This window comes from Actinomadura sp. 1N219 (assembly GCF_044326405.1).
GTDB lineage: Bacteria > Actinomycetota > Actinomycetes > Streptosporangiales > Streptosporangiaceae > Spirillospora.
Genome location: NZ_JBIRAY010000011.1, coordinates 1 through 57,671, shown reverse-complemented (window position 1 = coordinate 57,671; position 57,671 = coordinate 1). Strand labels below are relative to the sequence as shown.

Genomic DNA, 57,671 nt, shown 5'->3' with positions numbered 1-57,671 from the left:
GAAGCGCTATTTTCGCGGGCCGCTGCTGTGGATCCTGCTGTTCGGCCTCTTGGTCGCCCTCGTCATGTGGGGCGTCAACCCCGGCCGTTCCTACGAGAAGGTCGATACCTCCAAGGTCGTCCAGGAGATCAACGCTGGGCAGGTCAAGTCCGCCAAGATCATTGACAAGGACCAGCGGATCGAGCTGACGCTCACCAACGGCAAGCAGCAGCAGGCCTCCTGGGTCGACGGCCAAGGCCTTCGCCTCCAGGAGCAACTGCAGAAGCAGGCCGATGCGGGCAAGCTGTCCGGTGGCTACAACGTCGACGTGCCGAAGCAGAGCTTCTTCCTGAACCTGTTGTTCAGCCTGCTGCCCATCGTCGTCATCGTGCTGATCTTCCTGTTCATCATGAACCAGATGCAGGGCGGCGGCTCGCGGGTGATGAACTTCGGCAAGTCCAAGGCCAAGCTCATCACCAAGGACACCCCGAAGACCACTTTCGCCGACGTGGCCGGGGCCGACGAGGCCCTGGAGGAACTGGAAGAGATCAAGGACTTCCTGCAGAACCCGGCGAAGTTCCAGTCGATCGGCGCCAAAATCCCTAAGGGCGTGCTTCTGTACGGCCCGCCCGGCACGGGTAAAACGCTGCTGGCGCGCGCGGTGGCCGGTGAGGCGGGCGTCCCGTTCTACTCGATCTCCGGCTCGGACTTCGTCGAGATGTTCGTCGGCGTGGGCGCGTCCCGTGTCCGCGACCTGTTCGAGCAGGCCAAGACCAACGCGCCCTCGATCATCTTCATCGACGAGATCGACGCCGTCGGCCGGCACCGCGGCGCGGGTCTGGGCGGTGGCCACGACGAGCGCGAGCAGACCCTGAACCAGCTGCTGGTCGAGATGGACGGGTTCGACGTCAAGGGCGGCGTGATCCTGATCGCCGCGACGAACCGTCCCGACATCCTCGACCCGGCGCTGCTGCGTCCCGGCCGGTTCGACCGCCAGGTCACCGTGGACCGCCCGGACCTGGAGGGCCGCAAGGGCATCCTGCGCGTGCACGGCCGCGGAAAGCCGTTCGCGCCGGACGTCGAGCTGGACATCATCGCGCGCCGCACCCCGGGCTTCACCGGCGCGGACCTGGCCAACGTGATCAACGAGGCGGCGCTGCTCACCGCGCGCTTCGACCGCAAGCTGATCGACATGGACACCCTGGAGGAGTCCATCGACCGCGTCATGGCCGGTCCGGAGCGCAAGACCCGCGTGATGTCGGAGAAGGAAAAGAAGATCATCGCCTATCACGAGGGCGGGCACGCTCTGGTGGCGCACGCGCTGCCTAACTCCGACCCCGTGCACAAGGTGACGATCCTTCCGCGTGGGCGGGCCCTGGGCTACACCATGACCCTCCCCATGGAGGACAAGTTCCTCACGACGCGTTCGGAGATGAACGACCAGCTCGCCATGCTGCTCGGCGGGCGCACGGCAGAGGAACTGGTGTTCCACGAGCCGACGACCGGCGCCGCCAACGACATCGAGAAGGCGAGCTCGATCGCCCGCAACATGGTGACCGAGTACGGCATGAGCGAGCGTCTGGGCGCGCGTAAGTTCGGCACCGGGCAGGGTGAGGTGTTCCTGGGCCGCGACATGGGTCACGAGCGCGACTACTCCGAGGACATCGCGTCCGCGATCGACGACGAGGTCCGCCGCTACATCGAGGCCGCGCACGACACGGCGTGGGAGATCCTCGTGGAGTACCGGGACGTCCTGGACGAGCTCGTCGTCAATCTGATGGAGAAGGAGACCCTCTCCAAGGAAATGGTGCTGCGCATCTTCGAGCCGATCCAGAAGCGGCCGCACCAGAACTCCTACACCGGCTACGGCAAGCGGCTTCCGTCCGACCGTCCGCCCATCATGACCCCCAAGGAACTGGCTCTGCTCGGCCCGCAGGACGTCACCGACCTGACCAAGAACAACGGCCAGGGCGGCGTCGCCTCGGAGGTCGCCGACCCTGCCCAGGGCGAAAGCTGACCGCGTTGGCTCATTCGCGGGACGAAGGACCGGCGCACGGCGAGCCGGGGGACGAGACACCGTCCCCCGGTGACCCGTCCGCGGGCACTGAGCGGGACCGGTGGACGACGGGTGAAAAGACCGTGCGTCAGACGGAGAAGGCCGCGCGTGACGCAGGGCGTGCGTTCGTCGAGGGCGAGGCGCGGATCCTGGAGGAGCCGCCCGGGTTCGACCATGCCCGGATCGAGAAGGCCGTCCGGGAGATCCTGATCGGGATCGGTGAGGACCCCGAGCGCGACGGGCTCCGCGAGACGCCGGCCAGGGTGGCGCGCGCGTACGCCGAGCAGTTCGCGGGCCTGCGGCAGCAGCCGGAGGACGCGCTGACGACGGTGTTCGACGCCGACCACGAAGAGATGGTCCTGGTGAAGGACATCGAGGTGTACTCCGTTTGCGAGCATCACCTGGTGCCCTTCCACGGGGTGGCCCACGTGGGTTACACCCCGAACAAGAAGGGCCAGATCACCGGTCTGTCGAAGCTGGCCCGGCTGGTGGACGTGTACGCGCGTCGCCCGCAGGTTCAGGAACGGTTGACGAGCCAGGTCGCCGACGCGCTGATGAGCGTGCTGGAGCCGCGCGGCGCGATCGTGGTGATCGAGGCCGAGCACCTGTGCATGACCATGCGCGGGGTGCGGAAGCCGGGCGCGAAGACGGTGACGTCGGCGGTCCGCGGCGACTTCCGTGATCATGCCGAGACGCGGTCCGAGGCGATGAGCTTGATTCTCGGGCGTTACTGACCGTCCACTCGGCCCCAGAGGCATCGAACGTGTGAACGGGCCTCAGCGTCGCGCTGAGGCCCGTTCACACGTGTCGGGCGGCGAATGCCGGGCGCGACCGACGGCGGGGAGCCGGGGCGAGGCGGGCGGCGGATGCCGGGCGTCGCGGCCGGAGGTGCCGCCCCGGCCGGGCGGGTTCAAGGCATAGGGTTGGGTGCATGACCATCGCCGCCGTTCCGGGGTTGCCCGCGCCAGGGCGCTGCCTCGTCATGGGCGTGGTCAACGTCACCCCTGATTCGTTCTCGGACGGCGGGGCCTGGTTCGACCCGGAAAAGGCCGTCGCGCATGGGCTGGACCTCGTCGCGGAGGGCGCCGACATCGTCGACGTCGGCGGCGAATCCACGCGGCCCGGAGCGCAGCGCGTGTCGAGGGACGAGGAACTGCGTCGCGTGGTTCCCGTCATAGAAGCGCTCACCGACGAGAACGTGCCGGTCAGTGTCGACACCATGCGCGCCGAAGTGGCGGAGGCGGCCCTCGAAGTAGGCGCCAAGCTGGTGAACGACGTCAGCGGTGGGCTGGCCGATCCGCAGATACCGCAGGTCGTCGCCGCGGCAGGCGTCCCCTACGTCGTGATGCACTGGCGCGGCCACAGCCATGACATGCAGTCGCGCGCCGTCTACGAGGACGTCGTGCGGGAGGTGCGCGACGAACTGCTGAGCAGAGTCGACGCCGTCCTGGCCGAGGGCGTCGACCCGTCGATGATCGTGCTCGACCCAGGGCTCGGTTTCGGCAAGAACCCGGTGGCCGGGCACAACTGGTCGCTGCTGGCCCATCTGGACGCTTTCACGGCGCTCGGTTATCCCGTCCTGGTCGGGGCGTCCCGAAAGAACTTCCTCACCAGGCTTCTCGCAGAGCCCGATGGGACGCGCCGTCCATTTCTCGAATGCGACGACGCCACCGTGGCCGTCACGTCGCTCGTCGCCGCCGCCGGTGCGTGGTGTGTGCGGGTCCACCGCGTCCGCCCGAACGCGGACGCCGTGCGTGTGGCGGCCGCCATCCGCACGGCCCGTCCCGTCGACGAAGGCAGCGCCGGGCAAGCCGCGGCCGACGATCGCGCCGACCACGGGAGTCAGCGCCCATGAGCCATGCCGTGAACCGCGCCGACGTGGACGAGGTCCACGCGGAGTTCTATGCGGCGTTCGAGGCCGGTGACTTCGACCGCATGTCGGACGTCTGGGCGGACGGCCCGTACGCCGACGGCGTCTCCTGCGTCCATCCCGGCTGGACGATGCTGCGCGGACGCGAAGAGGTGCTGCGTTCCTGGGCGCTCATCATGGCCAACACGACGTACATACAGTTCGTGCTGACCGACGTGGAAACCGACGTCTACGGCGACCACGCAGTAGTGACATGCAAGGAGAACGTCCTCACCGCCGACGAGGACACCGAGGCCGGGTTCCTCGCAGGAGGAAGCATCGTGGCCACCAACGTGTTCGTACGGGCGGACGGAGAGTGGAGGCTTCTGCTCCACCACGGTTCCCCCGTCCTCAACGTCGCGGATGCAGAGGAAGAATGAGTCTCGACCGCATCGAGCTGCGCGGCCTAAGGGCGCGAGGGCGGCATGGATGCCTGCCTGCAGAGCGCGAACTCGGACAGGAGTTCGTGGTGGACGCGGTCCTCGGTCTCGACACCCGCCCGGCCGCCGCCGGGGACGACCTTTCACGTACCGTCGACTACGGAACGCTCGCCGGCCGCCTCGTCGCCGCCGTCGAGGGAGAACCCGTCAACCTTCTCGAAACACTGGCAGACCGGTTGGCGACAATATGTCTGGAAGATGGGACGGTCTCCGAGGTGGAGATCACCGTCCACAAGCCGAGCGCCCCGGTGCCGCACCCCTTCACGGACGTGGCCGTGAAGATCAGGAGGAGTCGCCCATGACAGCGTCCGACCGCATGCCCGACCGCACCGCCACCGGCGGCCACATGCTGGTCGAGCACCGCGTCGTCTTCTCGATCGGCAGCAACCTCGGAGACCGCCTGGACAACATCCAGGGGGCCGTGGACGCGCTGTTCGACGCACCCGGGCTGAACTTCGTGGCCTTTTCCCCCGTGTACGAGACCGCCCCCTACGCGCCGCCTGGCGAGACCCTTCCGGAACAGGGCGATTTCCTGAACATCGTGCTCATCGCCGACACGCGCCTGCCGCCGGAGAACCTGCTCGAACGCGTGCTGAACATCGAGACGTCGATGCGGCGGGAACGCGAAGTCCGCTGGGGGCCGCGCACGCTCGACATCGACATCGTCGTTTTCGGGGACGTCGCGTCCGACGACCCCGATCTGACGCTTCCGCACCCGCGCGCGCACGAGCGGGCGTTCGTGCTCGTCCCGTGGGCTGATATCGAACCGGACGTCCTGCTCCCCGGGCACGGTCGCGTCGGTGACCTCGCCCAGGCCAAACAGTCGGAGGGTGGTCCGTCGGCCGTTCGCCGCCGGGAGGACCTGGCCCTGCAGCAGCCTGCATGAAACCGTCCCGCCCCCTGTTCCTCGTCGCCCTCGTGGTCGTCATAGCGATGATCACCTGGGCGGTGCTGCGTTCCGCCTACCTGTCGCTGCCGCCGCTGCCGTGGACGGCCGTCCCGACCCTGCTGCTGCTGGCGCTCGGTGAAGCCTTCACGGGCCTGAACGTGCTGCGCCGCCTTCGCCGCAGACCCGACGCCACCCGTCGTCCAGAAGAGCGCCGCAAGCCGCCGCCTAAGCCGCTGGACCCGATGGCGGTGGCGCGGCTCGCCGCCCTAGGAAAGGCCAGTGCGCACTCCGCTGCGGTCATCGCGGGCGTCTTCGCCGGGTTCGCCGCCAGCCTCGCGTCGTCGCTCGACAAGCCGACGCCCCGGCAGGACTTCTTCGTCAGCGGCGGGACGTTCCTCGCCGCAGTCGTGCTAGTCGCCGCAGCGTTCTTCCTGGAGTACGCGTGCCGCGTGCCCAAGGACCCGGACGAAGAGGAACGCAACCGTGGGGCGTCCCGCGCCTGACCCTGGTCGGTCGCAGAAGCCGGTGCTCATTTGTCGATGTCGCCGACGACGAAGAACATCGAGCCGAGAATGGCGATCATGTCCGCGACCAGGTTGCCGGGCAGCAGTTCCGTCAGGACCTGGATGTTGTTGAACGACGCGGACCGCAGTTTCAGGCGCCACGGAGTCTTCTCGCCGCGCGACACCAGGTAGTAGCCGTTGATGCCCAGCGGATTCTCCGTCCAGGCGTAGGTGTGGCCCTCCGGGACCTTCAGGACCTTCGGGAGCCGCTGGTTGATGGGGCCGGGCGGGAGTTCGACCAGGCGGTCGAGGCACGCGTCGGCGAGGTCGAGGGACGCGTGCACCTGATCCAGCAGACACTCGAACCGGGCCAGGCAGTCGCCCTCAGAACGGGTGACGACGCGGACGTCCAGGTCACCGTAGGCGAGGTACGGTTCGTCCCGGCGTAGGTCGAAGTCCAGCCCGGAGGCGCGTGCGATAGGCCCGGACACCCCGTACTGCAGGATCTGCTCCTGCGTCAGCACACCGACGCCTCTCGTCCGCGCTCGGAAGATCTCGTTGCCCATGATGAGGTCGTCGATATCGCCCATCCGGCCACGGACCTCAGACACCGCCTTCCGCGCGCGCGCCGTCCAACCGGCGGGAAGCTCCTCCTTCAGCCCGCCGACCCGGTTGAACATGTAATGCATGCGTCCACCGGAGATTTCCTCCATCACCCGCTGCAATGCCTCCCGCTCACGGAACGCGTAGAAGATCGGGGTGATGGCGCCTACCTCAAGCGGGTACGAGCCCAGAAACATCAGATGATTGAGGATCCGGTTGAGCTCGGCGAGAAGCGTCCTCGCCCATACGGCACGCGCCGGGACCTCCATGCCCAGCATCCGCTCGGCGGCGAGGACCACGCCCAGTTCGCTGGAGAACGCCGACAACCAGTCGTGCCGGTTGGCGAGCACGACGATCTGCCGGAAGTCCCGGACCTCGAAGAGCTTCTCCGCGCCCCGGTGCATGTAGCCGATGATGGGCTCGGCCGCCGAGATGCGTTCGCCGTCCAAGGTAAGCCTCAGCCGGAGCACGCCGTGCGTGGACGGGTGCTGGGGGCCGATGTTCAAAGTCATGTCCTCGGTGGCGAGCTCCTTGGCGCCCGCACCGATACCGACGATCCGTTCGGTGGTCATGGTCGCGTCTCCGCCGCTCCGGTCACCGCATCATGGTCGCATGGCGAGCGGTACTCGTTATCCGATTGACTAGGAGGCGATGAACGCGAGCTACGGCGAACCGCCATTCGAGCCCGCCGCGAACTCTGGAGCCCAGGGCGCGGCACATCCGCCGCTGCCTTCGGGCCCAGGGCACGGCGGACAACCGCCGAATCCTCCCGGTCAAGGCCAGGTACCGGCACACTACTCGCCGGACCAGAATCGGCCGTCCGGGCAGCCCGTCTACAGAGCGGACCAGGCGTTCGCGGCCGGCGGCGGCCTGCATTGGTCGCCCATCTCGAAACGCCATGCCCTGCACAGGCTTCTCACCGCTGTCCTCTGGGCGATTCCGGTGGGTGCTGTCGGTGCGTTCATCGTCTGGAGGAACGGTGGCGTGGTCCCGGCCGCCATGTGGGTCGCGGCAGTCGGGTTCGGGGCGGTCCTCACCTGGCTGATGGCCGAACTCGACCGCCGGGCGTACGGCTACGCGGAGCGTGCGGACGACCTCATCGTCACCCACGGGGTTTTGGTCAAGCGGCTCATCGTCGTCCCCTACGGGCGGATGCAGTTCGTGGACGTCACCGCAGGACTCCTGGAGCGGTGGATGGGCATCGCCACCGTCCGTATGCACACTGCCGCCGCGGCTACCGACGCCACCATCCCGGGCCTGCCCGCCTCTGAAGCCGCCCAACTGCGCGACCGCCTCGCCCAGAAGGGCGAGGAACGGAGCATGGGCCTATGAGCGGCCCTTACGGCCCACCAGGCCACCCCGGCCCCTATGGACGGCCTACGCAGCCCGGACCGTACGGTCCGTCAGGTCAGCCCGGCCCTTATGGTCCATCGGGTCAGCCCGGTCCCTACGGTCCGTCAGGGCGGCCCGGCCCCTATAGGCCGTCAGGGCAGCCCGGGCCGCATGGGCCGCCGAATGGCGGCCCGCCCTATGGGCCACGTCCACCTCATGGTCCTCCGCCCGGCCAGCCTTATGGGCCGCCTCGTCCGCCCTACGGCTACAGCCCACCGCCGGGCTCTCGTCCACCGATCCGGTTCTCCGAGGGGACGCATAGGCTCCACTGGGCGACGGCACCACTGCGCGCGTTCATTTTCCTCATCATCTACTTCGTCCTGCTCGGTTTTCCTCTGCTGCTGAGCCAGACGGAGGACGGCATAACGCTGGCGCTCACTCCGGTAGTGATTACCAGGTTCCTCATCGTGAGTATCCCGATGGGACTGATCGCAGTAGGAACGGGCCTCTGGACGTGGCTTGCCGTACGTTTCCGCGTGGACGGTGACGACCTGGTCGTTGAGACCGGTCTGCTCCGCAAGAACAGGCGTCGAATCCCGCTTTCGCGCATCCAGGCCATAGATCTCGTCCGTCCCCTGGTAACTCGCGTGTTCGCCCTTGCCGAAGTGCGCGTGGAACTGGCAGGCGGTGCGCACAGCGAGATCGCGCTCCGCTATCTGGGGCGGCATTCCGCTCTGCAATTGCGCGCCGAACTCCTGGCACGCGCGGCCGGGCTGCCCGGCCACACGCCCGAGGCGCCCGAACGTCACCTGTGGCGCGTTCCGTTCGGCGCTCTGCTGGGGTCGCTGGTCGTGCGGTTGCCCGTCCTTGGGACGGTACTGCTCTTCTTCGCGTCCCTGCTGTTCCTGGTGATGTACACGGAGGGCGGCATCCTGGCCGTCACCATCCCCGTCCTGCTCGCGCTCATCCGCGCCGTGATCGCGCCCCTCGTGATGTACGCCAACTTCACGGTCGCCATGTCCCCGGACGGGATCCGGCTCCGCTACGGCCTCCTGGAGACCCGGATGCAGACGCTCCCACCGGGACGCGTCCAGGCCGTCAGCATCGTCGAACCGGCGATCTGGCGCTCCCTGGGCTGGGCCCGCGTCGAGGTCACCGTCGCCGGGTACGCGGGTGAGCGCCAGGCGTTGTCGTCGACCCTCCTGCCCGTGGCGCCCCGGCACGTCGCAATGCATCTCGTCTCGCAGGTGTTCCCAGGAACCCATGTCGACGCGGTGTCTCTTGTTCCCGCGTCGTCCAAGGCAGTGGCGATCGACCGTGCGGAGGGCGCGGGCACAGACGATGTCGTCTTCGTGACCCGGCACGGCTGGCCCTGCCGTCGCACGGACGTGATCGCCCACGCGCGCGCGCAGAGCGTCCGGCTCACCATGAACCCGTTCCAGCGCCTCTTCGGACTGGCCACCGTCCACGTTGACGCGCCTCCCGGCCCGGTGCAGGTCGCCGCGACCGACCGCGAACTGGGCGAGGCGCGCGCCATCGTGGAATCGACCGCCCGCCGTGCCCTGGCCGCCCGCCGGGCCGGCGGGGACCCGGCCCGCTGGGCCCGCTGACCCCCTTTATCCACAGAATCTCGTTCTACTTCCGGGCCGGCTCGCGCTCCTCCAACATGGATCTCGGTCGGCCCGTCCGCTGGGGGGAGGGCGGGCCGACCACCCGCCATCGGCACCACCGGGGAGTAGCGAATGTTCGCGCAGCCTGCAGACAGCTCGTCCGGTTCACCCTCGGCGGGCGCCCATGTCTCTCGTGCATCGGCAGAGCGACATCAGATCCGAGACCATGCGTGGCCCCACAAGGCTGACTCTTCCGCTGGAGGACGGGTGGGCGGCGGCGCGTTCGGAGATGACCGACCAGCTCGGCACGCGTCCGCGGGTGGGCGCGCATCGACCCCTTTCAACCGAGACGCGGAGCGTGCGCCGACGTTATCGACGCACTTGGAACGTCGGCGCCGCCATTTCACAGTGGTCGGCGGCAGAAAGGTGTGGCCGGGAAGTGCATGAGATGCGAATATCGTCAGACATGAGTGTTTTGGCCTATGACCCCTGGTCCCCGGAGTTCGTGGCGAACCCCTATCCGGCGTTCGAGCGGCTCCGCGCCGACCGTCCCGTGTTCTTCGACGAACCCACCGGCCAGTGGGTGATCAGCCGATACGAGGACGTGGACGCCCTGTTAAGGGACCGTCGGCTCGGACGGACGTATCTCCACATCGGGAGCCATGAGGAGTTCGGCCAGGAGCCGGAGGCCGACTTCCTCAAACCGTTCTGGGACCTCGTCAGGGCCGGCATGCTGGACATGGAACCGCCCACCCACACCCGGCTGCGGCGCCTCGTGGCCAAGGCGTTCACCGCCCGCATGGTGGAGGGGCTGCGTCCGACCATCAAACGGCTCGCGGGCGACCTGGCCGGGGCGCTGGCCGCCAAGGGCGGCGGCGACCTCCTCGCCGAAGTCGCCGAGCCGCTGCCGGTCAACGTGATCGCCGAGATGCTCGGCATTCCGGTGGAGGACCGGTACCTCCTGCGCCCGTGGTCCGCCGACATCTGCGGCATGTACGAACTGAACCCGCCGCCCGAGGTTCAGCGGACGGCCGTCCGCGCCGCCGCCGAGTTCTCCGACTACCTCCGTCGTCTGGCCCGCACCCGCCGCGACGAGCCGCGCGACGACCTCATCACCGCCCTCGCCCACGTCGCGGACGAAGGCGACAGGCTCACCGAGGACGAGCTGATCGGCACCTGCGTCCTGCTGCTCAACGCCGGTCATGAGGCGACCGTCAACGCGACCGGCAACGGCTGGTGGGCGCTGTTCCGCAACCCCGGCGAGCTGGAGCGGCTGCGGGCCGATCCGTCACTCATCCCCACGGCCGTCGAGGAACTGATGCGCTACGACACGCCGGCGCCGATGTTCGAGCGCTGGGTCCTGGAGGACATCACCGTCGCCGGCGTCCCCCTTCCGCGCGGGTCCGAGGTCGCGCTGCAGTTCGCGTCCGCCAACCGCGACCCTGAGGTGTTCGCCGACCCCGACCGGCTCGACCTGTCGCGCGACCCGAACCCGCACATCACGTTCGGCCTCGGCATCCACTACTGCCTCGGCGCCCCGCTCGCCCGGATCGAACTAGCCGAGTCCTACGGAGCGCTTCTCCGCCTCGCCCCCGACCTCCGCCTGTCCGCCGAACCGCAATGGAAGCCCGGCTTCGTCCTACGCGGCCTAAAGGCCCTCCACGTGGAACGCTGACCCCCCGCCGCCGCGCCGGCCTCAGAACTGGTCCTACAGCCGGGCCGTGGAGGAGGGTCGGGCTGTCCGTCGAACGGCAGTGAATCTCGGTTTCGTGTTGCGGCGAGTTGAAGGGTCTTGCACGTGGAGCGTCGAGTGCTGGGCGTCGACGGGGTCTCAGGACTGGCACATCCGTCGGGTGTGGGGAGGGCGAGGTTGGCCGCTGAGCCGCGATGGAAGCGGGGGTTCGATTTACGGGGCCTGAGGGGGCCTTGCATGGGGAGCGCTGAGTGCCCGGGTCGGCCCGGCCTCAGGACGGGTCTTTCGAGAGGTTGAGGGTGTGCAGGGACAGCGGCGGCTACGCGGTCAGAACGGTGGGGAGGGGGATGTCTATGGTCTGAGCGAGCCAGCCGAAGCCGCCTAGGCCGGACGGGTCGGTCAGCTCGGCGTCTTCGCCGGCGTGGCAGAGTGCGGCCACGTAGGAGCGGGGGTCGTGGTGGGCCAGGTCCAATGGCGGACGTGCGCCGGAGAGGCCGAGGGCTCGCAGGGCGTTGCGCTGGGTCGTCAGGAGGGTGGACGTGGCGCCGGCGCGTTCTCCGGCCGCCGTGCAGGCATCGAGGGCGACGTGGGCGGTGACGTCGCAGGAGCCGTCCGGGACGGCGGGGACGGTCAGGCCGTCGCGGTAGCCCGTCAACGTGCCGTACACGGGACGCGACTCGCGAGAGTGCGAGTAGTCCACGGCCAGCGCGAGCCCCCGCGAGACTCGTCCGACCACGGAGGCCCAGGCGGCACAACGTGGATGGCCGATCTCAGCGCGGTCACCAGGTTCGCGAAGGGGCCACCAGTCCTCAAGCCAGTCACCATCCTCGTCGGACGGTGCCGGCCCAGGACGTTCGGTGCCTGTGGACGGTTGAACCAGCACCGTACGGACGCCGTCAGGAGTGCGTTCGACGACGTCCAAGGGCACATTGTCGAGCCACTCGTTCGCCACGGCGAGACCGGTGATGCGGTCCGGCAACTCGCTTCGCCAGACGATTTGTGAGGGGGTGTCAGATGGACGCGGCGCGATCTCCACCGCGGTCGGAGCTAACCGAGCCGCCAAGTCGGGAGGGACGCACGCAAGGATGTTGCTCAGCAGGCGTCCCGAGCCCGCGCCGATGTCGACGACGTCCACCCGGTCGGGCCGGCCGAGCAGGGCGTCGACCTCGACGAGGAGACGTGCGATGGCGAGCGCGAACCGCGGGGAGGCGTGCACCGAGGTGCGGAAATGCTCAGCGGGACGCTCGCCGCGCCGGTAGAAACCGCCTTCTCCGTACAGTGCGCGCTCCATCGCAGTGCGCCAGGGCAGCCACTCGGTAACCAACGCCTCCACGAGGGTGACGTTACCGTGGGCGACGAGTCGCGAACGCCCATCCTGGAGGCCGGACGCCGACAAGCAGTCGTCGTGCGTCGGCGGCTTCATCGCCGACACCGTGATCGAGATCCCGCGCGGCGCCAAGCCCGCCCAGTCGAGCTAGGAGTTCGTCCGCTACCTCACCACCGACACCGGCGCGCTAGTGACACTGTCCAAGGGCCACGCATCCTGAGGACTGGTCGGCAAGTCTGGGGCAGGCGGCCCATGCTGGGGGTTGGGTGTGAGTCTGGACGTCGGTAGGCGGGGCGGGAGTCGGACACCCATCCTGCAAGGCCTGGCGGGCGAGCCCGGGGGCTGGGCGGCCCATCCTGGGGCTGGGTGGTGAGTCTGGGGCTAGGCGGCCCAGGCTGGGGTTGGGAGGTGCGTCTGGAGGCCGGTCGGAGTGTCGGGAGTCGGACACCCATCCTGCAAGGCCTGGCGGGCGAGCCCGGGGGCTGGGCGGCCCATCCTGGGGCTGGGTGGTGAGTCTGGGGCTAGGCGGCCCAGGCTGGGGTTGGGAGGTGAGTCTGGAGGCCGGTCGGAGTGTCGGGAGTCGGGCGCCCTTCCTGCAACGCTTGGCGGGGGAGCCTGGGGCTGGACGCCCATCCTGGGGGCTGGGCGGACATGGTCCGCGCGACCGGCCCCCGGCACCGTCAGCGACTCGCGGGCTGGACACCCGTGCTGGGGCTGGGCGGCCCATGCTGGGTTGGGTGGTGGTCTGAACGCCGCTAGGTGTGCCCTGGAGTCGGACGCTCGTCTTGGGCCTGGCGAGCCTGGGGCGGACGGCATCCTGGGAGGCTCGAGGTGAGTCTTTGGTTTTGTCGCCTGTGCCTGGAGGTGGTCGGCCATCCTTGAGGCGGACGTGGGTCCGACCTGCGGCTGATCCGGGCTGAACTGCGGGTACGTACGCTGTCGGCATGGTCGTGCGGGCGTGGGATTGGCTGCGGGGCAGGAAGCCCCTGGTCGACGCGTTCTTCGCGGCTCCCCTGCTGTTCTTCTCCCTCCCCGGACTGGTCGGGGACTCGTACGGGGTCGGCAGGGGCACGTACGCGTTGATGGCGGTCGTGCTGACGGCACCGCTCGTCCTGCGCCGTACCTTCCCGCGCGCGGTCTTCGCCGGGGTCGCGCTGATCTCGTTCGTGCAGTGCGTGCTGAACGTGATCCCCGTGCCGGCCAACGTCGCCGTCCTGATGGGTCTTTACACGGTCGCGGCCGGGTGCTCGTTCCGGTGGGGGCTGGCGGCGGTGTTGAGCAGCGAGGTGGGCGCGGCTATGGCGACATGGCGTTATCCGGAGGGCGCGGACGACAGGAAGTACACATTCGTCATGCTGACGGTGGTCGTAGCCGGTGTGTGGCTCCTCGGCCTGCACATGCGTACGCGCCGTGCGTATCTGCGCTCGGTGGAGGAGCGGGCCGAGCGGCTGGAGCATGAACGCGACAACGAGGTCAAGATGGCAATGGCCGCAGAACGCGCCCGTATAGCCCGCGAGCTTCACGATGTCGTGGCGCACAACGTCAGCGTGATCGTGGTGCAGGCCGACGGCGCGTCCTACGCCATCGAGACCGATGTTGGACGGGCCAGGCAGGCCCTGGAGACGATCTCCTCGACGGGACGGCTGGCGCTGGCGGAGATGCGACGGCTCCTGGGCGTCCTACGCGAGAACGACGATGCGGGCGTGTTCGCACCACAGCCGGGAGTGGCGCAGATCGACGAACTGGTGGAGCAGGTCCGTGCGTCCGGAATTCCGGTGACGTTCGAGGTGGACGGGACACCCGCGGTCATGTCGGAGGGACGCCAGTTGACGGTCTTCCGGATCGTCCAGGAGGCGCTGACCAATACGCTCAAGCACGGTGGCCCGCGCGCGGCCGTGTCGATCCGGTTGCGGTATGCGGGCGACGCGCTGGAGATCCGGGTGGACGATGACGGTCGCGGTGCCGCCGCCCCCGACGACGGGCGGGGCCACGGTCTCGCTGGGATGCGGGAGCGCGTCGCCGTGTATGGAGGCAGCGTCCGGGCGGCGCCTCGTCCAGGTGGCGGCTTCGAGGTGGTCGCAAGGATCCCGGTACACGAGGAGGTTGGCGCGGCATGACGGAAATGAGGCGGTTGGACGTGCGGTGGTGTGGAGGGGGCCAGTTGCCCTCCGAGCCGTTCCGGGCCTTTCCGGGCCTTTCCGAGCTGGACGGTGACGGCGAGGGGCATGGGCGACGCAGACGGCAGCCAGGCTGCGACCGTTGAAGGTGCGGGCCTCACCTGACCGACCGGCGCGAATGCTGCCTTGAACGACGGCGTGAGCGTCGCCCTTGATTGACGGCACGAGTCTTGCCGTGATCGGTGGTGCGAGCGTCGCCTTGATTGAGGCGCGAGTGTCGCCCTGATTGACGGCGCGAGTTTCGGCCGACCGACGAGGTCGTCCCATAGGGAGTGTGCATGACGGAAGTTGACGGCGTGGTGGCTCCCATCCGCGTGGTGCTGGTCGACGACCAGGAACTGGTGCGGGCCGGGTTCACGATGGTGCTGGACGCGCAGCCGGACATCGAGGTCGTCGGCGAGGCCGGCGACGGTGTTCAGGCACTCGAACTGCTGCGTGGGACGCAGGCGGACGTGGTGCTCATGGACGTCCGGATGCCGCGCATGGACGGGATAGAGGCGACGCGGAGGGTGGTGGCGCAGTCCGGGCCGAAGGTCGTCATCCTGACCACGTTCGACCTCGACGAGTACGCGTTCGCGGCGATCAAGGCGGGGGCGGGCGGCTTCCTGCTGAAGGACGCGGGACCGTCGCAGCTGATCGAGGCGATCAAGGCGGTGCATTCAGGGGACGCGGTTGTGGCGCCGAGCACGACGAAGCGGCTGCTGGACCGGTTCGCGGTGCATCTGCCGGACGCGGAGGAGAAGGCGGACGTGGCGCTGGAGAGCCTCACCGAGCGGGAGGGTGAGGTGCTCAGGCTCGTCGCCCGCGGGATGTCGAACGCAGAGATCGCTGAGCGGTTGTACGTCTCAGAGGCCACCGTCAAGACGCATATGGGGCGGATTCTGATGAAGCTCGGCCTACGCGACCGGGTCCAGGCGGTCGTCTTCGCCTATGAGACAGGTCTGGTCAAAAGCGGCCAAAGAGACGGCCCGGTGTAGCGAGATTGTCACTCCGTGATGACCATTTGCCATCATCATGGGGATTGACTTCGATCTAGCCGAGAGTAGCTGGGTAGCTACCGTACGCGACGCCGCCTTATCGCGCGACGTCGGCAATTGTCAGATCGGGCCTGCTAAGCCCACGTACGGGAGGACTCTCGTGTTCAAGAAGCTTGCCGCCACCGGCATCCTCGGCTTCGCGGTCGCCGGCGCCGCCCTGGCCTCGACGCCCGCGTACGCCGGTGTCTACGGCGGTGGCCACGGCAAAGGTCACGGCCACGGTAAAGGTCACGGCTCCTTCAACCACAACAAGACCAGCGGTGATCACTCGATCCTGGGCGGCACCCAGGTGATCGCGCCGATCTCGATCCCGGTGAACGTCTGCGGCAATGCGATCGCGGTCATCGGCCAGGCGCAGGCTGGTTGCAAGGGCGGTGCGTCCGTCAAGAACTGAGCTTCATCCTGGCAGGAGCCGGAGGATACGGCTGCTGCACTGCATCGGGATGACATCCATGTGTCCTGATGAACGGGCGTTCGCGCCCATCGCTGAAGCGTCGGAACCCCAAAGGGGTCTCCGGCGCTTCCGCATTACACCGCGCGTTACCGCTGGGCCGTCCTTTCCGGTGTGTGCACGTCCGGTAGCCGTTCACAGCGCATCAGGCAAGTGCCCACGAAGCACGCCTGTGGGTGCCCCGAACACGTCCGCCAAGCACGAAAAGCTCGTTCGGCGAGCGCTCACGAGTGTTCGGCAGGCGTCCACCAGAGTGTTCGACGGTTGTTTATGAGGGTGTTCGTCGAGACGCCCGCGAGAGGGTCCGGCGGGGGGTTCACGAGAACGTCCGGCGGGGGCGTCCATCAGCGCTTTTGGCGGGCGCTCACGAGGAGGCTCGGTGGGTATCCGTTGGCGGGTCAGCGGGTGCCCGCGAGTGTTCGGCGGCCGTCCACGAGTGAATTCGGCGGACGCTCGCGGGCGGGTTGGGTGGGCGCTAGCCAGCGGTGTCCGTGAGCGGTTTGGTGGGTGTCTGCGAGTGAATTCGGCGGACGCTCACGGACGGATTCAGTGGGCGCTGACGAGGGGTATCCACGAGCGGCTCTGGTGGGTGTCTGCGAGCGAGTTCGGCCGGCACTCACGAGTGGGTTTGGTGGGGGCATGCGTGCGAATTCGGTGGGTGCCCATGGGCGTGTCCGGTAGGCGTCCGACAAGGTTCAAGTGGGGCGGTCGGGGCGGTGTCGGTGGGAGGTCGGACGGGTTCGTACGACTCAGGTCGTACGAGAGGGCGGTTCGTAGGCGCGAGGTTGACGGGAATCGTGGCCGCCGGACGGATGGCAGGCGCGGCTCGGCTTTCTAGCGTGGTCACCGTCCTGTCCGAGCCATCGAGGAGTCGCCGTGACCAGCACGTTCACCGATCCGCCTGGGGGAGTCCCGGGGCCCGCAGTGCCGCCGGCCGTCACGGCCGAGGGTGTGTCGAAGGTGTACGGGTCCGGTGACGCGGCGGTCCACGCGTTGCGCGGGGTCAGCGTCGGGTTCGACAGGGGCGCGTTCACGGCGATCATGGGGCCGTCCGGGTCGGGGAAGTCGACGCTGATGCACTGCCTCGCCGGGCTGGACACCGTCACGTCCGGACGGGTCGTCCTCGGCGACGCCGAGATCACCGGCATGGGCGACCGGCAGCTGACGATGCTGCGCCGTGACCGCGTCGGGTTCGTGTTCCAGGCGTTCAACCTGCTGCCGACGCTGACGGCCGAGCAGAACATCCTGCTCCCGCTCGAACTCGCGGGCCGCAAGCCCGACCGGGCGTGGTTCGGCCACGTCGTGGACGTCCTCGGGCTGGGCGATCGGCTGCGGCACCGGCCGAGCGAGCTGTCGGGCGGGCAGCAGCAGCGGGTGGCGTGCGCCCGCGCGATCGTCGCCCGCCCCGAGGTGATCTTCGCGGACGAGCCGACCGGCAACCTCGACTCCCGGGCGGGCGCGGAGGTCCTGGGGTTCCTGCGCGCGTCCGTCCGCGAAATGGGGCAGACGATCGTGCTGGTCACCCATGACCCGGTGGCCGCCTCGTACGCCGACCGGGTGGTGTTCCTGCGTGACGGCGAGATCGTGTCGGAGATCGTCCAGCCGACGCCCGAGGCCGTTCTCGACCGGCTGAAGAGCCTGGGGGCGTGATGCTGAGGACGACTCTGGCGGGCCTGCGCGCCCACAAGCTGCGGTTGCTTCTGACGGCGATCGCGATCACGCTCGGCGTCGGTTTCATCTCAGGGACGTTCGTCCTCACCGACACGATGGACAAGGGCGTCGCCAAGACGTTCGCGCGTTCGGCCGACAAAGTCGATTTCGCAGTGCTCCCCGACGACGACGCAGAGGAGGACCTGAGCGCCGACACACTCAGCCGGGTTCGCGCAGTACCCGGCGTGACGGACGTGCACGGCATGGTCATGGGCGACGCAGCCCTCGTCGGCAAGGACGGTAAGGCGGTCGGCGATTTCCCCACTGTCGGTATGTCCGTGCCGTCCGGGCGGCTGCTGCGCTACGAGTTCGATAGGGGACGTCCTCCGTCAGGCGGCGAGACCGTCCTCGACACCGAATTGGCCGAGCGGGAAGGCTACGCCGTCGGCGATGCGGTGACGATCCTGGACAAGCAGAACCGCCCGCACCGGTTCAACGTCGTCGGGCTGGTCGATTTCGGCATCGACCAGGAGGCGAGCTTCCGCGGTGGCGTGGGCTTCGACCCCGCGACCGCGACGGCGATGACCGGCAAGACGACGTACGCGGAGATCGACGTCGCGGGCGGGAACCGCGCGGCGATCGAGTCGGCCGTGAAGGCGGGAGGCGCCAACGACGCGTCCGCTCGCGTCTACAGCGGCGCGGAGCTGGGGACGAAGCTGGCGAAGGCGGCGGGCGCCGACACGAAGATCATCCGCACTGGGCTGCTGATCTTCGGACTGGTCGCGATGCTGGTGTCCGCCCTGGTCATCTACAACACGTTCGCCATCCTGATCGCGCAGCGGATGCGGGAGATGGCGCTGCTGCGCTGCGTCGGCGCGACCCGCAGGCAGATCTTCGGCGGCGTCCTGGTCGAGTCCGCGGTGGTCGGGCTGATCGGTTCGCTGCTGGGCCTCGCCGCCGGCGTCGGCCTCGGCGCGGGCGCCCTCGTCGGGATCAGGCAGTTGGACGCCGACCTCGCCACGACAGGACCGTCCGGGACGTCCCTCGCCCCGCGGACGATCGTGATCGGCCTCGCGGTGGGCGTCATCGTGACCGTCGTGTCGGCCCTCCTGCCGGCCCGCGCGGCGACCCGCATCGCGCCCGTCGCCGCGCTGCGCTCGGAACTGGAGCCGGGCAGCGGACGGTTCCGTCTCGGCAGGCCGCGCACGGCGATCGCTCTCGTCCTCGGCCTCGCGGGCCTGGCCATCGGGGCGCTCGGCTCGCTCGCCATGCCGAAGGGCCAGGCCGCGATGTTCGTGGTCGCGCTCGCCGGCGGCGTGTCCTTCCTCGCGGTGATCGCGATGATGCCAGCGCTCGTCCGGCCGCTCGGAGGGTTCGCGGGCGCGGCGCCGGCGCGGCTCGGCGGCGTGCCGGGACGGCTGGCCGTGGCCAACGCGCAGCGCGCTCCCCGCCGCACCGCGACCACCACGATCGCGCTGACCGTCGGCGTCGGGCTGATGAGCCTGTTCGCGGTGATCGCGGCCAGCGGGAAGGCGACCGCGACGCACAAGCTGGAGGAGCAGTTCCCCGTCGAATTCCAGATCCGGACGCAGGACTTCGAGGGGACCGTCCCGCGCGCGCTTGCCAGAACACTGCGCAACCGCCCCGAGGTCGCCGATGTCATCGAGATGCACCGGCAGGAGACCAAGGTCGCAGGGAAGGACGAGGACGTCGCCACCATCACCGCGTCCGCCCTAGGCGCGATCGTGAAACCCGAGATAACGGAAGGTTCCCTGGATGCGGCACAGAAGCCGGGCACCGCCATGGTGGACGCCGACACAGCCAAAATCCGCGGCCTGGCCATAGGAAAGACCGTCCAGATGAAGACCGCGCAAGGCGCCACCCCGGTGAAGATCACGGCGGTCTACGCGCCGGGCACCGGCCTGGACGGAATCGTCGTCCCCGAACCCGACTTCACCCGATACTTCAGCGCCCGCGACCCGGCGGCGATCTACGTCAAGACCCATGACGGCGTGCGCGCGTCCGATGCCCGCAGGGCCGTGGAGGGCGCCGCGCAGCCCTACCCGGCCGCGAAGGTGACCTCCAGCGCCGAGTTCAAGGAGTCGATGACGAAGGCCGTCGACATGATGCTGATGATCTTCGGAGGGCTGCTCGGCCTGGCGATCGTCATCGCGCTGTTCGGCATCGCCAACACGCTGACCCTCTCCGTCGTCGAACGCACCCGCGAGTCGGCGCTGCTGCGCGCCCTCGGCCTCACCAAACGGCAGCTCCGCCGGATGCTGTCCGTCGAAGCGCTGGTCATGGCCGTGATCGGCGCGCTCACCGGGGTCGTGCTCGGGGTGGCGTTCGGGTGGGCGGCGACGAACGCGATGGCCTCCGACTCCGTCTTCTCGCTGCCCTACCTGCAGGTCGCCGCGTTCGTCGTCCTCGCGGGCCTCGCCGGGACGGCCGCCGCCGTGATGCCCGCGCGGCGCGCCGCGAGAACGTCCATCGTGGAGTCCCTGTCGCATGACTGAATGGGGTGCGGGACGGCGACCGCCGCCCCGCACCGCCACCCGCCGGGCGGCGTGCCCCGGACCCGCGGGTACCCTGGTTCGCGCACGTCCGGTACCTACCTGTGAGGACTGGAACGAACCGATGGACCCACACGTCACGCCTCCCTTCGCCGCGCCCGGAAACGGGCCGGAACCGACGCCGGAGGACAGGCCGGCGCGGCTCGCGGTCGGCGTCGTCGGCGCCGGCCGCGTCGGCACGGCGCTCGGCGCCGCGCTGTCCCGCGCCGGCCACCGCGTGATCGCCGTGACCGCCGTGTCCGAGCGGTCGCGGTCACACGTGGCGGAACGCCTCCCCGGCGCGGACGTCGCGACCCCGCCCGAGGTGGTGGCGGCCGCCGACCTGGTGCTGCTGACCGTCCCGGACGACGAACTGCCTGAACTGGCGTCCGGCCTGGTGTCCGCAGGCGTTTCGGTCACGGGCAAGCTCGTCCTGCACACCAGCGGGCGCTACGGAACCGCCGTCCTCGACCCTCTCACCCGCGCCGGCGCCCTCCCCCTCGCCCTGCACCCGGTCATGACCTTCACCGGACGTCCGGACGACGTGAACCGGCTCGCCGGCATCTCGTTCGGCGTCACTTCTCCCGAGCCGCTGCGCCCGGTCGCGGAGGCGCTCGTCGTGGAGATGGGCGGCGAACCCGTCTGGATCACCGACGAGATGCGCCCGCTGTACCACGCGGCCCTCGCCGGCGGCGCGAACCACCTGGTCACCCTGGTCGTCGAGTCGATGAACCTCCTCCGCACCGCCGGCGTCGCCGAACCCGGCCGGATGCTCGGCCCCCTCCTCGGCGCCGCCCTCGACAACGGCCTCCGCCTGGGCATCGACGGCCTCACCGGCCCGGTCGCCCGCGGCGACGCCGGAACCGTCTCCGACCACGTCGACGAACTGGCCAAGGTCTCTCCCGAAAGCCGCCGCGCCTACATAGCCCTGGCCCGCCTCACCGCCGACCGCGCCCTAGCCGCCGGAATGCTCAAGCCCGAGGACGCCGAACGCCTCCTAGAAGCCTTGGCCGACTGACCAGGACAAGAACCGTGCACCCAACCCACACCGAACCCCCAACCTCCGCCGACAACCCGCCACCCGTCCACCGCCCCGGCCGTGCAGAAGGCCCGGCACCCACGGGAGTCCGAGCCTCCACCGCCCCCCTGACTTCCGCTGGACACCCGGCGTTCCCAGCAGTCTCGGCGCCCGCGAGCATCCTGCCGCCCGTCAGCACCCAACTGCCGCCGGAAACCCCGACACCCGCAGGAAATCCGGCGCTGGCAGGAAGCCCGGCACCCGCGGGTTACTCGGTCTCCATTGGCACCCCCGCCTCCACCCGGAACTGGGTGTTCGTCGGCCCTCCAGCGCCTGCAGCCGGTTCGGTGCGTGCAGGCTGCTCGGGCTCCGGCAGCGATGCGGGTCCCGCAAGAGGTTGGGCACCCCCTGGTAGCCCGGCGCTTCCGGCCGGCTCAGGGCCCGCGAGTAGCTCAGCTCTCGTCGGCAATCGGTCGCCTGTTGGGAAACCGATGCTCGTCCGCAGCCTCGCAATCGCGGGGAGCCCGGCGCCTCCCGGATTCTCGGCCTCCACTGATACCCCGGTATCCGCCGGGAGCTGGGCTTCCGTTGGGGTCCCGGCGCTCGCGCCCGGCTCGGCGCCCGTAGCAAGCCCGGCGCTCGCAGCAGCCCCAGAGCCCACGTGTAGCTCGGCCTTCGGTGGAGCTCAGACCTCCACCGGCATCCCGGTGCTCGCGGGAAACCCGGTGTCTAGGGCTGGCTCGATGCGTGCAGGCTCTGTATCCAATGGTGGCCCGGTCTCTGCTGGAAGCTGGGCGCCCGCTGGCGGCTCGGCCTCTGCGGGTAGGTCGGTGCCTGCGGTGAGCTCGGCGGTCGCCGGGGTGAGGCATCAAGGTCTAGCGGCAGTGGAGGGGACATCGTGACACCGACGATCACCCGGACACGGGACGAACTGGCTGAGGCCCGCTCCAGGATCAAAGGGTCCCTGATGCTCGTCCCGACAATGGGGGCGCTGCACGAAGGCCATCGCTCCCTGATCCAGCAGGCCCGTCGAAGCGCGGACGCGGTCGCGGTCAGCATCTTCGTCAACCCGCTTCAGTTCGGCCCGGGTGAGGATTTCGACCGCTATCCCCGGACGCTCGCCGCCGACCTTGAGATCTGCACCGCCGAAGGCGTTGACCTCGTCTTCGCGCCGCCCCACTCGGTGATGTATCCAGACGCTCCGCAAGTCACGATCAAGTCGGGTCCCATGGGTGAGATCGTCGAGGGAGCCACCCGGCCGGGCCACTTCGACGGGATGCTCACCGTCGTGCTGAAGCTGCTCAACCTCGTCCGTCCCGATGCGGCGATCTTCGGTGAGAAGGACGCGCAGCAGCTCGCGATGATCCGCCGGATGGTCGCCGATCTGAACGTCCCCGTCGAGATCGTCGGCGGCCCGACCGTCCGGGAGCCGGACGGCCTGGCCCTCTCGAGTCGCAACCGCTACCTCTCCGAGGCCGAACGCCAGACCGCCCTCGCCCTGTCGCGCGCCCTCCAGGCCGGCGCGGACGCCACCTCCGAAGGGCCCGAGGCGGTCATCGCTGCGGCGAGCACCGTCCTCGACAAGGCCGCGACCGCCGACCCGCCGCTCCTCATCGACTATCTCGTCCTGGTCGACCCCGCGACCTTCACCGCGATCACACCCCCCTACGTGGGCTCGGCCGTCCTGGCCGCCGCCGGCCGTGTCGGCGCCACCCATCTCATCGACAACGTCCCCCTGCAGTTCCCCGAGGAGCCCTGATGTTCCGGACGATGTTCAAGTCGAAGATCCACCGCGCCACCGTGACGCAGGCGGACCTGCACTACGTCGGCTCGCTGACCATCGACCAGGACCTCATGGACGCCGCAGACCTGCTGCCCGGCGAGCAGGTCTCGATCGTGGACATCGACAACGGCGCCCGTCTGGAGACCTACTTGATCGCGGGCGAACGCGGCTCCGGGGTCATCGGCATCAACGGCGCCGCCGCCCGCCTCGTCCAGCCCGGCGACCTGGTCATCATCATCAGCTACGCCCAGCTCACCGACGCCGAGGCCCGCGCGTTCGTCCCCCGCGTCGTCCACGTCGACCGCTCCAACAAGATCATCTCCCTGGATTCCGACCCCGCCGCCCCCGTCCCCGGCACCTCCCAATCGCGCGGCGACCGAACCCACCATTAACCCACCCACCCAACTCAAGGCCGAGCCCACCAGCCCACCACCCTCGTCCAACTCCACTCTCCCCGGACGTCCCTCCCGCCGGACGCACATCTCCTCGGACGCCCACGCTGCCGGACGCCCACGCTGCCGGACGCCCATGCGCCGGACGCGCATCTCCTCAGACGCCGATCCCGCCAGTCGCCCACATCCCGGACGCCGTGTGGTCTGATGCCGTGCCGGTCCGGCGAAGCGCCCGTCGATGGATGGGGTTTGCCCCGAGCAACGGGCTCGCCCTTAGGTAACCCACCTCGCGTTGATGCAACGACCTCGCTCGTCTCGGCGCCTTCATCTCGGCGCAGCGACTCGCTCGGCATGGCGACCCCGTCCGGCGCGGCGACTCGCTCGGCACGGCAACTTTGTCCGGCACGGGGACCTTGTCCGGCACGGGGACCTCGTCTGGCACGGGGACCTCGTCCGACGCGGCGACCTCGTCCGACGCGGCGACCTCGTCCGACGCGGTGACCTTGCCCGGCGTGGGACCACGCTCGTCTTGTTGGTGGCCTCTGGCGTAGCGGCCTCGCCCGATGTTTCGAGCTTGCTCGGCGCAACGAGGGTGTTCAGCGCAGCGGCCTTGTTGGGTGTGGTGACTTTGCTCGACGTGGCTGCTCTTTGGGCCGGGACGTGGTCGCATCCTCTGGGCTGTGGGTGGTGGTCCGGTTGTGTGGGGTTTGTGTGGAATGTGGGGGGGCGGGCGTTCGGGTGGAGTGGAGTTAGGGTCATAATGACGAGAACCGACCCCGAGGAGGGTTCATGATCCCTTCCGTTCTCGCCGCCCCCGAGCCCGGCTGGACCACCGAGACCGATGTCGTCGTCATCGGCTCCGGTATCGCGGGCCTGGTCGCCGCGTTGCGGTGCCGTCCGCATGGGCGGGTGCTGCTCGTCACCAAGGCCCTCCTGGACGCGGGGTCGACCCGATGGGCGCAGGGCGGGATCGCCGCGGCGCTCGCGCCCGACGACACCCCTGAGGAGCACTTCGTCGACACCCTCACCGCTGGTGTCGGCCTGTGCGACGAGGGCGCTGTCCGGGCCCTCGTCAACGAAGGGCCGGACGCGGTCCGCGGGCTCATCGAACTCGGTACCGCATTCGACCGTTCCAGCGGTGGGGACATCGCGCTGACTCGGGAGGGCGGCCACCACCGGCGTCGGATCGCGCACGCGGGCGGGGACGCGACCGGGGCGGAGATCAGCCGAGCGCTTCTCGCCGCCCTCAAGGACTCTGGTGTCGAGGTGATCGAGCATGCGCTCGTCCTCGATCTGCTGAAGGACGGCACCGGACGCGCGGCCGGGGTCACCCTCCATGTCATGGGCGAAGGGCAGCCGGGCGGCGTCGGCGCCGTCCGTGCCCGTGCGGTCGTGCTCGCCACCGGAGGGCTAGGGCAGGTGTTCTCGGCCACTACGAACCCCGAGGTCTCAACAGGCGATGGTGTCGCGCTCGCGCTACGGGCGGGGGCCGATGTCGCCGACCTTGAGTTCGTCCAGTTTCATCCGACTGTGCTGTGGCTCGGCGAGGGTGCGCGCGGGCAGCAGCCGCTGATCTCGGAGGCTGTGCGGGGCGAGGGCGCGTACCTCGTCGATCACTCGGGGGAACGGTTCATGATCGGACGCCACGAACTCGCGGAACTCGCTCCGCGTGACGTCGTCGCCAAGGGCATCATGAACCGGATTCGCGAGACCGGTGCGTCCCACATGCTGCTGGACGGACGGCACCTTGGCACCCCGATGTGGGAGAACCGGTTCCCGACCATCCTGGCCGCCTGCCGGAACTATGGCATCGACCCCGTGACCGAACCGATCCCGGTCGTGCCCGCCGCTCATTACGCGAGCGGGGGTGTCCGCACTGACCTGCACGGACGGACGTCCGTCCCCGGCCTCTTCGCCTGCGGGGAGGTCGCCTGCACCGGCGTCCACGGTGCGAATCGTCTGGCGTCCAACTCGCTGCTGGAAGGTCTCGTCTTCGCCGAACGCATTGCCGCCGCCCTTCAGACCGAACTGGAGTCGACCTCCCGTCCCCTGGTGGTCGGGGGTTCCTCGTCCTCAACAAGTGACCCGTCCGCAGTAAGCCACCCACCCACGCCTGTTGGCATGGCATCGACGTGCGCGTCCGTAACCGTCCTGGCGGACCCGCTCGCCCCAGATGGATCTTCTGTGGGCGTGATTGGCGGGGGTGCTCGTGGGCTGGCTGGGGGAGTGGGCATGGTGGGTGCCTCCGGTGGAGTTTGCGGGCTTCTTGGGGCTGGGGCGCGGGAGGAGATCCAGCGGATCATGACGACCTATGCGGGCGTGCTGCGTGGGGCGGAGGGGCTTGAGATCGCTGCCCGTGAGCTGGCCGCATTGCCTCGGGCGGGTGCGGGCACCAGGCCCGAGCCGCGTGCGGAGTCGGGGCCTCAGCCAAGGCATGAGCCGGGTGCGGGCGCTGGGCCTGAGCTGAGTGCGGAGTTGGAGCCTCAGCAAAAGTCTGAGCCGGGTGTGGAGGCCGGGCCTGAGGCGAGTGCGGAGTTGAGGGCTCAGCCAAGGCCTGAGCTGGGTGCGGGCGCTGGGCCTGAGTTGAGTGCGGAGTTGGGGGCTCAGCTAAGGCCTGAGCTGGGTGCGGGCGCTGGGTCTGAGTTGGGTGCGAGGTTGGGGGCTCGGCCAGGGGGCGAGTTGGGTGTGGAGGCGGTTGTTGAGCCGGGTGTGGAGGCTTGGGAGGCGACCAATTTGCACACTGTCGCGTCCGCGATCGTGGCGGCGGCGCGGCGGCGGGAGGAGACGCGGGGCAGCCACTGGCGGCAGGACTTTCCCGAGAGACGCGACGACGAATGGCGCGGCCACCTGATCGCGCGGCTGGAGGGGAACGTCCTGACGACCACCTACGAACCTCTGGAAGGAAAGCGCTCATGACACCGGAACTGTCGCAGAAGCTGAGCGACGCCGGGCTCGATCCACAAGCTGTGGATAACCTCGTCCGGACGGCGCTGGCCGAGGACGGCGAGGTCGACGTCACCAGCATGCCGATCTTCGCGCCCGAGGACACCGCCGCCGGGGACCTCAGAGCCCGCGAGGACGGCGTCATAGCGGGCGTTCCCGTGGCGTGCGTCGTATTCGACATGCTGGACGTCGCGTACGAGGCGAAGGTCGAAGACGGGGATCGGGTCGTCCCCGGGCAGGTGCTCATCTCGGTGAGCGGCCCCACCAGGGCGGTGCTCCGCGCGGAAAGGACGGCCCTGAACCTGCTGACACACCTGTCTGGAATCGCAACGGCCACCCGGAAATGGATGGACGCTATGGCCGGCACTAAGGCGAAGGTCCGTGATACGCGGAAAACGCTGCCGGGCCTGCGGGCACTGCAGAAGTACGCCGTGCACTGCGGAGGTGGCGTCAACCACAGGATGGGCCTATACGACGCCGCGCTCATCAAGGACAACCACGTCGCGGCAGCCGGAAGTATCACTAAGGCCTATGAGTCCATCCGCGCCGTGTATCCGTCCCTCCACATTCAGGTGGAGTGCGACACCCTCGCGCAGGTCGAGGAGGCCCTCGCGGTGGGCGCGCGAAGCATTCTGCTGGATAACATGACCGACGCCGAGATGGCCGAGGCGGTGCGGCTTGTCGCGGGGCGGGCGGAGCTTGAGGCCAGCGGTGGGCTTACCCTGGTTCGGGCCCGAGACGTCGCCGTGACCGGCGTGGACTACCTTGCCGTCGGCGCGCTGACGCATTCGGCGCGCGTGTTCGACATCGGCCTTGACTTCACCTGATCAGCGGGGACCTGATGCTGCTCACCATCGACGTCGGCAACACCCAGACTGTCCTCGGCCTGTTCGAGGGCGACGAGGTGATCGAGCATTGGCGGATCAACACCGATCCGCGCCGCACCGCCGACGAGATCGCGGTGGTCCTGCAGGGGCTCGTCCAGCAGAGCCCATTGCTGGCCGAGACCGACATCAGCGGCATCGCACTGTGCTCTACGGTTCCGTCCGTCCTGCACGAGATGCGGGAGATGTGCCGCCGCTACTACGGCGACGTGTCGGCGGTGATCGTGGAGCCGGGGGTGAAGACCGGCGTCCCCGTCCGGATGGACAATCCGAAGGAGGTCGGCGCGGACCGTATCGTGAACGCGCTGGCCGCCGTCCACACCCATGGCGGTCCCGCGATCGTCGTCGACTTCGGCACCGCCACCACGTTCGACGCCGTGTCCGCGAAGGGTGAGTATGTGGGCGGCGCGATCGCGCCCGGCATCGAGATCTCGATCGACGCGCTGTCGTCGCGCGGCGCTCAGTTGCACAAGATCGAGCTGGTCAGGCCGCGGAACGTGGTGGCCAAGAACACCGTCGAGGCGCTGCAGTCCGGGATCATCTTCGGCTTCGCCGGGCAGGTGGACGGCATCGTCGAGCGGATGTCCGAGGAACTCGCCACGGACCCCGCCGAGGTCACGGTCATCGCCACCGGCGGCCTCGCGCCCCTCGTCCTGGAGGAGTCCCGCAGCATCGACGCGTTCGAGCCGTGGCTCACCCTGATCGGCCTGCGCCTGATCTACGAGCGCAACACCGTCTAGGCCCCCGGCGTGACCGCCACGCTGGCCTGATCGTCACGCCCGACCCGATTCGTCTCACCCGGCGTGAGCGTCTCGCCCGATCTGATTCGTCTCACCCGGCCTGAGCCTCTGACCCGGTCTGAGCGTCTCGCCCGGTCTGAGCGTCTCGCCCGGTCTGAGCGTCTCGGCCAGTGTGATCGTCACGGTCGGCGTGAGGGTCGGGTGTGGTGCGGTCGGCTTGTGCACGGTGTGGGCGTCTGGCTCTGGTGCGAGGCCGTTGGGGTTGGGCGGTAAGTCGTTCGCGGGGCATCGGACGGGGTGGATAGCCTTTGGGGCGTGACAGACGAGACCTTCGACGAGCTCCCGGAGCAGATGCGCGTGCGCCGGGAGAAGCTCGACCGGCTTCGGGCGAGCGGAATCGACCCCTACCCGGTGACCTTCCCGCGGACGGCGACGATCGCCGACGTCCGCGCGAAACACCCGGACCTGGAGCCGGGCACCGAGACGGGCGAGAAGGTCGGCGTCACCGGTCGCGTCATGCTGATCCGCAACACCGGGAAGCTGTGCTTCGCGACCGTCCGGGACGGCTCCGGCGAGATCCAGATCATGCTGTCGCTCGCCAAGGTCGGGCAGGAGCAGCTCGACGCCTGGAAGCGGGACGTCGACCTCGGTGACCATGTCGGCGTCGAGGGCGAGGTCATCACGTCCCGGCGCGGCGAGCTGTCCATCATGGCGGACCGGTTCGCGATCACGTCCAAGTGCCTGCGCCCGCTGCCGGATAAGCACGCGGGCCTGACCGACCCGGAGGCGCGGGTCCGGCAGCGGTACGTCGACCTGATCGTCAACGACGAGGCCCGGAACATGGCCCGGCTCCGCAGCGCCACCGTCCGCGCGGTGCGGGACTTCTGGCATGACGAGGGGTATCTCGAAGTCGAGACGCCGATGCTGCAGCCGATCCACGGCGGCGCGACGGCGCGTCCGTTCACGACGCACATCAACGCTTACAACATGGACCTCTATCTCCGGATCGCGATCGAGCTGTATCTGAAGCGGCTCGTCGTCGGCGGCATCGAGAAGGTCTTCGAGATCAACCGGAACTTCCGGAACGAAGGTGCGGACTCCACGCACAACCCCGAATTCACCATGCTGGAGACGTACGGGACATACCTCGACTACAACGACATGGCAGACCTGACCCAGCGGATGTACCAGAAGGCGGTCGTCGCCGCCCTCGGCACCACCGTGGTCGTCCATGACGGCGTCGAGGTCGATCTCGGCGTGCCGGAGTGGCCGCGGATCACGCTGTACGGGTCGGTGTCGGGTGCGCTTGGCGAGGAGGTCACGCCGCACACGCCGCTGGAGGACGTCCGGAAGCTGGCCGACGCGCGCGGTGTCTCGTGGGATCCGAAGTGGGGGCAGGGCAAGCTCGTCCAGGAACTGTTCGAGGAACTGGTCGAGCACACCCTCGTCCAGCCCACGTTCGTCATGGACTACCCGGTCGAGACCTCGCCGCTGACCCGCCAGCACCGCGAGGAGCCTCTCCTCACGGAGAAGTGGGACCTCATCGGCTTCGGGACGGAGCTGGGCACCGCGTACTCGGAGCTCATCGACCCGGTCGAGCAGCGCCGCCGCCTCACTGAGCAGTCGCTGCTCGCCGCGGGAGGCGACCCCGAGGCCATGCAGCTGGACGAGGACTTCCTGCGCGCCCTGGAGTACGCGATGCCGCCCACCGGCGGAATGGGCGCCGGCATCGACCGGATGATCATGGCGTTCACCGGCAAGGGCATCCGCGAGACCATCCTCTTCCCGCTGGTCAAGCCCGAATAGGCAAGCCGGAAGGCCGCCGCGTGGCAGCGCGGTGACCGGCCGGCGTCGCTGATACGCCGCCATGTAGGCGCGCATCGGCCTCGTAAGCGCGGCTTGGCCGGCGTCCGCCTACTGATCGAGCGTGCCGCACTGTGTGCGCCAGGAAGATCGCCCGCGTCCTCGGCCCGATCGCGGCCGCGGCCCGCTCCGCCGTGGTGTTGCCGGGACGCCCGCAGAAGCCTTTGCTGATCGGACTGGACGAGCGCGGTGATCAGATCGTCCGCTGGGCGGCTGTGCGAGGGCTGCGTTTGTTCGAGCGGGGCGGAATCGACCCCCGCTGTTTGCCGACCGGTTCCTGGGTGCGGCATTGCCCTCAGTATCGGTTGGGCAAGAGGCCAGAACGGGCCATGGTCCGCCAGAAAAGGAGCGGTCCATGGCCCGCGCGACGGCCGGACGGTCGAGCGTTTTCAGGCGCTTTCACGAATCACGAGGTCGGGTCTCAAAACCACCTGGCGGTGTTGATGGGACTTGCCCTCGCCTATTTCGGCCAGGGCGAGTTCAGCGGCCTCCCAGCCGAGTTCACGGCGGGGCTGCCGGATGGTGGTGAGCGGCACGGCGGCGCTCGCGGCGAGTTCGATGTCGTCGTACCCGATCACGGCGATGTCCTCGGGGACGCGGGCGCCGAGACGGATCAGCTCGTTGATCAACCCGATCGCGAGCAGGTCGTTGGCGCAGAACACGCCGTCGGGCCGCGGTGACATCGCCATGATCTCGTGGGCGGCGGCCTGTCCCTCGCCGGGGCTCAGCGCCTCCTGGATCAGGGTGGGGGGCTTTCCGAAACCGGCCTCGACGATCGTGCGGGCGGCGCCGTCGCGGCGTTCGACGCAGGGCTGCGGCTCGGGGACGCCGGTCACGAACGCGATCCGTTCGCGGCCGATGCCGAGCAGGTGCGCGGCGGCGATCTCACCGCCCGCGACGTGGTCGACCTGGGCGGAGCAGACCTCGTTGGCGTCCCGGTCGATCAGCACCACGCTCATCCCGGCGGCGCGGAGCTGGGCGATGTCGCGGGAGCCGAGCCCGACGGGGATGATCAGGACTCCGGCGGCGTTCTGCTCCTCCAGGAGTTCCACGGACCGCCGCTCCTTGGCGGCGGAGTGGTCGCTGGAGAGCCAGAGCGCGTCATGGCCGAGGGCGTTCAGCGCGGCCTCCGCCCCCCGGGCGACGTCGGTCGCGTACGGGTTGGTGAGGTCTTCGACGACGACTCCGAACGCGCGGCGGGGCTCGTCGCCGAACTCGCCGGCGGTGCGTTCGGGGCGTCGGCGGAGCCGGCGAGCGGACTCGTTCCGGACGAATCCGAGCTCCTCGATCGCCGCGCGAACACGGTCACGGGTAGCTTCGGCCACGAGGTCTGGCCGGTTTAGGACATTCGAAACGGTCCCAACTGAGACTCCAGCACGTCTCGCGACCTCACGAATACTGGTCTGTGGCAACTCGCTCCTCGTCCCGTCCCAGGCTTGTTTCCCCAGGTAGTGGAGTTTTGCATAGTGCATCCGCGAATGCGTGGTCACAGACCGCGATCATCGGCGCGCACATTGCACTGAACCAGCGCTTGACGGGCCGGATCCGGCCGCCTAGCGTTCCGAGCCGAAGCGTAGCTTGAAACGATTCACGATCTTCGACCACGGCGAGATCTGGCGAGTCCAACGAGAAGGGACGGGTGCGGATGGCTGGCGATCTCATCCCGTCTCCCTCGGATTGCCAACGAGTGAATCGTCACCCGGAGTTCCCCCGAACGACCCCGCAATCGGCCCAACGGCCACCTCCGGCCAAGCGCGCAAAACAGAAAAGGAACCCGATGATCTGAGTCCGGAGGGGCTCCGGACCCGGCAACCCAACGCGCGTACAGATCGAGGCCAACCCGTGCCTGTGCAGCGGACGGCTGCATCCCCGCGGTCATCACCACGGACGAGGGAGGACGGAGTGGAACAGGCCACACTCGCACGTCGTGGCACCGACGATTTCGGGCTGAGCGAGGAAGAGATTCGGCTGCTCGCTCAGATCGCCAGCGGTGTCACCGCCGATGTGGCGGCTCGCAAGCTGGAGTTGAGCGCACGGACCTTGCGACGCCGGTTGCGGACCATCTGCGACCGGCTGGAGGTCAACACCCCTATCGAGGCCGTGGTGTGGGCGGCCCGAAGGCAGCTCATCTAGCGGCAACCCCCAACGACGCTCGTCCGGGGACGGCGAGCGCCACGAGAATCCAGGCGGAGAAATCTTCGGAAGAACCCCCGTCCGACCCCGCAGCGGCGGCGCCCGCGCCCTGACAGGTAGGTCCCTGCAGGAGGCGTCGCCGCGGACGGTGTTCAAACCACGCCGTGGATCTTCTCAAGCACGCCCTCGATCTTTTCGACACCCGTACACACCCCGGCTGGGACGTCATCGATGACGCGCGGCCTCAGGCCCGCCCTCCGCTCCGTGGAGGGAGCGACCTAGGACGGCTTCAGAGTCCGCCGTGACGGCTGTCAAGCGGCCCGCACGGGAGCGCTCAGGGGCATCTACCGAGCGCCGTGAGCCGCCCGTGCTGAGAAATTCAGGGCCCCTCGTTCTGACGGGGCATCGAGGACGTGGATGCGTCCGTTCAGCGAGCCTTCCGAACCCGCCATCCGTCTGCGTCCGCCCTGCCAACGCTCGTAGCGCGCCTCCGCGGACAGCTCCGTGTATGGGCATCAGCCGCCCAGCCAATTCCGTAGGACGCCCAAGCGGGCACACCCGAACGCCCGGTTCGCGTGCCGGGCCCTGGGGCCGTTCGTCCTGTGGCGTCCTTGACTACCTCGTGCGATGGACGGGGCCGGTCGGTTGCTAGGGCGTCCGGGCGGCGCCGGGTGTTAGTGGACGTAGAAGGAGCCAGGGTCCTTGACCGCGCCGCCCCTTTGCGGGGCCGTGCATGGCGTCCCCGAGGTTCGTCGTCTCCAGGGCGCGCGCTGTCGGACGGGTTGAATCGGCGGTCTTCGGGGTCAGGCGACCCGGACGGCGCCCGCGTACGGACGTCCGGATATGGGGGCGATCTTCACAACGTCGCCGGTGTGGGGCGCGTGCAGCATCTTGCCGCCGCCGACGTACATCCCCATGTGGTGCAGGTCGGAATGGAAGAACACGAGGTCGCCCGGCTGAAGTTCGCTGCGCGATACGTGGGTGCCGGCGTTCCACTGGCTGCCGGTGTAGTGCGGCAGGTTGATGCCCACCTGCTTGTAGGCCCACATTGTCAGGCCTGAGCAGTCGAAGGAGTTCGGCCCGGCGGCGCCCCAGACGTACGGGACACCGATCTTGCTCATCGCGTACCGCAGCGCTTGCGCGCCCTTACCGGTGCCGACGACGGGGAGCTTGGCGAGCTGGGTGGGGTCCCTCTTGACGAGCTTGCCGCGGACCTTCTCGTAAGTTTCGGTGACCTTCTTGCGCTGCGAGTCGAGTTGCGTGCGCAGCGCCTGCACCTGCTTGGCGCGCTCTTCGGCGGACTTACGGGCGCGCTGCGCGGCCTGCATCGCCTGCATCAGACCGAGGACTTTGCTGCTGTCGCGCTTGGCGAAGTAGTTGAGCGTGGCGGCCTGGTCGAGAACGGACTGCGGGTCCTGGGAGGCGACGAACGACACCGCGGGGTCAGAGCCGCCCTGCATGTAGCTGGTAGCGGCCAGGGAGCCGACCTTCTGGCGGATGGTCTCGAGAGACTTCTCCTGCCGCTGGGCGTTCTCTGTGGCGACCTTGGCGGCGCGCTGCGACTGGGCGAGCTTGACCTTCAGCCCGTTGTACTGCTCGGTGAGCTGCTCCAGCTCGTCGGCCAGCTTAAGGGCCTTCGTCCTGAGTTCCTTCGTGGACGGCTCAGGCTCGGCGTGCGCCACAGCGGTCGTGTGCGGCGCGACCGAAAGGACGGCGAGGGCGCCGGCCACGGTGATCGCCCGGACGCGGAACCGGGTCGTCCTCCGGCCCGGTGCTGGCTGCGGGGAGCTTGAACGAGCAGATCTTGAAAGGGAAACAGGGCGCGATGGCTCCACGAATTCTCCTCTCCTTGTCCGCCTACCGAGTTAGCTGACGGGTTGGGGCTGGAGCAGCCCGTCCGCTGGCGCGCGCGGAAGTCGGTTCCACGCGGGCTGCGGATTCACCCCTCACGGCAAGAGCCCGGGGGCGATCCCCGAACGATCCGGAAGTGGGTCCCCGGCTCCTCGGGGCGCTGGTTGCGGCCCGTGGACTCGGCGGTTCGGCCTCCGTCCTGCGGTAGGCCGATGTCAGCGCAGGACACTAACGGAAGCCGCATTAGATGCCAACCAGAACCTGAGAAATCGCAGGTGGCGACGCCCGTCAGCTCCCGTCCACGCGCCGCGCTCCCCGGGCGTCCGTGTGTTCTTGCTCACTTTTCCGGATGCGCTATGGGCAATGCCTAGTCGGTTTTATCTAGTTACACGGGATGGATGCCGACGCATGCACCGACCCGCCGACAGTTGTTAAGGCGCCACGTTCGATAATCTCGCCTGTTTGTGGAGGTCGTGATCCGGCGAGCCCGTACCGCCGACGTTCAAGAGATCCGCAGGCTGGTCGATCTGTACGCCGGGTCGGGACGACGCCTGCTGAAGAAGTCCGCGGTGAAGCTGTACGAGGACGTCCAGGAGTTCTGGGTCGCCGAGGACGTGCAGCACGGGACGCCGGGACGGGTCGTCGCCTGCGGCGCGCTGCACGTGATGTGGGAGGACCTTGCGGAGGTCCGCTCCGTCGCCGTGGACAAGGAGTACGGCGGCCGTGGCATCGGCCACCGAATTGTCACCCGTCTGCTGGAGAACGCTAGGGAACTCGGCGTGCGGAGGGTGTTCTGTCTTACCTTCGAAGTGGAGTTCTTCGCGCGCCATGGCTTCCAGCAGATCCTGGGGACTCCGGTGGCGCCAGAGGTGTACGAGGAGCTTCTCCGCTCCTACGACGAAGGCGTTGCAGAGTTCTTGAACCTCGATCGGGTCAAGCCCAATACGTTGGGCAACACCCGGATGTTGCTTCGCCTGGAGGACTGACCCGATGAGCGATTCCCCGAACCGCGGACGGCGTTACCCGCCGCAGCAGGGGCAGGGCGCCTACGGCCCGCCGCCCCCGTACCAAGGTCCCCAATGGCAGCAACCTCAACAGCAGCCGCAGAGCCAGCCTCAGCAGCAATGGCAGCAGCCTCAACAGCAGACCCAGCAGCAGTGGGGGCAGCAGCCGGGGTACAACGAGCCGTACGACGCGTCCTATGACGAGTACGGCGGCGGTGAGATGCCGCTGGCTCCGATACTTCGCCGCGCAGGGGCGCGCCTCATCGACAACGGGCTCGTCGCGGTCTTCGGGTTCGCACTCGTCCTGCCGATCACGATCGGTGCGTTCGGCCTGGGCAAGCCAGGCAGCAAGACCGAGGACGAGGGGGGTGTGTGGAACTGGCCCATCATCTTCACGCTCTTCTGCGTCCTGTCGGTGCTGCCGCTGCTCTATGAGGCCGTCCAGCTATCCATGTCTGGACGGACGCTCGGCAAACGCATCATGGGCATCGGGATCGTCCAGGCGCCTGGCGGGGAACCACTGACCACTACGCAGGCCATCTGGCGCGCTGGAATCGTCCATGTGGGTTACCAGATCGGCGTGTTCTTCTTCCTCGTCATAGCGGTGATGGTGTGGGACTACGCCGCGTACGGGATGGTGCTGGTCTGGGCGGGTGCGCTGATGGCGTACCTGTGGGCGATCTGGGACCAGCCCCTGCACCAGGCCCTCCACGACCGCTTCGCCGGGACACTGGTCATCGACGAGCGAACCGGATACGACGAGTACACCGAACACGCGGAGTAAGCCCGTGCGGGAGGCAACGCTCGCGGAGCCGGGCCAGCGCCTCCTGGCCCGCATCGTCGACACCCTCATCGTCGGTGTGCCTGTCATCGTCGTCGTCCGCGCAGTGGTGTCCGGGCCCACGGTGGACGTCGTCGCTCCACCAGCCTTGGCCGGATGCATGCTGCTCTACGAGGCGATCCAGCTCGCGCTCTGGGGCCGGACAATCGGCAAGCGCGTCGCCGGAATAGAAGTCGCTATCGCCGTCCCAGGCGCGCCCTTCGCATCCACATCCAGAAAGACGGACGCTGAGGCAAGCTCTGAGCCGACCTCAGCGACCTCAGCGCGCTCAGCGGCCGCTGCTGAGGCCGGTACCGGGACGGACGCTGAGACGGCCGCTGAGGCGTTCACAGAGACCGCCATCGGCGCGGCCGACGCGCCGAACGCCCTCCAAGACCCTGAGACGTCCCCTGCGGCTGGCGCCCTACCGCAGCACGGGCGGGGCGCTGGGGCCGCCTCTGTGGAGGCTTCTGAAGCTGGGCAATCTGGCCCTGCGGGAGGGCTTGCGTCAGAAGCCGGGCCAGAGCAAGCGCCAAGCGGTGAGCTGGCGCAGATGCGTAACGGCGGGCTTGGGCAGCCGACGGGCGGCGGGGCGTGGCCAACGCAGGGTGCTGAGATCGGGGCTGTGTCGAGTTCTGGTCCTGGGGCGGGGTCGATGTCCGGCGATGAACCGGAGCAAACTCAGGGGCTTGAGGCGGAACCGGAACTCGGTGCCGATCTACGGAAAGGGCGAGAGGGCGACGCTGAGCCAACGCCGGATTCCGAACCGGACGGCGTGCTGATCAGTGAGCAGGCCCGTCTGGACGTTGTACGCGCCGTTGTGCGCGCCGCGGTCTATTCGCTGCCGATCGCGGCCCGTCCGATTCCCGTTGCCGGGTTGCTTGCCGGCATCTTCTGGTTGGCGAACGCGGGGGCCCTGTACGAGGGCACGCGCCGCCAGGCCGTCCATGACAGGCTCATCGGGACGCTGGTGGTAAAACGCCCGCCTCCTGATTCATCGGCCTTCTGAGATCCTTCTCGGCGTCCTCGTCCGAACTGAGGGACGGCTGGGCCCGGTGCCCGTCGCACTCGCGATCCCTCGGCGAGGGTAGTAGGGCATGTCCGGCCATACCGGCTTTCGTGGAGATGCTCGCTCTGTTTCGGACGTCCCGCGTTCGGGCTGCTATTGCCAGTTCGCTCAGGTTACGGACCCGAATCGGGGTGAGATGTGTCTCGTCCCGGACGCGTCCTCCGCTTTGAGAGCCGCTTCCGTGTCCCGGGTCCTTCGCCCTGGGTCCCGGCCGACATAGGACACCGGACTTACTCCGTATGGGACACCGTCTCGCTTGGAACGGGCCTTTCCCTCCACGTACGCCTCTGCATCGAAGGAGTCCACCGCCCGGCGTCGGGACGTCCCCCGGACGCGGGTTGAAGAAGTGGGAGGTAGGCGGATTGTGTCGCAATCTCCTGATTTCGGGATGGGGAGTACCGGCTGCTTCCACGCGGAGAGCGCGGTCGGTGACTTCCCGTCACGAAGCGGCGGCAACAGATTTCGGTGGGAGCCGACCGGCCGTTATCCATCCACATCGCCCGGCGGAGGCGGTGATCAGCTCCCGGGCCGGGTCCCGGCGGGTCCCGGCGGCATTCCTGCTCGCGGCGTGGTTAGTGCCGTTACGGCCGAGTTAATCGGTGGCAGCGGTGTCCGTGAGCCCCGGCTGTTAAGGTCGCCCGCACGGCCTTTTAGGCCCGGACGGCTCGTCCGCCCGAAAGCCGAGCCGTCCGCGAGCCGGGGCCAATGCTGAGGCATCGATGCAGGTCAGCGGGGTGTGTCGAGACAACGACCCCGCCCGAAATCCTTGCGGCGGTTCCGTCTGACGAAAAATTCGAGGGCTGCGTCCGGCATCCCCTGGCGCGACGCCGGACACGCCGGAAACGACGACGCGATTACACCCGGTCACGGCCTGGAAGACGACTTCGCCGGGCAGTGCCGGTTCCAAGGACGGCGGCGGAATTGTCATCGGCGCACTACTCGGTATATGTTTGTCAACCGAATGCAGTTTGCTCAAGCCGAAAGGGTCTGTCCCCATGGCACAGAAGGTTCAGGTGCTTCTCGTCGACGACCTCGACGGTGGCGAGGCGGACGAGACCGTAGCGTTCTCGATCGACGGCGCCTCCTACGAGATCGACCTGAGTGGCGCCAACGCAACGAAGCTGCGGGATTCTCTTAAGCCGTTCGTGGAGAAGTCGCGCAAGGCGGGTACGGGGTCGCGTCGCCGCCGGCAGCGTGGCGCGTCCAGCCGCGAGCGCAGCGCTGAGATCCGCGCCTGGGCCAAGAACAATGGCATCAAGGTCAATGAGCGCGGCAGGATCCCGGCACATGTGATCGAGCAGTACGAGGCGGCCAACTGACCCTCAGCCACCGGCGGCCCGTCTCAGTTCGCGAGACGGGCCGTTCGCCTGCGGGCTCGTTCACTGTTCGCTTCCGCCGTTCACTCGGCCGGTTCTCCCGCGCCCCGTTCCTCTGGCCCGTTCGCTCAGCCGAGTTCGGCCCGAGTTCGCCTGTGTCGGTTTGCCTGTGTCGCCGTTACCGAGCTCGTTCCCTCGGCCTGTTCCTCGCCTCGTTCCCTGACTCCGATTCCCCCGCCCGTTTCGCTTGAGGCGTCCTTGAGTCACCGGTTCACCCGGCTGGTTCGTCCGCGACGACGTTTCACCCGCAACCCGTTCGCGAGGCTCGTTCGCTCATGCCTCCCGTTCACATGACCGGGTTCGGCTTCGCGTCGTTTCCGCGCACTCCGTTCACCCCCGTACGCCGCGGCAAGTTCCGGCGCGGGGTTGTTTCGCTCGCGCATCCCCTTCACTTGATCATTTGTCCGCGGCGTCGTTTCCTGAGCGCCCCGTTCACGCGTTGGGGTCGGCCCGCTGCGCCGCACCACGTTCCGTTCGCACAGCGAATCCATACGGCCATACACGCGTCCGCCCGCGGCCGTACACGCGTGCGCCCGCGCGGCTCGTGCGCGCGATCCGTCCGGATGGCTAGCCGCACGGTTTGGTTGCGTGGTCGGCCGTGGGCTCCACCTAGGCGGAGCTAGGCGGTCGGTGCGAACGTCTCGTACGCGCGGGCCCGTTCGCCGAGTGGTCCGTCCCTGCGGTCGGCCTCCTGCTGTCCGTTCGCGCGCGGTCGGCACGAGAGGACTCGTACGTGCGGATCGATTCACGGGGCGGGTCCGTCCACGCGGATGGTCGGGAGCCTGTCCGCGCGGCTGGGGCGGTTGGGACGGGGCGCGTACGTGCGGGCCCTCGTAGGCAGTTCGTTCGTGGTGTTGGTTCGCTAGCCGCCTAGTTGGTCTGTGGGCGGTTTGCCGTGGATCCGGTCGGCTCGGCTGGTCTGCCTTAACGGGTTGTAGACCGTTGTTCGCCCAGCGGTACCGTCCAGCCGCTCAATGTCCTGTGGTTGGCGTTCGCTTGTGGCGTAGCGGCCGGACGGTTTGCGAGCGCGCCCGGCGAGGTACAGAGGCCGCGCGGGTGGACCAGCGCCCCCATTCGGCACTCTGGCCCCGCGCCTTGATCCACCTGCGGAAAGCCCTCGTTCGCTTGGGGCGTAGCGGGAACATGACGCGCCGCTGCGGTAGTTGGATGAGACTGAACAGCGCATAGCTGGGGAACGTCTCCTGGTGGGAGTGCACCGGGCGGCCTCCTCGGGGCGGGCTAGCATGCGGAAGGACAGTTCCGGACGTTCCGGACTCTGCCCAACCGCTCTGTGAGGAGCGACGAGATGTTCGAGAGGTTCACCGACCGCGCGCGGCGCGTTGTCGTCCTGGCCCAGGAGGAGGCCAGGATGCTCAACCACAACTACATCGGCACCGAGCACATCCTCCTGGGCCTGATCCACGAGGGTGAGGGTGTCGCTGCCAAGGCTCTGGAGAGCCTGGGGATCAGCCTTGAGGCGGTGCGCCAGCAGGTCGAAGAGATCATCGGCCAGGGCCAGCAGGCGCCGTCGGGCCACATCCCGTTCACTCCGCGTGCCAAGAAGGTCCTTGAGCTGTCGCTGCGCGAGGCGCTGCAGCTCGGCCACAACTACATCGGCACTGAGCACATCCTGCTGGGTTTGATCCGTGAGGGCGAGGGCGTCGCGGCCCAGGTTCTTGTGAAGCTCGGCGCCGACCTCAACAGGGTGCGCCAGCAGGTCATCCAGTTGCTGCACGGCTACCAGGGCAAGGAGCCGGCCGCCTCCGGCGGTCCCTCTGAGTCGGCTCCGTCCACCTCCCTCGTCCTCGACCAGTTCGGCCGCAACCTGACGCAGGCCGCGCGCGAGGGCAAGCTCGACCCGGTGATCGGGCGTGGCAAGGAGATCGAGCGGGTCATGCAGGTGCTGTCCCGCCGTACCAAGAACAACCCGGTGCTGATCGGGGAGCCCGGCGTCGGCAAGACCGCCGTCGTTGAGGGGCTCGCGCAGAAGATCGTCAAGGGCGAGGTGCCCGAGACGCTGAAGGACAAGCAGCTCTACACCCTCGACCTGGGCGCGCTGGTCGCCGGCTCCCGGTACCGCGGTGACTTCGAGGAGCGCCTCAAGAAGGTGCTGAAGGAGATCCGCACCCGCGGCGACATCATCCTGTTCATCGACGAGCTGCACACGCTGGTCGGTGCGGGCGCCGCAGAGGGCGCGATCGACGCCGCGTCCATCCTCAAGCCGATGCTGGCGCGCGGCGAGCTGCAGACCATCGGCGCGACGACGCTGGACGAGTACCGCAAGTACCTGGAGAAGGACGCCGCGCTCGAGCGCCGCTTCCAGCCGATCCAGGTCGCCGAGCCGTCGCTGTCGCACACGATCGAGATCCTCAAGGGCCTGCGGGACCGCTACGAGGCGCACCACCGCGTGTCGATCACCGACAGCGCGCTGGTCGCCGCGGCGCAGCTCGCCGACCGCTACATCAGCGACCGGTTCCTGCCCGACAAGGCGATCGACCTGATCGACGAGGCCGGTTCGCGGATGCGCATCCGCCGGATGACCGCGCCGCCGGATCTGCGCGAATACGACGAGAAGATCGCCGACGTCCGGCGCGACAAGGAGTCCGCGATCGACGCGCAGGACTTCGAGAAGGCCGCGGCGCTGCGCGACAGCGAGAAGAAGCTGCTCGGTCAGAAGGCGCAGCGGGAGAAGGAGTGGAAGGCCGGCGACATGGACGTCGTCGCCGAGGTCACCGACGAGCTGATCGCCGAGGTCCTCGCCACCGCCACCGGCATCCCGGTCTTCAAGCTGACCGAGGAGGAGTCCACCCGGCTGCTGCGCATGGAGGACGAGCTCCACAAGCGCGTCATCGGCCAGGAGGACGCCATCAAGGCGCTCTCGCAGTCGATCCGGCGCACCCGCGCCGGCCTGAAGGACCCGAAGCGTCCCGGCGGCTCGTTCATCTTCGCCGGCCCGTCCGGCGTCGGTAAGACCGAGCTGTCCAAGACGCTCGCGGAGTTCCTGTTCGGGGACGAGGACGCGCTGATCCAGCTCGACATGTCCGAGTTCATGGAGAAGCACACTGTGTCGCGGCTGTTCGGCTCCCCGCCCGGCTATGTCGGGTACGAGGAGGGCGGCCAGCTCACGGAGAAGGTTCGCCGCAAGCCGTTCTCGGTCGTCCTGTTCGACGAGATCGAGAAGGCCCACCAGGACATCTTCAACAGCCTCCTGCAGATCCTGGAGGACGGCCGCCTCACCGACGCGCAGGGCCGTGTCGTGGACTTCAAGAACACCGTCATCATCATGACGACGAACCTGGGGTCCAAGGACATCTCCAAGGGCGTGTCGATGGGCTTCGCCCGCCAGAACGACGAGCAGGGCTCCTACGACCGGATGAAGGCGAAGGTGGGCGAGGAGCTCAAGCAGCACTTCCGTCCCGAGTTCCTCAACCGCGTCGACGACACGGTCGTGTTCCACCAGCTCACCCCGGCCGAGATCATCCAGATCGTCGACCTGATGATCGCGAAGGTGGACGACCGGCTCAAGGACCGCGACATGGGCATCGAGCTGCAGCAGGACGCCAAGGACCTGCTGGCGCTGCGGGGCTACGACCCCGTCCTCGGCGCCCGGCCGCTGCGCCGGACCATCCAGCGGGAGATCGAGGACAGCCTGTCCGAGAAGATCCTCTACAGCGAGCTGAAGGCCGGCCAGATCGTGATCGTGGGCACGGAGGGCTTCGACTCCGACAACAAGGACGCGACGGTGGAGAACGCCAAGTTCACGTTCAAGGGCGTCCCGAAGCCGACCACCGTCCCCGACAGCCCGCCGCCCATCGAGGGCGCGGTCAACTTCAACAAGGACTGAGAACGTCCAGAAAGGGCCCGCACCGGTTCCCCCGGCGCGGGCCCTTCCGCATTCCCCTACACGCCCTACAACCGCATGCCGGCACCTTGCAGGGCCCAGGCCTTGCAGCCGCCTCCCTGGGGCGTCCCCACGGGCGCGCATGGCATCCCTGCAGGCACGGTGCCCTGAGCCCCTGAGACCGCACCTCCGGTGCCTCTGCGGCCGAGTGCCTGGCGTTCGTTGGACGTGCGGGCATCTGCCCAGCGGCGTCCCTGCGGCCGATCGCCCGGTGCCGCTGAGGGCGCATGGTTGGTGCCCCGGTGGGCAGCATGCGCGTACCGCTGGAGACAATCGCGTATTGCTGGGGCTCCCGGCATTCGCGCACCGCTCCCGGCATTCGCGCATTGCTGGCGGTATCCGCGTACCGAACGACTCGCAGGAGCCGACATGAGTCACCCGCCGCGCATGGTTCTGTCCGCGCCCGTCCTCGACGCCCCCGACCCGCACGCTTTGGCGGCCTTCTACAGGCGCCTCCTGGGCTGGACGGTCGTGCAGGACGAGCCCCACTGGGTGAAGCTACGACCGCCCAACGGCGGCACCGGACTGTCGTTCCAAGCGGAGCCTCTCTACAAGGCGCCCACATGGCCCGCCACTGCCGACGACTCCCAGCAGATGATGGCCCACCTGGACATTGAGGTGGACGACCTCGACGCGGCCGGCGAGCACGCGGAAGCCGCAGGGGCCGTCCTGGCCGACTTTCAGGCCGACGAGGACGTTCGCGTCTACCTTGACCCGGCCGGACACCCGTTCTGCCTCTTCCTCCCAGAGCCGGAGGAGCCTCTCCATCCCGGTGACGGCCCGTAATCCACAGAACGCTGTTCTGCTGCCTTCGACCACCGGCGTCAGCGACCCTGGATGTCGGAGGTGGCCCATAGTGTTCGAACATGCGATCGAATACGGAGCCTCAACGGGAAAGGCGCGCCCGCGAAGCCCACATCGCGCAGGCGTTCTTGCGGGACGTCCGCTCTCCCGCGCCGGCCCAGCTTCCGATCTTCCGGTCGCGCCTGCAGGGCGAACTGCTGGCGCGGCTGCTGCTGGGTCCGGAACGCGAGATGTCGATGCTCGATCTCGCGGTGATGCTCCACACCGACCTCGCTTCGGTGATGCGCGAGGTGGAGCGCCTGGCCCGGGCAGGCATCCTCGATCTGCGCCGCACCATGGCCGGACGCCTGGTGAGACGGGACGCCGACAGCCCGCTGTACGAGCCTCTCGCTCACCTCCTGATGCTGACCTTCGGCCCGGCGGCGGTGGTGGCCGAGGAGTTCGGACGGCTGCCGTCCGTCCGGGAGGTCCATCTCTTCGGTGCCTGGGCGGAACGCTACGAACACCCGACCGGCACCCACCCAGCCGACGTGGAGGTCCTCATCGTCGGACACATCAACGGGGAAACCGCATTCGACGTCGCTCAGGAGGCCGCTGCCCGCCTAGGCCTCCCAGTGCATCCCGTCGTCCGCACGCCGGCCCAATGGCACGACGACAACGACCCCTTCCTCCGCGAGATCCGCAACGCCCCCCGAATCACTCTCCACCCTCAGCAGCCGACAGCCAGGTGCTGATTTCTCGGTGGAGGCGGGACTTGATCGAGGACGGGGCGAATGAAGCGTCCACGCCAGCACTGGCCAAGTCGGCCAGGATTCGGTCGTCGTAGCCGAAAGCGTCGCGGACACGGGCGTACTCGGCGCTGAGGGAGGTGCCGATCAGGGCGGGGATGTCGGTGTTGAGAGTCACGATCAGGCCCGCGTCACGAAGCCGGGGAAGGGGGTGATCTTCGAGGGCGGGGACGAATCCCAGGGCGAGATTCGAGGACGGGCACACCTCGAGCGGGATCTGGCGTTCGCGGACTTCGGCGACAAGGTCCGGATCGTCCAGGACACGGATGCCGTGACCGAGGCGTTCGGCGCGTCCAGGGCCGATCGCCTGGCGGATGCTCGCCGGGCCCTCGCCTTCGCCCGCATGGTGAACGACGTGCAGGCCCGCCTCTCGCGCAGCGGCGAAAACCTCGTTGAACGGATCGCCGGGGCAGCCCTCGTCACCGGCGAGGCCCACGGCGACGACGCCCTCGTGGCGGCGTGCGAGATCGAGGGTCCGCCAGGCGCGTTCGACGGACCGGCGCCGGGAGTGGTCGAGGATGAGGCGGCACTCGATCCCGAACGCTTCGCGTCCAGCGTCCAGCCCCTCCAGGACGGCGGCCAGCGGCATACCGAGGTCGCCGAGCCGCTCACCATGGCCGGCCGCGGTAAAGGACACCTCGGCGTAGCGGACGCCCTGCGCAGCCTCGTCCTCGCAGAACTCATAGGCGACCCTCCGGAAGTCACCGGCACGGCGCAGGCATGCCCGGACGAGGTCGTTCTGCGCGAAGAAGGCGGCGAAGCTCCCAAAGGCGCCCACGTCATCGGGCACCTTCACACCGTTGGCCGCGCCGATCTCCCGAAGCGTGGCCCACCGCACGGTGCTCTCCAGATGCACATGCAGATGGACTTTGGCCAAGCTCAACAGATCACGCACGCCCGTAAGCTACGCGACGCCCGACAACACCGCCCAACCATTATCCGACGCCGACCTGCAAAAGGGCCCCGACCAGGGCTCCCTCAAAGTTGAGGTGGATTGCGGATTGCGGATTGCGGTGTGCGGGTTGCCAAGTGTTGCTTCTGCCGAGCGTTGCGCGGAGATCCAGGCGATGGCTCGGCCTGTGCGTATGGACGCTGGGGGGTGAGGGCGCGTGTGCGCATGCGAGTGCTGACGAAGCTGGAGGCGGTCCTAAGTGGGTTTCGGACGGTGTTCGGGTGATCGCTTGGGTGAGAGCGACAAGGCGCAGCCGTGGCGCATGGCTGTTTGCGAGTTTCGGGGGTTCGGCTGTGCATTACGGGAGGTGGCCAGGTCAACAGCGTGGGGAGGTCGGTCGCACCGCTGTTGCCGAGGTCGCTTCGGGCAATGGTTGGCCGAGGCTCGGGTGCGCGGTCCTAGGTGTGCGCGGTGCTAGGGGTGCGCGGTCCTAGTTCGCGGCGGACGCGTCGTACGTCAACTTCGCCGATCCGGACCTGGAGGACTGGCGTTCGGCGTACTACGGCTCGAACCTGGCGCGGCTCACCCGAGATCAAGCGCCGCCCGGGTCTGCAGCCACGGCCAGAAGCCGGGACGCTCGGGGTCGCGATGCGGGCCCGGCGCGGGCTCCAGGTCGACCAGCCGCAGCCGGCGCCGCTCCGCCGCCGCGACCGGCAAGCCCAGAGGTGCGGGGTGCTAGTGGTGCGGGGTGCTAGTGGTGCGCGGTGCTAGGGGTGCGCGGTGCTAGGGGTGCGCGGTGCTAGACCTAGAGGTGCGCGTAGGGGTGCGCGGTCCTAGACCCAGAGGTGTGCGGTGCTAGAGGTGTGCGGTGCTAGGGATGGGGCGCGCAATTGATGCGCATCAGCATGTGCTCGATGTTGGGGTGGTCGTCGTGTGTGGGGCTCGGAAATACCGGCAGCTTCCGGAGCTGGCGGAAGTGCTGCTCGGAATGCTGGATGCGCCTATCGCAGACGCGGGGATGGAGCCCCGCCACTGGACCGCGGGCGGCGGAACCTCCGGCAACTGGGTGGACGGCTTCTGGAACTCGTCCGATCGGAACTTCAAGTCCAAGATTCGGACATCGCTTTCCCTGGGGGCCGCGCACCCCTAAGCTGATCAACTTCGCCGACGGGGAAAGGGGAAACCGGTGAAGCACAGATGGATGTACGGGGCCATCGGGGTACTGACCGCAGCGGCTCTGACGGGCTGTTCTGCGAGCCCGGCCCAGGTGGACGCGGCAAACGTCGCCGACGCGCAGAAGACGAGCAAGGTCGCGGAACGGCTGCGCCTTGCCATGAACCAGTTGCGGTTTCAGGAAGTTCTCGACACCGCGCCGCCGACCACGACACAACTCCGCACCATGCAGAACCCCGTGGACAAGGAGGCGCAGCGCTCGCGGCCGTTCACCACGGCTGATCCTAAGCCGATCGTGCAGCAGCCGCAGATGGACGCCACGATCATCGAATTGGACAAGCACGGTCGTCCCGTCTCGTCCGGCACTGTTCTGATGAGCCCGTCCTACAAGGACGGCGTGATCGTGCCGGTCGACCGGAACCTGTCCACGACGAGTGTGCGGTGGCGCCAGTGGGATGACGCGGGCTGGTACAAGAACAAGGGCCAAGGCACCATCGACGTGGTTCCGGGCAGGGAGGGCGCGCCGCTCGACCACATGCTCGATTACCCCGCGTCCGTGTTGAAGCTCATGGTCAATTTCGGGGTGCTGCAGCTCGTCGACAAGGGCGAGATCACGCTGGACGAGACCTACGCCTATGAGCCGACCGAGATCAGCCCGCTGTGCGGGGAGGCGACCAGCAACACCGTCCGCAAGTACATGGACGCGTCGCTCACCTGGTCGTCCAACGCCGCGTCCTGCGCGCTGATCAAGCTGCTGCACGACCACAAGGCCATCGACCCGCTGAACCAGAAATTCCAGGACCTCGGGCTGGAGACGCTGCAGCTCAAGGGCACCAGGGCGTCCAACGGCGGCCGCTGGTCGAACGAGGTCACGATGAGCTCGCTCGACACCGCCAAGCTGCTGACGCTCGTCAACGGCGCCCCAGGCACGGTGTGGACGGCCCCCAACGGCAAGCCGGTGAAAAGCGACGACGCGCTGAGCCCGGCGTCGCGTAAGTTCTTCCGCGCCGTGCTGGCGCAACAGGGGTTCAACGACATGCTGTCCAGCACGAACTGGTGCGGCGGGAAGTACCCGGCGGCCGGCCTGCCGAACGCCGCCCCGTCCCGCTGGGTCGGCGTGGACGGCACCGTGACCGTCGACGGCAACAAGTTCGGGCGGGACGTCCGTCCCTGCAACAAGAAGGCCGAGGTCGCGTTCGCGCACAAGACCGGCTGGGTGAACAACTCGGCCGGCGACGCGGGCATCGTCCGGGCCCTGCGCGGCGCGGACGGGCGCCACTACGTGATCGTCGTCTTCTCGAACCTCGGCACGCAGTACGTCGATGCTGGACGGCCCGAGACGCCTCCCGGCATCTACCCGTTCACCTACACCGAGAAGTTCGCGCAACTCGGCCGCACCATGGACGCCTACGAGAAGCGCCGCGCCGCCACCACCAACTGAGCCCGCGTTTGAGGGCCGGTCTTAGTCCGGATCGGCCCTCAGACGGGTGGTCTTGGACGGTCCCGGCTTCGGTCCCTGGAGCGTCCGTCCCGATTGGTCTCCAGGGTTGGACGTGGACGTGGTGGCTTGCTGAGCGTCAGTCCTGGGGTCCGGTTCCGATCGGTTCTCGAGGGCAGCCCTGGGACGGTCCACAGGTCGGGCTTGGCGCTTCTACAGGGCTGGACCTGCTCGGCTCCGAACGGTCGGTCCTGATTGCTTCTGCGGGGGCGCCTCTGGACGGGCGCCCTGCAGCGGGTTGGACTTGAGTCGCTCTGCAGCTCGGTTTCGAACCCACCAATCTGGTCGCCCGCGTCCATCGGATTAAAAGTCCGGAGCTCTGTGGGTTGGTCTTGATTGCGTCTGCGGGTGCTGCTGGACGTGTGTCTGTAGGGGGCGGACTTGTGTCGCCTCTGCAGGTCGGGTTTAGGGCAGCCGGTTTTGGTTGCGTCTGCGGGGGTGCTGCTCGGTGGGTGCTCTTTAGGGGCGCGGCTGAGGGAGTGGTTACTGGGGGAGGGCGTAGCGGCCGTCGTCCAGGGGGTCTATCAGGCCGTCTGCGATTAGGGCGTCGAGGGCGCGTTCGCGTTGTGGGGCGTCCGACCAGACGATGTCGAGGGACGGTTTCGCGACCGGGCCTTCGGCGTCGCGGAGGACGGCGAGGATGCGGCCCCGGCACTGCCGGTCGGTTCCCGCGTACGTCTGGCCCCGGCGGGGTGGGCCGTCGTAGGCGGGACGCCCGTTCCGCTGCCACGTGCACTTGTCGAACACCGGGCAGTCGACGCAGCGGGGCGCGCGGGCCGTGCACACCAGCGCGCCCAGCTCCATGACGGCGACGGCCCAGCGGGCGGCGGTCGCGGGATCGACGGGCAGGAGGCCCTCCGCCAGCTCCACCTCGGCTTTCGTCTGCGACTTCGGCGGATATTCGTCGCCGGACAGCAGTCTGGCCAGGACGCGCCGCACGTTGGTGTCGAGGACGGCGTGCCGCTGCTGGAACGCGAAACTCGCGACGGCCGCGGCGGTGTAGGTGCCGATGCCGGGCAGTGCCAGCAGGTCCTCGTGCGATGACGGGACCTCGCCGCCATGCCGTTCGGTGATCGCGCGGGCGCTCTCGTGCAGGCGCAGCGCGCGGCGCGGATAGCCGAGCCGTCCCCATTCCCGGACGGCCTCCCCGGACGGTTCGGCGGCGAGCGCGGCAGGCGTCGGCCAGCGGGACATCCAGGCGTCCCAGACCGGCAGGACGCGCGACACCGGCGTCTGCTGGAGCATGATCTCGCTGACCAGGACGCCCCACGGGGTCGCGTCCGGCGCCCGCCACGGGAGATCCCGGGCGTTCGCCTCGTACCAGTCGAGGATGGGCGCGGTGTAAGCGGTGTTCACGGTGGTGGTGTTCATGGCGCGCCGCCATTGTGGCACGCGGCGGGTCGTCCCCTCTTTCCGGATCGCTGAATGCATACTGACCGCATGGGGGCGAATACTGGACGTAACGAGGACGGTTCTCGGCTCGACCAATACTGGCGCCGCCGCGCGGTCGCCTTGACCTGTGTTATCGGCGCGGTCGGCCTGCTCGCCTGGGGCTGCGCGGGCGACGGCGACGGCAGCGACTCGGGGGAGTCCGGGCCGGTACGGAAGGCGGGCGCGGTCGGCAGCGCGAGCCCCGGGTCCCCGCCGACGGCGATGCCGACGGTCACCGTCACCACGACGGCCACCCCGAAGCCGAAACGGTCGGACGACGGTGGCCCCTGCCGCGAGGACGACCTGGTGGTCAGCATGTCGACGTCCCGGGACGCCTACGCGGGCGCCGCCCGTCCCGAGTTCAAGATCATGGTCGTCAACACGGGTGAGGGCTCCTGCGAGTTCGCCATGCGCGGCTTCGACGTCCGCGTCACGTCCGGTGACGACCGGATCTGGTCGTCCGCCGAATGCCGCCGCGGCGACCCGTCCAAGGAGACGCTCCGGAGGGGCATTCCCTTCGTCGAAACCATTGCCTGGAAACGCACGCGCGGCTGCAAGGACGGCAGTCCCGCCCGTCCTGGCACCTACGTGGCCGACCTGAAAGGCCACAAGGTCAAGAAGCAGATCTTCCGCCTCCGCTGAAGCACCGCCCAGCGCCGCCGGATCTGCTACTGCGCTGGCCTCAGCTGTCTATCGCGCCGACCTCAGCCATCGCCGCAACCACGCGACAACCCAGACCGTCGCGATCGCGTCCGAAGGCAGGTTCGAGCGAAGCGAGAACCTGATCGCGCAGCGAGCCGCCAGGCGAGTCGGAGCGATGCAGCGATCGCACGCAGTGCTCGACGATGGAGGGCCGCCAAGGCCCGAAGGAGGAGAGCACTGCAATGAGCACAGCAGGCCCGCCAGGGCCGAAGGAGGAGAGAAATGCCAATTACACGTAGCGTTCGAGGATCGAGGATTCGGCCAGGCGGGAGAGGCCTTCGCGGACGCTGCGGGCCCGGGATTCGCCGACGCCGCCGACCGCCTGGAGGTCGTCGATGCTGGCCGCCAGGAGTTTCTGCAGGCCGCCGAAGTGTTCGACGAGGCGTTCGACGACCATGCTCGGCAGCCTCGGGACCTTGGCGAGGAGGCGGAAGCCCTTGGGGCTGACGGGCAGGTCGAGGGCGTCCGGGCCGGCGAAGCCCATCACCTCGGCGACCGTGGACAGGTCCAGCAGCTCGTTCGCGGACAGCGTGTCGAGGGCGGTGAGGATGGCGTTGACGCCGCGGGCGCGGGTGTCGTCGGACGGGTAGTCGCGGACGATCAGCTCCCGGTCGACGTCGACGCCGGAGACCAGCTCGTCGAGCTGGAGGGACAGCAGGCGGCCGTCCGTGCCGAGTTCGACGACGTAGCCTTCGATCTCGTCGGCGATGCGGCGCACCATCTCCAGGCGCTGGACGACGGCGCTGACGTCCCGGACGGTGACGAGGTCCTCGATCTCCAGCGCCGACAGCGTGCCGGACACCTCGTCCAGCCGCAGTTTGTAGCGTTCGAGCGTGGCCAGGGCCTGGTTGGCCTTGGACAGGATCGCGGCGGAGTCTTCGAGGACGTAGCGGATGCCGTCGAGGTACAGCGCGATGATGTGCATCGACTGGCTGACCGAGATGACGGGGAAGCCGGTCTGGCGGGCGACGCGCTCGGCGGTGCGGTGGCGCGTCCCCGACTCCTCGGTGGGGATGGTCGAGTCGGGCACGAGGTGGACGGCGGCGCGGACGATGCGGCTGTGCGTGTCGTCGAGGACGATCGCGCCGTCCATCTTCGCGAGCTCGCGCAGCCGGGTGGCGGAGAACTCGACGTCGAGCTCGAAGCCGCCCGAGCACAGCTCCTGGACCGGTTCGTCCCAGCCGAGCACGATCAGGCCGCCGGTGTGGCCCCGCAGGATCCGCTCCAGTCCGTCGCGAATCTGGGTGCCCGGGGCCACCGCGGCCAATGTGGCGCGGCGGCGTTCGTCATGACCCTTGTCGTGTGATGGCACCTGACCCCCGGAGGTCGCTGGACGGCGTCAGTTTACCGAGGAGGGCCGCGCGCTGGTTCCTCCCCTGGTCGCAACCATGTGCTGCGCGGGGTAATACTCTGGCGGGATCCAGGTTACGGGGCCGTAAAGGCGACTTGCAGGGCCTGCTGCAGGCTGTCGACCTCCATCACCTTCATGCCCTCGTAGCTCGTGAGCTGCGGGTCGGCGCGTTTGAGCGGCGATCCGTCGGCGAGTTCGAGGGATCCGCGCGGGACGACGGCGTGCTTGAATCCGAGCCGCGCCGCCTCGGCCAGCCGCCGCTGGACGCCCGGCACGACGCGCACCTCGCCGGCGAGCCCGACCTCGCCGAGCGCGATGAGGCTGCTCGACAGCGACTGCTCGACGGTGGACCCGGCGACGGCGAGGGCGAGGGCCAGGTCGACGGACGTCTCGGTGAGCCGGACGCCGCCGACCGTCGACACGTACACGTCCTGCTCGTGCATGGAGATCTTGCAGCGCTGCGCGAGGACGGCGAGGACCATCGCGACGCGGGAGGTGTCCAGCCCGGACGTGGCGCGCCGCGGCGCCGGGAGGTGCGACTTCGCGACCAGGGACTGCACCTCGGCGACGAGGGGGCGGCGGCCTTCGAGCGTCACGGTCACGCAGGTGCCGGGGACGGGCTCGTCCCGCCGGGTGAGGAACAGCCCGCTCGGGTCGGGCAGGCCGACGATGCCGAGTTCGGACAGGTCGAAGCAGCCCAGCTCGTCGGTCGGCCCGTAGCGGTTCTTCACGGCGCGGATCATGCGGAGCCTTGAGTGCCGGTCGCCCTCGAAGTACAGGACGACGTCGACGAGGTGCTCCAGCAGCCGCGGCCCCGCGATCGCGCCGTCCTTGGTGACGTGCCCGACCAGCATGACGGTGATGCCGCGTTCCTTGGCCACGCGGATGAGGTTGGCGGCGACCTCCCGGATCTGCGTGACGCCGCCGGGCGCGCCGTCGGCCTCGGACGACCCGATCGTCTGGATGGAGTCGACCACGAGAAGGGACGGCTCGACGGCGTCGACGTGCCCGAGGATCGCGGACAGTTCCGTCTCGGCGGCCAGGTACAGGTCGTCGGTGATCGCCCCGACGCGGTCGGCGCGCAGCCGCACCTGTTCGGCGGACTCCTCGCCCGTCACGTACAGGACGCGCTGCCCCTCCGGCTTCCCGTCCGCCTGCCGGTCCGGCTTCCCGTCTGCCTGCCGGTCCGGCTTGCCGTCCGGCTTCCGGTCCGGCTTGCCGACCTCCGATCCGCGCGCCGCCGGGACGTTGGTCTCGGACGGCGTGGACGCCAGCGCGGCGACTTCCAGGAGGAGGGTCGACTTGCCGATGCCCGGCTCGCCCGCCAGCAGCAGGACGGCGCCGGGCACGATGCCGCCGCCGAGGACGCGGTCCAGTTCGTCCAGGCCGGTGGCTCTGGTCTGCGCGGACCGCACGTCCACCTGCCCGATCGGACGCGCCGGCGTGCTGACCGGCCCGGCGGACACGACCCGCGCCGGGGTCGCGGACGCGCCCTCGATGACCGTGCCCCAGGTCTGGCACTCGCCGCAGCGTCCGACCCATTTGGACGTCTGCCAGCCGCACTCCGAGCACCGGTAGGCCGCCTTGGCCGTCTTCGCCTTCGCCATGCGCCGAAGCGTAGAGGTCTCCTCTGACACGCAGGCGCAGACAGGCGCAGACAGGCGCAGGCAAGCGCAGGCAAGCGCAGGCAAGCGCGGACCGGCGCGAACCGGCGGACGTGTCAGGCGGAGAGGTTCTTGCGGGCGCGTTCGACGAGGTCGCCCAGGTGGTCGGCGACGACGCTCGGCCGCTCCATCATGACCATGTGCCCGGCGGACGGGACGATCTCCACCCGCGCGTCCGGCACGCAGGAGGCGATCTTGAGGCTGTGCCCGGCGGGGGTGAGCAGGTCGTGCTCCGCGCCGATGACCAGGGTGTCGGCGCCCGCGAGGGACGCGCAGTCGCTGATCCCGTCGGCCGTGATCATCGAGTGGAGGAAGCCGGCGAAGGCGTCCATCCGGGTCTCGGCCATCATCCGCTCGGCGAACGCGACGGCGCCGGGTCCGGCGTCGGGGCCGAACGCGATCAGGTCCTCGACGAGCACGGCGGCGTGGCGGCCGAGGGGGCGGACCCGCTCGACCGCGCCCGACCCGGCGCCGAGGGCGCCGAGCGCGCGGGGCAGCATGCGGTGGGTGGCGCGCGCGAGCAGCGCGGGCGCGCCGAGGGTGACCTCGCCGAGCCCGCCGGACGACGTGCACACCAGCCCCGCGGCGACGATCTTGCTGCCGATGAGGCCGGGGTTCTCGTCCGCGTACCGCAGGACGGTCATCCCGCCCATCGAGTGGCCGACGAGGATGACCGGCGTCCCCTCGGGGACGGTCGCGTCGATGACGGCGCCGAGGTCGGCGGCGAGGCGGGAGACCGCGTAGCCCTCGCGGGCGCCGCCGTCGGAGCGGCCGTGGCCGCGGTGGTCCCAGAAGACGAGGCGGCCGAGTCCGCGCAGGGCCTTGCGCTGGAAGTGCCAGGAGTCCTGGGTGAGCGTCCAGCCGTGGGAGAACACGATGGCGAGGTCGGTGCGGACGTCGCCGTCGACCTCGGCGTACAGGCGCGTGCCGTCGTCGGCGCGAACGGGGACGGGACGGCCGCGCAGCGATCCGAACGGCTCCCCGGCGAACGGGTCGGGGCGCAGGTTCAGGCGGCGCAGGGCACGGCGCTGGACGGTCAGCCCGGCGAGCCCCGCCCCGGCTCCTGCCGCGCCGAGCGCCGTGGCGGCGAGCGCCCCGCGAAGAGCCCGTCCCTGGAGCGACCGGCCCCGACGTGGCGGTCCAGCGGTGACGCGGCTCGGCTTGGCGGCATGGTCCATGGCCGGTTCCTCCCGATCCATCCTCAAGGTCGCGGCACGCCGTCCGTCCGGGCGCCGCGAGCACCTCCGGAGCCCATTGTTGTATACGGAGTCCAGTAGGCGCCATCCCGGGGGGCCTGCCGGCGGCTCAAGGGCGGCGCCACCACAGGTTCACGGCGTAGTCCACCTCAAGGCCGGGGTGTTCGCGCAGGCAGGCGTCCGCCAGGTCGGGCGGGAACTCGATCCGCAGGACGGCGGCGAAATCGTCCCGGCTCTGGAACGACCACCGGATCGTCAGCGGCTCGCGGGCGAAGCCGTGCCGCGTCCAGAACCGCTCCACGGCCTCCGGGTCGTACGTCGGCAGGCCGCGCCGGAACCAGCGGCCGAACGTCGACCGGGTCGCGTCGTTGTCGATGATGAAGATCGCGCCGCCGTGCCGGACGACCCGTCCCAGCTCGGCGAGGCCCGGCTCGCAGCCCGGCCCGAAGAAGTACGCCCACCGGGCGTGGACGATGTCGACCGACGCGTCCGGAAGCGGCAGCGCCTGCGCGGCGCCGACCCGGACCGTGACGTTCGGCAGGCCGCGGGCCCTGCGCGCGGCCGCGGACGCGAGGGCCTTGTGCGGCTCGACGCCGATCACCCGGTGCGCGTCCGCGGCGAAGAACGGCAGGTGGAAGCCGGTGCCGCAGCCGACGTCCAGGACGTCCGCCCCCTTCCACGGACGGATCGCGCGCATCGCGTCGGCCAGCACGCCGTCAGGGTCGACGGCCCGGTTCTCCAGTTCGTAGACCTCTGGGGTGTTCCAGATGTTGGGGCTCGGCACGGCGCCCGGTGCGATCTCGGCCACGGGGCAGAGGGTAGCCACCGCCTGGCGGGACGAAAGCAGGATCACGCGGGGCGAGGGTTTCATCACGCCCGGGGCCGCATAGGCTTTCCTTTGCGTACAGCACCCTTCGACCGTCGGCCCGACGAGCTCGACCGTCGGCCCAAACGAAACTGCCGAGCGACCATTCCTGGCGAGGAAGCCTTGACCGCGCAGCACAACGGCGTCTCTGCACCGGCCCTCCGCGTCCCGGACGCGCCGATCACCCTCTCCACCGCGTCGGTGTACCCGGAGAAGGTACCGAGCGCGTTCGAGATCGCCGCGCTGCTGGGCTACGACGGCATCGAGGTCATGGTCTCCACGGACGCCTCGTCCCAGGACCTGAACGTCCTGCGCCGGCTGTCCGACTACCACCAGGTCCCGATCAGGTCGATCCACGCGCCGTGCCTGCTGCTCACCCAGCGGGTCTGGGGACGCGAGCCGTGGGGCAAGTTGGTGCGTTCCAAGGAGGTCGCGGAGGAGCTCGGCGCGGAGGTCATCGTCGTCCACCCGCCGTTCCGCTGGCAGCGCGACTACGCCAAGGAGTTCGTCGAGGGCCTCGCCCGCATGCAGGACGAGACGGACGTGCTGTTCGCGGTGGAGAACATGTTCCCCCTCAAGGCGCGCGGCGCGGAGGCGGGCATGTACCTGCCCGACTGGAACCCCGTCGACCAGGACTACCCGCACGTCACCCTCGACCTGTCGCACACCGCCGTCTCCGGCTCCGACCCCCTCGACATGGCGGCGAGCCTCGGGGACAGGCTGCGGCACATCCACCTCGCCGACGGCGTGGGCATCACCAACAAGGACGAGCATCTCGTCCCCGGCCGCGGCAACCAGCCCTGCGGGACGATGCTGGAGAACCTGGCCGAGAGCGGCTTCGGCGGGCACATCGTCATGGAGATCAACACGCGCCGCGCGTCCAGCCGCGTCGAGCGGATGGAGGACCTCGCCGAGTCGCTGGCCTTCGCGCGCCTGCACCTGGCCGCCGCCGACCGCACCTGGGAGGTCACGTCGGCCGGTGAGGTCACCCGCCGGGGCGTGCGGTGACCCGCCCGGTGGACGAACCGGACGCGCGGCAGACGGGCAAGCAGACGGGCAAGAAGCGCAGCGGGAGCGGCTCGTCGCGGGGGCCGGGGCGGCGGCCGGGTCCGACCGAGACCCGCGAGAAGATCCTCGCCGAGGCGCGCGACCTGTTCGCCGAGAAGGGCTACGACGGCGCCTCGCTGCGCGCCATCGCCCGTGCCGCCGGCGTCGACCCCGCGCTCGTCCACCACTTCTTCGGGACGAAGGAGGGCGTGTTCATCGAGGCGATGCGCTTCCCGGTGGACCCGGCCGTGATGCTGCCCCGCGTGATGTCCTTCCCCCGGGACCGGTTCGGCGAGCTGATGGTCCGCACGTTCCTGGACGTGTGGGGCGACGACGAGCGCAGGGCGCCGATCCTCGCCATGCTCCGCTCGGCGATGACGAACGAGCGCGCGGCGGCGCTGCTGCGCGAGTTCGTCACGACCGTCCTGTTCGGCCGCGCCTCGAAGATCACCGAAGCCCCGGCACTGCAGATCCAGGCCGCCGCCGGGCAGATGATCGGGCTGATGATCCTCCGCTACGTGGTGCGCGTGGAGCCGCTCGCGTCCGCCACCGAGGACGAGCTGATCGAGCTGGTGGCCCCCACCATCCAGCGCTACTTCGTCACCTGACCCCCGCGTCCGGGGCGTTCCCGGAGCCGGCCCCTCCCCCTCCTTCCGTCATGCGGGAACCCCTTGACCGCGCACGCCCGCGAGCATAAATTCAACACATGATGAGTTCTAGTCCGGCGGTCCGCGTCGAGGCCCTCCGGGTCGTGCGCGGCGGCCGCGAGGTCCTGCACGGGGTCACCTTCGACGTGCCGCGCGGCTCCGTCCTCGGACTGCTCGGCCCGAGCGGCTGCGGGAAAACCACGCTGATGCGGGCGCTCGTCGGCGTCCAGATCGTGAAGAGCGGCACGGTGACCGTCCTCGGCGAGCCCGCCGGGTCGCCCGGGCTGCGGCGCCGTGTCGGGTACTCGACGCAGACGCCCGCCGTGTACGCCGACCTGACCGTCGCCGAGAACCTGCGCTACTTCGCGTCCGTCCTGCGGGCGCCCCGCGCCGACGCCGACCGCGTCACCGGCGAGGTCGGCCTCGGCGAGCACCGCGACCAGACCGCGCAGACGCTGTCCGGCGGGCAGCTCAGCCGCCTCAACCTCGCCGTCGCCCTGCTCGGCTCGCCCGACCTGCTCGTCCTGGACGAGCCGACCGTCGGCCTCGACCCGGTGCTGCGCCAGGAGCTCTGGGAGCTGTTCCGCGGGCTGGCCGACCGGGGCGTCACCCTCGTCGTGTCCAGCCACGTCATGGACGAGGCGGGACGCACCGACCGGCTGCTGCTCATGCGCGAGGGCAGGCTCCTCGCCGACGGCACGCCCGACGGGCTGCGCTCCCGCACCGGCACGCCCGACCTGGAACAGGCGTTCCTCCAGCTGATCGCCGAGAAGGCAGGGAGCCCCGCATGAGCATCGCCGTCACGTTCGCCACGATGCGGCGCATCCTGGCGCAGCTCAAGCACGACCGCCGGACGCTCGCCCTGCTGATCGGCGTGCCCGCGCTGCTGATGATCCTGCTGCGGTACGTGTTCGACCAGCCGGCGCTCTTCGACCGGATCGGGCCGATGCTGCTCGGCCTGTTCCCGTTCATCGTCATGTTCGTCGTCGCCAGCGTCGCCACCCTCCGCGAGCGGACGAGCGGCACCCTCGAACGGCTGATGACGATGCCGCTCGCCAAGCTCGACCTGCTGATCGGCTACGCCCTCGCGTTCGGCGTCCTGACCCTCGTCCAGGTCGGCGCCGTGCTCCTCATCTCGCTGACCTGGCTCGGCCTCGACCTCGACGGGACGCTCGGCTCGCTCGTCCTCGTCTCCCTGCTGGACGCGCTGCTCGGCATGGCCCTCGGCCTGTTCGCGAGCGCGTTCGCGCGGACGGAGTTCCAGGCCGTCCAGTTCCTGCCCGCGTTCGTCCTGCCGCAGCTGCTGCTCTGCGGCCTCATCATCCCGCGCGACTCGATGGCGTCCTGGCTGGAGGCCGTCTCGGACGTCCTGCCGCTCACCTACGCCGTCGAGGGCATGCAGGAGATCAGCGCCCATCCCGACGTCACCGGCACGCTCACCCTCGACATCGCCGTCATGGCCGCGTTCACCCTCACCGCCCTCCTCCTCGGCGCCGCGACCCTCCGCCGCCGCACTGTGTAGACCCTGGGGGCGACCCCCTGGAACCCCCGTCACGGTCGGAGGGCCGTTTCCCGAGCCGCTGGCGCGTCTCGCGAAAACGCCCACCCACCGGCGGGGGGGGGGGGGG

General features: G+C 69.1%; 49 protein-coding genes, 1 pseudogene and 1 riboswitch (1 of these 51 running past the window's edge). Of the genes and pseudogenes, 39 read left to right on the top strand and 11 right to left on the bottom strand.

Annotation, left to right across the window (positions count from 1 at the left end; genetic code table 11):
* From ftsH to ACH35V_RS29415, 7 genes are all read left to right on the top strand, one after another.
* A protein-coding gene (gene ftsH / locus ACH35V_RS29445) for an ATP-dependent zinc metalloprotease FtsH (protein WP_131966287.1) crosses the window boundary here: on the top strand, positions 1-1,996 show its 3' portion. It extends 8 nt beyond the left edge of the window; 1,996 of the gene's 2,004 nt are visible here — the last part of the coding sequence; its start codon lies off the left edge, out of view; it ends in the stop codon at positions 1,994-1,996.
* A gap of 185 nt (positions 1,997-2,181) precedes the next feature.
* Positions 2,182-2,769: a GTP cyclohydrolase I FolE gene (gene folE, locus ACH35V_RS29440; protein ID WP_131966308.1), complete on the top strand. Its 588-nt coding sequence runs from the start codon at positions 2,182-2,184 to the stop codon at positions 2,767-2,769.
* Between the two features lie 197 nt (positions 2,770-2,966).
* Positions 2,967-3,890, top strand: coding sequence for a dihydropteroate synthase (gene folP, locus ACH35V_RS29435; protein WP_395977155.1), 924 nt, complete (start codon positions 2,967-2,969; stop codon positions 3,888-3,890).
* Positions 3,887-4,324 carry a nuclear transport factor 2 family protein gene (locus ACH35V_RS29430; RefSeq protein ID WP_131966285.1) on the top strand — a complete coding sequence of 146 codons (438 nt, stop codon included), beginning with the start codon at positions 3,887-3,889 and terminating at the stop codon, positions 4,322-4,324. The genes folP and ACH35V_RS29430 overlap by 4 nt, the downstream gene beginning before the upstream one ends.
* Positions 4,321-4,686: a dihydroneopterin aldolase gene (gene folB, locus ACH35V_RS29425; RefSeq protein WP_131966284.1), complete on the top strand. Its 366-nt coding sequence runs from the start codon at positions 4,321-4,323 to the stop codon at positions 4,684-4,686. Before ACH35V_RS29430 ends, folB begins: the two co-directional genes overlap by 4 nt.
* Positions 4,683-5,270: a 2-amino-4-hydroxy-6-hydroxymethyldihydropteridine diphosphokinase gene (gene folK / locus ACH35V_RS29420; RefSeq protein WP_395977152.1), complete on the top strand. Its 588-nt coding sequence runs from the start codon at positions 4,683-4,685 to the stop codon at positions 5,268-5,270. The genes folB and folK overlap by 4 nt, the downstream gene beginning before the upstream one ends.
* Positions 5,267-5,776 carry a DUF3180 domain-containing protein gene (locus ACH35V_RS29415; protein ID WP_395977150.1) on the top strand — a complete coding sequence of 170 codons (510 nt, stop codon included), beginning with the start codon at positions 5,267-5,269 and terminating at the stop codon, positions 5,774-5,776. Before folK ends, ACH35V_RS29415 begins: the two co-directional genes overlap by 4 nt.
* A gap of 26 nt (positions 5,777-5,802) precedes the next feature.
* Here ACH35V_RS29415 and ACH35V_RS29410 read toward each other — a convergent pair whose 3' ends face one another.
* On the bottom strand, positions 5,803-6,951 hold the full coding sequence (locus tag ACH35V_RS29410; protein ID WP_395977148.1) for an NADH-quinone oxidoreductase subunit D: 1,149 nt from the start codon (positions 6,949-6,951) through the stop codon (positions 5,803-5,805).
* Positions 6,952-7,363: 412 nt separating this feature from the next.
* Between ACH35V_RS29410 and ACH35V_RS29405 the strand changes: the two genes are divergently transcribed.
* From ACH35V_RS29405 to ACH35V_RS29395, 3 genes are all read left to right on the top strand, one after another.
* Positions 7,364-7,711 (top strand): PH domain-containing protein, encoded by a 348-nt coding sequence (locus ACH35V_RS29405; protein WP_243719182.1) that lies wholly within the window; start codon positions 7,364-7,366, stop codon positions 7,709-7,711.
* The gene (locus ACH35V_RS29400; RefSeq protein ID WP_395977146.1) at positions 7,708-9,321 is read left to right on the top strand and encodes a PH domain-containing protein; all 1,614 of its coding nucleotides are present in this window, start codon (positions 7,708-7,710) and stop codon (positions 9,319-9,321) included. The genes ACH35V_RS29405 and ACH35V_RS29400 overlap by 4 nt, the downstream gene beginning before the upstream one ends.
* Positions 9,322-9,787: 466 nt before the next feature.
* The gene (locus ACH35V_RS29395) at positions 9,788-10,996 is read left to right on the top strand and encodes a cytochrome P450 (protein WP_395977144.1); all 1,209 of its coding nucleotides are present in this window, start codon (positions 9,788-9,790) and stop codon (positions 10,994-10,996) included.
* 337 nt (positions 10,997-11,333) lie between these two features.
* Here ACH35V_RS29395 and ACH35V_RS29390 read toward each other — a convergent pair whose 3' ends face one another.
* Entirely contained in the window at positions 11,334-12,347 is a 1,014-nt protein-coding gene (locus tag ACH35V_RS29390; RefSeq protein ID WP_395977142.1) for an SAM-dependent methyltransferase, read from the bottom strand.
* A 4-nt stretch (positions 12,348-12,351) separates the two neighbouring features.
* On the opposite strand from ACH35V_RS29390, the gene ACH35V_RS29385 reads away from it, so the two are divergent.
* The 13 genes from ACH35V_RS29385 to lysX all read left to right on the top strand — a co-directional run bounded on the left by ACH35V_RS29385 (position 12,352) and on the right by lysX (position 29,774).
* Positions 12,352-12,492: a hypothetical protein gene (locus ACH35V_RS29385; RefSeq protein WP_395977140.1), complete on the top strand. Its 141-nt coding sequence runs from the start codon at positions 12,352-12,354 to the stop codon at positions 12,490-12,492.
* Positions 12,493-13,285: 793 nt separating this feature from the next.
* Positions 13,286-14,458, top strand: a complete 1,173-nt coding sequence (locus ACH35V_RS29380; protein WP_395977138.1) for a sensor histidine kinase — start codon at positions 13,286-13,288, stop codon at positions 14,456-14,458.
* A gap of 338 nt (positions 14,459-14,796) precedes the next feature.
* Positions 14,797-15,495, top strand: coding sequence for a response regulator (locus ACH35V_RS29375; protein WP_395977136.1), 699 nt, complete (start codon positions 14,797-14,799; stop codon positions 15,493-15,495).
* A 160-nt stretch (positions 15,496-15,655) separates the two neighbouring features.
* Positions 15,656-15,949 (top strand): chaplin family protein, encoded by a 294-nt coding sequence (locus ACH35V_RS29370; protein ID WP_395977134.1) that lies wholly within the window; start codon positions 15,656-15,658, stop codon positions 15,947-15,949.
* A 933-nt stretch (positions 15,950-16,882) separates the two neighbouring features.
* Positions 16,883-17,656 carry an ABC transporter ATP-binding protein gene (locus ACH35V_RS29365; RefSeq protein WP_395977132.1) on the top strand — a complete coding sequence of 258 codons (774 nt, stop codon included), beginning with the start codon at positions 16,883-16,885 and terminating at the stop codon, positions 17,654-17,656.
* On the top strand, positions 17,656-20,172 hold the full coding sequence (locus tag ACH35V_RS29360) for an ABC transporter permease (RefSeq protein ID WP_395977130.1): 2,517 nt from the start codon (positions 17,656-17,658) through the stop codon (positions 20,170-20,172). The genes ACH35V_RS29365 and ACH35V_RS29360 overlap by 1 nt, the downstream gene beginning before the upstream one ends.
* 121 nt (positions 20,173-20,293) lie before the next feature.
* The gene (locus ACH35V_RS29355) at positions 20,294-21,226 is read left to right on the top strand and encodes a Rossmann-like and DUF2520 domain-containing protein (protein ID WP_395977128.1); all 933 of its coding nucleotides are present in this window, start codon (positions 20,294-20,296) and stop codon (positions 21,224-21,226) included.
* An 898-nt stretch (positions 21,227-22,124) separates the two neighbouring features.
* Entirely contained in the window at positions 22,125-22,985 is an 861-nt protein-coding gene (gene panC, locus ACH35V_RS29350) for a pantoate--beta-alanine ligase (RefSeq protein WP_395977126.1), read from the top strand.
* Entirely contained in the window at positions 22,985-23,401 is a 417-nt protein-coding gene (panD, locus tag ACH35V_RS29345) for an aspartate 1-decarboxylase (RefSeq protein ID WP_395977124.1), read from the top strand. Before panC ends, panD begins: the two co-directional genes overlap by 1 nt.
* Before the next feature lie 789 nt (positions 23,402-24,190).
* Complete coding sequence (locus tag ACH35V_RS29340) at positions 24,191-26,317, top strand: L-aspartate oxidase (protein ID WP_395977122.1); 2,127 nt, start codon at positions 24,191-24,193, stop codon at positions 26,315-26,317.
* Positions 26,314-27,171: a carboxylating nicotinate-nucleotide diphosphorylase gene (gene nadC, locus ACH35V_RS29335; protein ID WP_395977120.1), complete on the top strand. Its 858-nt coding sequence runs from the start codon at positions 26,314-26,316 to the stop codon at positions 27,169-27,171. The genes ACH35V_RS29340 and nadC overlap by 4 nt, the downstream gene beginning before the upstream one ends.
* Before the next feature lie 14 nt (positions 27,172-27,185).
* Positions 27,186-27,968 (top strand): type III pantothenate kinase, encoded by a 783-nt coding sequence (locus ACH35V_RS29330; RefSeq protein WP_131966103.1) that lies wholly within the window; start codon positions 27,186-27,188, stop codon positions 27,966-27,968.
* A gap of 315 nt (positions 27,969-28,283) precedes the next feature.
* A complete protein-coding gene (lysX, locus tag ACH35V_RS29325) occupies positions 28,284-29,774 on the top strand; it encodes a bifunctional lysylphosphatidylglycerol synthetase/lysine--tRNA ligase LysX (RefSeq protein ID WP_395977118.1) in 1,491 nt (496 codons plus the stop codon).
* Positions 29,775-30,220: 446 nt separating this feature from the next.
* On the opposite strand, the gene ACH35V_RS29320 is transcribed toward lysX, so the two are convergent.
* Complete coding sequence (locus ACH35V_RS29320) at positions 30,221-31,303, bottom strand: LacI family DNA-binding transcriptional regulator (protein WP_395977689.1); 1,083 nt, start codon at positions 31,301-31,303, stop codon at positions 30,221-30,223.
* 430 nt (positions 31,304-31,733) lie between these two features.
* Here ACH35V_RS29320 and ACH35V_RS29315 point away from each other — a divergent pair, with 430 nt between their 5' ends.
* A complete protein-coding gene (locus ACH35V_RS29315) occupies positions 31,734-31,964 on the top strand; it encodes a LuxR C-terminal-related transcriptional regulator (protein ID WP_067902439.1) in 231 nt (76 codons plus the stop codon).
* Positions 31,965-32,767: 803 nt separating this feature from the next.
* Here ACH35V_RS29315 and ACH35V_RS29310 read toward each other — a convergent pair.
* On the bottom strand, positions 32,768-33,694 hold the full coding sequence (locus ACH35V_RS29310) for an NlpC/P60 family protein (protein WP_395977116.1): 927 nt from the start codon (positions 33,692-33,694) through the stop codon (positions 32,768-32,770).
* A 108-nt stretch (positions 33,695-33,802) separates the two neighbouring features.
* Positions 33,803-33,997: riboswitch (cyclic di-AMP (ydaO/yuaA leader) on the bottom strand.
* Positions 33,998-34,279: 282 nt separating this feature from the next.
* On the opposite strand from ACH35V_RS29310, the gene ACH35V_RS29305 reads away from it, so the two are divergent.
* The 8 genes and pseudogenes from ACH35V_RS29305 to ACH35V_RS29270 all read left to right on the top strand — a co-directional run bounded on the left by ACH35V_RS29305 (position 34,280) and on the right by ACH35V_RS29270 (position 43,523).
* On the top strand, positions 34,280-34,801 hold the full coding sequence (locus ACH35V_RS29305; protein WP_395977115.1) for an amino-acid N-acetyltransferase: 522 nt from the start codon (positions 34,280-34,282) through the stop codon (positions 34,799-34,801).
* Between the two features lie 4 nt (positions 34,802-34,805).
* Positions 34,806-35,603: an RDD family protein gene (locus ACH35V_RS29300; RefSeq protein WP_395977113.1), complete on the top strand. Its 798-nt coding sequence runs from the start codon at positions 34,806-34,808 to the stop codon at positions 35,601-35,603.
* A gap of 4 nt (positions 35,604-35,607) precedes the next feature.
* Positions 35,608-35,823 (top strand): annotated as a pseudogene (locus tag ACH35V_RS29295) (RDD family protein); the annotation flags it as partial.
* Between the two features lie 471 nt (positions 35,824-36,294).
* Positions 36,295-36,648, top strand: a complete 354-nt coding sequence (locus ACH35V_RS29290) for a hypothetical protein (protein WP_395977707.1) — start codon at positions 36,295-36,297, stop codon at positions 36,646-36,648.
* A 1,055-nt stretch (positions 36,649-37,703) separates the two neighbouring features.
* Positions 37,704-38,027, top strand: coding sequence for an Lsr2 family protein (locus ACH35V_RS29285; protein ID WP_131966136.1), 324 nt, complete (start codon positions 37,704-37,706; stop codon positions 38,025-38,027).
* A gap of 1,363 nt (positions 38,028-39,390) precedes the next feature.
* Positions 39,391-41,928 (top strand): ATP-dependent Clp protease ATP-binding subunit, encoded by a 2,538-nt coding sequence (locus ACH35V_RS29280; protein ID WP_395977110.1) that lies wholly within the window; start codon positions 39,391-39,393, stop codon positions 41,926-41,928.
* A 426-nt stretch (positions 41,929-42,354) separates the two neighbouring features.
* On the top strand, positions 42,355-42,771 hold the full coding sequence (locus ACH35V_RS29275) for a VOC family protein (protein ID WP_395977108.1): 417 nt from the start codon (positions 42,355-42,357) through the stop codon (positions 42,769-42,771).
* Between the two features lie 80 nt (positions 42,772-42,851).
* On the top strand, positions 42,852-43,523 hold the full coding sequence (locus tag ACH35V_RS29270) for a hypothetical protein (protein WP_395977106.1): 672 nt from the start codon (positions 42,852-42,854) through the stop codon (positions 43,521-43,523).
* Here ACH35V_RS29270 and add read toward each other — a convergent pair.
* A complete protein-coding gene (add, locus tag ACH35V_RS29265) occupies positions 43,486-44,472 on the bottom strand; it encodes an adenosine deaminase (protein WP_395977104.1) in 987 nt (328 codons plus the stop codon). The genes ACH35V_RS29270 and add overlap by 38 nt on opposite strands.
* A gap of 579 nt (positions 44,473-45,051) precedes the next feature.
* Positions 45,052-45,186 carry a hypothetical protein gene (locus tag ACH35V_RS29260; RefSeq protein WP_395977102.1) on the bottom strand — a complete coding sequence of 45 codons (135 nt, stop codon included), beginning with the start codon at positions 45,184-45,186 and terminating at the stop codon, positions 45,052-45,054.
* A gap of 160 nt (positions 45,187-45,346) precedes the next feature.
* Here ACH35V_RS29260 and ACH35V_RS29255 point away from each other — a divergent pair, with 160 nt between their 5' ends.
* Both ACH35V_RS29255 and ACH35V_RS29250 read left to right on the top strand, forming a co-directional pair.
* Positions 45,347-45,619: a hypothetical protein gene (locus ACH35V_RS29255; protein ID WP_395977100.1), complete on the top strand. Its 273-nt coding sequence runs from the start codon at positions 45,347-45,349 to the stop codon at positions 45,617-45,619.
* 36 nt (positions 45,620-45,655) lie between these two features.
* Entirely contained in the window at positions 45,656-47,083 is a 1,428-nt protein-coding gene (locus ACH35V_RS29250) for a serine hydrolase (protein ID WP_395977098.1), read from the top strand.
* A 540-nt stretch (positions 47,084-47,623) separates the two neighbouring features.
* Here ACH35V_RS29250 and ACH35V_RS29245 read toward each other — a convergent pair.
* Positions 47,624-48,511 carry an A/G-specific adenine glycosylase gene (locus ACH35V_RS29245; protein WP_395977096.1) on the bottom strand — a complete coding sequence of 296 codons (888 nt, stop codon included), beginning with the start codon at positions 48,509-48,511 and terminating at the stop codon, positions 47,624-47,626.
* Between the two features lie 69 nt (positions 48,512-48,580).
* Between ACH35V_RS29245 and ACH35V_RS29240 the strand changes: the two genes are divergently transcribed.
* The gene (locus tag ACH35V_RS29240; protein ID WP_395977094.1) at positions 48,581-49,213 is read left to right on the top strand and encodes a hypothetical protein; all 633 of its coding nucleotides are present in this window, start codon (positions 48,581-48,583) and stop codon (positions 49,211-49,213) included.
* Positions 49,214-49,502: 289 nt separating this feature from the next.
* Here ACH35V_RS29240 and disA read toward each other — a convergent pair whose 3' ends face one another.
* The 4 genes from disA to ACH35V_RS29220 form a co-directional block, all read right to left on the bottom strand.
* Complete coding sequence (disA, locus tag ACH35V_RS29235; RefSeq protein ID WP_395977092.1) at positions 49,503-50,585, bottom strand: DNA integrity scanning diadenylate cyclase DisA; 1,083 nt, start codon at positions 50,583-50,585, stop codon at positions 49,503-49,505.
* A gap of 113 nt (positions 50,586-50,698) precedes the next feature.
* On the bottom strand, positions 50,699-52,231 hold the full coding sequence (radA, locus tag ACH35V_RS29230; RefSeq protein WP_395977090.1) for a DNA repair protein RadA: 1,533 nt from the start codon (positions 52,229-52,231) through the stop codon (positions 50,699-50,701).
* Between the two features lie 113 nt (positions 52,232-52,344).
* Complete coding sequence (locus ACH35V_RS29225) at positions 52,345-53,466, bottom strand: alpha/beta fold hydrolase (protein WP_395977088.1); 1,122 nt, start codon at positions 53,464-53,466, stop codon at positions 52,345-52,347.
* Between the two features lie 127 nt (positions 53,467-53,593).
* A complete protein-coding gene (locus ACH35V_RS29220) occupies positions 53,594-54,292 on the bottom strand; it encodes a class I SAM-dependent methyltransferase (protein ID WP_395977086.1) in 699 nt (232 codons plus the stop codon).
* Positions 54,293-54,472: 180 nt separating this feature from the next.
* On the opposite strand from ACH35V_RS29220, the gene ACH35V_RS29215 reads away from it, so the two are divergent.
* From ACH35V_RS29215 to ACH35V_RS29200, 4 genes are all read left to right on the top strand, one after another.
* A complete protein-coding gene (locus ACH35V_RS29215; protein WP_395977084.1) occupies positions 54,473-55,357 on the top strand; it encodes a sugar phosphate isomerase/epimerase family protein in 885 nt (294 codons plus the stop codon).
* Between the two features lie 8 nt (positions 55,358-55,365).
* Positions 55,366-56,004 (top strand): TetR family transcriptional regulator, encoded by a 639-nt coding sequence (locus ACH35V_RS29210; protein ID WP_395977082.1) that lies wholly within the window; start codon positions 55,366-55,368, stop codon positions 56,002-56,004.
* A 98-nt stretch (positions 56,005-56,102) separates the two neighbouring features.
* Positions 56,103-56,834, top strand: a complete 732-nt coding sequence (locus tag ACH35V_RS29205; protein WP_395977080.1) for an ABC transporter ATP-binding protein — start codon at positions 56,103-56,105, stop codon at positions 56,832-56,834.
* Positions 56,831-57,565, top strand: a complete 735-nt coding sequence (locus ACH35V_RS29200) for an ABC transporter permease (protein WP_395977078.1) — start codon at positions 56,831-56,833, stop codon at positions 57,563-57,565. The genes ACH35V_RS29205 and ACH35V_RS29200 overlap by 4 nt, the downstream gene beginning before the upstream one ends.
* Positions 57,566-57,671: the final 106 nt, after the last annotated feature.

Coding starts and splice junctions, on each gene's coding strand:
- ACH35V_RS29240 (WP_395977094.1), top strand. CDS start 48,581: ATGGGGGCGAATACTGGACGTAACGAGGACGGTTCTCGGCTCGACCAA.
- ACH35V_RS29200 (WP_395977078.1), top strand. CDS start 56,831: ATGAGCATCGCCGTCACGTTCGCCACGATGCGGCGCATCCTGGCGCAG.
- ACH35V_RS29395 (WP_395977144.1), top strand. CDS start 9,788: ATGAGTGTTTTGGCCTATGACCCCTGGTCCCCGGAGTTCGTGGCGAAC.
- ACH35V_RS29360 (WP_395977130.1), top strand. CDS start 17,656: ATGCTGAGGACGACTCTGGCGGGCCTGCGCGCCCACAAGCTGCGGTTG.
- ACH35V_RS29280 (WP_395977110.1), top strand. CDS start 39,391: ATGTTCGAGAGGTTCACCGACCGCGCGCGGCGCGTTGTCGTCCTGGCC.
- ACH35V_RS29255 (WP_395977100.1), top strand. CDS start 45,347: ATGGGGCGCGCAATTGATGCGCATCAGCATGTGCTCGATGTTGGGGTG.
- ACH35V_RS29410 (WP_395977148.1), bottom strand. CDS start 6,951: ATGACCACCGAACGGATCGTCGGTATCGGTGCGGGCGCCAAGGAGCTC.
- ACH35V_RS29400 (WP_395977146.1), top strand. CDS start 7,708: ATGAGCGGCCCTTACGGCCCACCAGGCCACCCCGGCCCCTATGGACGG.
- ACH35V_RS29355 (WP_395977128.1), top strand. CDS start 20,294: ATGGACCCACACGTCACGCCTCCCTTCGCCGCGCCCGGAAACGGGCCG.
- ACH35V_RS29380 (WP_395977138.1), top strand. CDS start 13,286: ATGGTCGTGCGGGCGTGGGATTGGCTGCGGGGCAGGAAGCCCCTGGTC.
- ACH35V_RS29300 (WP_395977113.1), top strand. CDS start 34,806: ATGAGCGATTCCCCGAACCGCGGACGGCGTTACCCGCCGCAGCAGGGG.
- ACH35V_RS29275 (WP_395977108.1), top strand. CDS start 42,355: ATGAGTCACCCGCCGCGCATGGTTCTGTCCGCGCCCGTCCTCGACGCC.
- ACH35V_RS29430 (WP_131966285.1), top strand. CDS start 3,887: ATGAGCCATGCCGTGAACCGCGCCGACGTGGACGAGGTCCACGCGGAG.
- ACH35V_RS29290 (WP_395977707.1), top strand. CDS start 36,295: ATGTCCGGCGATGAACCGGAGCAAACTCAGGGGCTTGAGGCGGAACCG.
- ACH35V_RS29330 (WP_131966103.1), top strand. CDS start 27,186: ATGCTGCTCACCATCGACGTCGGCAACACCCAGACTGTCCTCGGCCTG.
- panD (WP_395977124.1), top strand. CDS start 22,985: ATGTTCCGGACGATGTTCAAGTCGAAGATCCACCGCGCCACCGTGACG.
- ACH35V_RS29285 (WP_131966136.1), top strand. CDS start 37,704: ATGGCACAGAAGGTTCAGGTGCTTCTCGTCGACGACCTCGACGGTGGC.
- ACH35V_RS29340 (WP_395977122.1), top strand. CDS start 24,191: ATGATCCCTTCCGTTCTCGCCGCCCCCGAGCCCGGCTGGACCACCGAG.
- ACH35V_RS29205 (WP_395977080.1), top strand. CDS start 56,103: ATGATGAGTTCTAGTCCGGCGGTCCGCGTCGAGGCCCTCCGGGTCGTG.
- ACH35V_RS29225 (WP_395977088.1), bottom strand. CDS start 53,466: ATGGACCATGCCGCCAAGCCGAGCCGCGTCACCGCTGGACCGCCACGT.
- folK (WP_395977152.1), top strand. CDS start 4,683: ATGACAGCGTCCGACCGCATGCCCGACCGCACCGCCACCGGCGGCCAC.
- ACH35V_RS29245 (WP_395977096.1), bottom strand. CDS start 48,511: ATGAACACCACCACCGTGAACACCGCTTACACCGCGCCCATCCTCGAC.
- ACH35V_RS29270 (WP_395977106.1), top strand. CDS start 42,852: ATGCGATCGAATACGGAGCCTCAACGGGAAAGGCGCGCCCGCGAAGCC.
- nadC (WP_395977120.1), top strand. CDS start 26,314: ATGACACCGGAACTGTCGCAGAAGCTGAGCGACGCCGGGCTCGATCCA.
- radA (WP_395977090.1), bottom strand. CDS start 52,231: ATGGCGAAGGCGAAGACGGCCAAGGCGGCCTACCGGTGCTCGGAGTGC.
- ACH35V_RS29320 (WP_395977689.1), bottom strand. CDS start 31,303: ATGCACTATGCAAAACTCCACTACCTGGGGAAACAAGCCTGGGACGGG.
- ACH35V_RS29415 (WP_395977150.1), top strand. CDS start 5,267: ATGAAACCGTCCCGCCCCCTGTTCCTCGTCGCCCTCGTGGTCGTCATA.
- folP (WP_395977155.1), top strand. CDS start 2,967: ATGACCATCGCCGCCGTTCCGGGGTTGCCCGCGCCAGGGCGCTGCCTC.
- ACH35V_RS29375 (WP_395977136.1), top strand. CDS start 14,797: ATGACGGAAGTTGACGGCGTGGTGGCTCCCATCCGCGTGGTGCTGGTC.
- folB (WP_131966284.1), top strand. CDS start 4,321: ATGAGTCTCGACCGCATCGAGCTGCGCGGCCTAAGGGCGCGAGGGCGG.